The 57,281-nt window shown below is 57.8% G+C and carries 50 protein-coding genes, 1 tRNA gene and 1 pseudogene (1 of these 52 running past the window's edge); 18 read left to right on the top strand and 34 right to left on the bottom strand.

Annotated elements, in window-relative coordinates:
• A protein-coding gene (locus CLH62_RS08290) for an NAD-dependent epimerase/dehydratase family protein (RefSeq protein WP_099617705.1) crosses the window boundary here: on the bottom strand, nt 1-546 show its 5' portion. It extends 321 nt beyond the left edge of the window; only the first 546 of its 867 coding nucleotides appear in the window; its start codon is at nt 544-546; its stop codon lies beyond the left edge, outside the window.
• 76 nt (nt 547-622) lie between these two features.
• Between CLH62_RS08290 and CLH62_RS08285 the strand changes: the two genes are divergently transcribed.
• The 3 genes from CLH62_RS08285 to CLH62_RS08275 all read left to right on the top strand — a co-directional run bounded on the left by CLH62_RS08285 (nt 623) and on the right by CLH62_RS08275 (nt 5,182).
• On the top strand, nt 623-1,582 hold the full coding sequence (locus CLH62_RS08285; RefSeq protein ID WP_099617704.1) for a hydrogen peroxide-inducible genes activator: 960 nt from the start codon (nt 623-625) through the stop codon (nt 1,580-1,582).
• An 8-nt stretch (nt 1,583-1,590) separates the two neighbouring features.
• Nucleotides 1,591-3,666 (top strand): ATP-dependent DNA helicase RecG, encoded by a 2,076-nt coding sequence (gene recG / locus CLH62_RS08280; protein WP_099617703.1) that lies wholly within the window; start codon nt 1,591-1,593, stop codon nt 3,664-3,666.
• A gap of 151 nt (nt 3,667-3,817) precedes the next feature.
• Nucleotides 3,818-5,182 carry an HDOD domain-containing protein gene (locus tag CLH62_RS08275; RefSeq protein ID WP_099617702.1) on the top strand — a complete coding sequence of 455 codons (1,365 nt, stop codon included), beginning with the start codon at nt 3,818-3,820 and terminating at the stop codon, nt 5,180-5,182.
• 337 nt (nt 5,183-5,519) lie between these two features.
• Here the strand turns inward: CLH62_RS08275 and CLH62_RS08270 are convergent, their stop codons facing one another.
• The 10 genes and pseudogenes from CLH62_RS08270 to rpsU form a co-directional block, all read right to left on the bottom strand.
• Nucleotides 5,520-5,990 (bottom strand): DUF2489 domain-containing protein, encoded by a 471-nt coding sequence (locus tag CLH62_RS08270; protein WP_099617701.1) that lies wholly within the window; start codon nt 5,988-5,990, stop codon nt 5,520-5,522.
• Between the two features lie 19 nt (nt 5,991-6,009).
• A complete protein-coding gene (locus CLH62_RS08265; protein WP_099617700.1) occupies nt 6,010-8,304 on the bottom strand; it encodes a molybdopterin-dependent oxidoreductase in 2,295 nt (764 codons plus the stop codon).
• A 160-nt stretch (nt 8,305-8,464) separates the two neighbouring features.
• Entirely contained in the window at nt 8,465-11,692 is a 3,228-nt protein-coding gene (locus tag CLH62_RS08260) for an Ig-like domain-containing domain (RefSeq protein ID WP_099617699.1), read from the bottom strand.
• Between the two features lie 12 nt (nt 11,693-11,704).
• Nucleotides 11,705-13,042, bottom strand: a complete 1,338-nt coding sequence (gene aupA / locus CLH62_RS08255; protein WP_099617698.1) for an alkane uptake protein AupA — start codon at nt 13,040-13,042, stop codon at nt 11,705-11,707.
• A gap of 294 nt (nt 13,043-13,336) precedes the next feature.
• On the bottom strand, nt 13,337-13,915 hold the full coding sequence (locus tag CLH62_RS08250) for a PEP-CTERM sorting domain-containing protein (RefSeq protein ID WP_099617697.1): 579 nt from the start codon (nt 13,913-13,915) through the stop codon (nt 13,337-13,339).
• A gap of 197 nt (nt 13,916-14,112) precedes the next feature.
• Nucleotides 14,113-14,352: pseudogene (locus CLH62_RS21640) on the bottom strand (transposase); the annotation flags it as partial.
• Between the two features lie 114 nt (nt 14,353-14,466).
• Nucleotides 14,467-14,543, bottom strand: a tRNA-Ile gene (locus CLH62_RS08240).
• 96 nt (nt 14,544-14,639) lie between these two features.
• Entirely contained in the window at nt 14,640-16,487 is a 1,848-nt protein-coding gene (gene rpoD, locus CLH62_RS08235) for an RNA polymerase sigma factor RpoD (protein WP_099617696.1), read from the bottom strand.
• 134 nt (nt 16,488-16,621) lie between these two features.
• Nucleotides 16,622-18,352 (bottom strand): DNA primase, encoded by a 1,731-nt coding sequence (gene dnaG, locus CLH62_RS08230; protein WP_099617695.1) that lies wholly within the window; start codon nt 18,350-18,352, stop codon nt 16,622-16,624.
• 149 nt (nt 18,353-18,501) lie between these two features.
• A complete protein-coding gene (gene rpsU, locus CLH62_RS08225; RefSeq protein WP_007153483.1) occupies nt 18,502-18,717 on the bottom strand; it encodes a 30S ribosomal protein S21 in 216 nt (71 codons plus the stop codon).
• A gap of 252 nt (nt 18,718-18,969) precedes the next feature.
• Between rpsU and tsaD the strand changes: the two genes are divergently transcribed.
• Nucleotides 18,970-20,025 (top strand): tRNA (adenosine(37)-N6)-threonylcarbamoyltransferase complex transferase subunit TsaD, encoded by a 1,056-nt coding sequence (gene tsaD / locus CLH62_RS08220; protein ID WP_099617694.1) that lies wholly within the window; start codon nt 18,970-18,972, stop codon nt 20,023-20,025.
• 15 nt (nt 20,026-20,040) lie between these two features.
• Here the strand turns inward: tsaD and plsY are convergent, their stop codons facing one another.
• Nucleotides 20,041-20,631 (bottom strand): glycerol-3-phosphate 1-O-acyltransferase PlsY, encoded by a 591-nt coding sequence (plsY, locus tag CLH62_RS08215; protein ID WP_099617693.1) that lies wholly within the window; start codon nt 20,629-20,631, stop codon nt 20,041-20,043.
• Between the two features lie 155 nt (nt 20,632-20,786).
• Between plsY and CLH62_RS08210 the strand changes: the two genes are divergently transcribed.
• The gene (locus CLH62_RS08210) at nt 20,787-21,143 is read left to right on the top strand and encodes a dihydroneopterin aldolase (RefSeq protein ID WP_099617692.1); all 357 of its coding nucleotides are present in this window, start codon (nt 20,787-20,789) and stop codon (nt 21,141-21,143) included.
• Nucleotides 21,143-21,670, top strand: a complete 528-nt coding sequence (gene folK, locus CLH62_RS08205; protein ID WP_099617691.1) for a 2-amino-4-hydroxy-6-hydroxymethyldihydropteridine diphosphokinase — start codon at nt 21,143-21,145, stop codon at nt 21,668-21,670. The genes CLH62_RS08210 and folK (CLH62_RS08205) overlap by 1 nt, the downstream gene beginning before the upstream one ends.
• Here the strand turns inward: folK (CLH62_RS08205) and pgi are convergent.
• From pgi to dksA, 10 genes are all read right to left on the bottom strand, one after another.
• Nucleotides 21,650-23,314, bottom strand: a complete 1,665-nt coding sequence (pgi, locus tag CLH62_RS08200; RefSeq protein WP_099617690.1) for a glucose-6-phosphate isomerase — start codon at nt 23,312-23,314, stop codon at nt 21,650-21,652. The two genes, folK (CLH62_RS08205) and pgi, sit on opposite strands and share 21 nt — an antisense overlap.
• Before the next feature lie 22 nt (nt 23,315-23,336).
• Nucleotides 23,337-24,185, bottom strand: coding sequence for a pantoate--beta-alanine ligase (panC, locus tag CLH62_RS08195; protein ID WP_099617689.1), 849 nt, complete (start codon nt 24,183-24,185; stop codon nt 23,337-23,339).
• The gene (gene panB, locus CLH62_RS08190; RefSeq protein ID WP_099617688.1) at nt 24,182-24,976 is read right to left on the bottom strand and encodes a 3-methyl-2-oxobutanoate hydroxymethyltransferase; all 795 of its coding nucleotides are present in this window, start codon (nt 24,974-24,976) and stop codon (nt 24,182-24,184) included. Before panB ends, panC begins: the two co-directional genes overlap by 4 nt.
• Nucleotides 24,977-25,036: 60 nt before the next feature.
• On the bottom strand, nt 25,037-25,534 hold the full coding sequence (gene folK / locus CLH62_RS08185) for a 2-amino-4-hydroxy-6-hydroxymethyldihydropteridine diphosphokinase (RefSeq protein ID WP_099617687.1): 498 nt from the start codon (nt 25,532-25,534) through the stop codon (nt 25,037-25,039).
• Nucleotides 25,531-26,898 carry a polynucleotide adenylyltransferase PcnB gene (pcnB, locus tag CLH62_RS08180; RefSeq protein ID WP_099617686.1) on the bottom strand — a complete coding sequence of 456 codons (1,368 nt, stop codon included), beginning with the start codon at nt 26,896-26,898 and terminating at the stop codon, nt 25,531-25,533. The genes folK (CLH62_RS08185) and pcnB overlap by 4 nt, the downstream gene beginning before the upstream one ends.
• Nucleotides 26,899-27,569: 671 nt before the next feature.
• Complete coding sequence (locus tag CLH62_RS08170) at nt 27,570-28,973, bottom strand: sigma-54-dependent transcriptional regulator (RefSeq protein WP_099617685.1); 1,404 nt, start codon at nt 28,971-28,973, stop codon at nt 27,570-27,572.
• 7 nt (nt 28,974-28,980) lie between these two features.
• Nucleotides 28,981-31,944, bottom strand: a complete 2,964-nt coding sequence (locus CLH62_RS08165) for a sensor histidine kinase (RefSeq protein ID WP_099617684.1) — start codon at nt 31,942-31,944, stop codon at nt 28,981-28,983.
• On the bottom strand, nt 31,934-32,110 hold the full coding sequence (locus CLH62_RS21095; RefSeq protein WP_027830838.1) for a hypothetical protein: 177 nt from the start codon (nt 32,108-32,110) through the stop codon (nt 31,934-31,936). Before CLH62_RS21095 ends, CLH62_RS08165 begins: the two co-directional genes overlap by 11 nt.
• Before the next feature lie 61 nt (nt 32,111-32,171).
• Entirely contained in the window at nt 32,172-33,032 is an 861-nt protein-coding gene (gene gluQRS, locus CLH62_RS08160) for a tRNA glutamyl-Q(34) synthetase GluQRS (RefSeq protein WP_099617683.1), read from the bottom strand.
• A gap of 62 nt (nt 33,033-33,094) precedes the next feature.
• The gene (gene dksA, locus CLH62_RS08155; RefSeq protein ID WP_099617682.1) at nt 33,095-33,535 is read right to left on the bottom strand and encodes an RNA polymerase-binding protein DksA; all 441 of its coding nucleotides are present in this window, start codon (nt 33,533-33,535) and stop codon (nt 33,095-33,097) included.
• 179 nt (nt 33,536-33,714) lie between these two features.
• On the opposite strand from dksA, the gene sfsA reads away from it, so the two are divergent.
• A complete protein-coding gene (gene sfsA, locus CLH62_RS08150) occupies nt 33,715-34,446 on the top strand; it encodes a DNA/RNA nuclease SfsA (RefSeq protein WP_099617681.1) in 732 nt (243 codons plus the stop codon).
• On the opposite strand, the gene CLH62_RS08145 is transcribed toward sfsA, so the two are convergent.
• Genes CLH62_RS08145 through CLH62_RS08135 form a run of 3 tightly spaced genes read right to left on the bottom strand, consistent with a single transcriptional unit; the run spans nt 34,430 to nt 36,792 of the window.
• Nucleotides 34,430-34,801, bottom strand: a complete 372-nt coding sequence (locus tag CLH62_RS08145) for a Rieske (2Fe-2S) protein (RefSeq protein ID WP_099617680.1) — start codon at nt 34,799-34,801, stop codon at nt 34,430-34,432. The genes sfsA and CLH62_RS08145 overlap by 17 nt on opposite strands.
• Nucleotides 34,798-35,166: a pentapeptide repeat-containing protein gene (locus CLH62_RS08140; RefSeq protein ID WP_099617679.1), complete on the bottom strand. Its 369-nt coding sequence runs from the start codon at nt 35,164-35,166 to the stop codon at nt 34,798-34,800. Before CLH62_RS08140 ends, CLH62_RS08145 begins: the two co-directional genes overlap by 4 nt.
• A gap of 36 nt (nt 35,167-35,202) precedes the next feature.
• A complete protein-coding gene (locus CLH62_RS08135) occupies nt 35,203-36,792 on the bottom strand; it encodes a bifunctional aminoglycoside phosphotransferase/ATP-binding protein (protein ID WP_099617678.1) in 1,590 nt (529 codons plus the stop codon).
• Between the two features lie 121 nt (nt 36,793-36,913).
• On the opposite strand from CLH62_RS08135, the gene mrcB reads away from it, so the two are divergent.
• Together mrcB and CLH62_RS08125 are read left to right on the top strand one after the other, a co-directional pair.
• Nucleotides 36,914-39,244 (top strand): penicillin-binding protein 1B, encoded by a 2,331-nt coding sequence (gene mrcB / locus CLH62_RS08130; protein ID WP_099618807.1) that lies wholly within the window; start codon nt 36,914-36,916, stop codon nt 39,242-39,244.
• Complete coding sequence (locus tag CLH62_RS08125) at nt 39,241-39,816, top strand: tetratricopeptide repeat protein (protein ID WP_099617677.1); 576 nt, start codon at nt 39,241-39,243, stop codon at nt 39,814-39,816. The genes mrcB and CLH62_RS08125 overlap by 4 nt, the downstream gene beginning before the upstream one ends.
• Before the next feature lie 47 nt (nt 39,817-39,863).
• Here CLH62_RS08125 and CLH62_RS08120 read toward each other — a convergent pair whose 3' ends face one another.
• Entirely contained in the window at nt 39,864-40,802 is a 939-nt protein-coding gene (locus CLH62_RS08120) for a DUF4382 domain-containing protein (RefSeq protein ID WP_099617676.1), read from the bottom strand.
• A gap of 268 nt (nt 40,803-41,070) precedes the next feature.
• Here CLH62_RS08120 and CLH62_RS08115 point away from each other — a divergent pair, with 268 nt between their 5' ends.
• The 4 genes from CLH62_RS08115 to CLH62_RS08100 are packed head-to-tail and all read left to right on the top strand — an operon-like array spanning nt 41,071 to nt 44,054.
• Entirely contained in the window at nt 41,071-41,613 is a 543-nt protein-coding gene (locus CLH62_RS08115; RefSeq protein WP_265734806.1) for an RNA polymerase sigma factor, read from the top strand.
• A gap of 10 nt (nt 41,614-41,623) precedes the next feature.
• Nucleotides 41,624-42,316, top strand: coding sequence for an anti-sigma factor family protein (locus tag CLH62_RS08110; RefSeq protein WP_099617674.1), 693 nt, complete (start codon nt 41,624-41,626; stop codon nt 42,314-42,316).
• Nucleotides 42,313-42,678, top strand: a complete 366-nt coding sequence (locus CLH62_RS08105) for a hypothetical protein (protein ID WP_228152807.1) — start codon at nt 42,313-42,315, stop codon at nt 42,676-42,678. The genes CLH62_RS08110 and CLH62_RS08105 overlap by 4 nt, the downstream gene beginning before the upstream one ends.
• 59 nt (nt 42,679-42,737) lie before the next feature.
• Nucleotides 42,738-44,054, top strand: coding sequence for a tetratricopeptide repeat protein (locus CLH62_RS08100; protein WP_228152848.1), 1,317 nt, complete (start codon nt 42,738-42,740; stop codon nt 44,052-44,054).
• Nucleotides 44,055-44,089: 35 nt separating this feature from the next.
• Here the strand turns inward: CLH62_RS08100 and CLH62_RS08095 are convergent, their stop codons facing one another.
• The 6 genes from CLH62_RS08095 to CLH62_RS08070 all read right to left on the bottom strand — a co-directional run bounded on the left by CLH62_RS08095 (nt 44,090) and on the right by CLH62_RS08070 (nt 50,303).
• On the bottom strand, nt 44,090-45,010 hold the full coding sequence (locus CLH62_RS08095) for a lipase family alpha/beta hydrolase (RefSeq protein WP_099617672.1): 921 nt from the start codon (nt 45,008-45,010) through the stop codon (nt 44,090-44,092).
• A 340-nt stretch (nt 45,011-45,350) separates the two neighbouring features.
• Nucleotides 45,351-46,631: a glutamate-1-semialdehyde 2,1-aminomutase gene (gene hemL, locus CLH62_RS08090; protein WP_099617671.1), complete on the bottom strand. Its 1,281-nt coding sequence runs from the start codon at nt 46,629-46,631 to the stop codon at nt 45,351-45,353.
• Nucleotides 46,628-47,305, bottom strand: coding sequence for a thiamine phosphate synthase (gene thiE, locus CLH62_RS08085; protein ID WP_099617670.1), 678 nt, complete (start codon nt 47,303-47,305; stop codon nt 46,628-46,630). Before thiE ends, hemL begins: the two co-directional genes overlap by 4 nt.
• Nucleotides 47,302-48,060, bottom strand: coding sequence for a bifunctional hydroxymethylpyrimidine kinase/phosphomethylpyrimidine kinase (thiD, locus tag CLH62_RS08080; protein ID WP_099618805.1), 759 nt, complete (start codon nt 48,058-48,060; stop codon nt 47,302-47,304). Before thiD ends, thiE begins: the two co-directional genes overlap by 4 nt.
• Nucleotides 48,061-48,101: 41 nt before the next feature.
• Nucleotides 48,102-48,524 (bottom strand): protoporphyrinogen oxidase HemJ, encoded by a 423-nt coding sequence (hemJ, locus tag CLH62_RS08075; protein WP_099617669.1) that lies wholly within the window; start codon nt 48,522-48,524, stop codon nt 48,102-48,104.
• Between the two features lie 3 nt (nt 48,525-48,527).
• Nucleotides 48,528-50,303 carry a chloride channel protein gene (locus CLH62_RS08070; protein ID WP_099617668.1) on the bottom strand — a complete coding sequence of 592 codons (1,776 nt, stop codon included), beginning with the start codon at nt 50,301-50,303 and terminating at the stop codon, nt 48,528-48,530.
• Between the two features lie 152 nt (nt 50,304-50,455).
• On the opposite strand from CLH62_RS08070, the gene argC reads away from it, so the two are divergent.
• From argC to erpA, 4 genes are all read left to right on the top strand, one after another.
• A complete protein-coding gene (gene argC / locus CLH62_RS08065; protein ID WP_099617667.1) occupies nt 50,456-51,493 on the top strand; it encodes an N-acetyl-gamma-glutamyl-phosphate reductase in 1,038 nt (345 codons plus the stop codon).
• A gap of 16 nt (nt 51,494-51,509) precedes the next feature.
• Complete coding sequence (locus tag CLH62_RS08060; protein ID WP_099617666.1) at nt 51,510-52,250, top strand: DUF6776 family protein; 741 nt, start codon at nt 51,510-51,512, stop codon at nt 52,248-52,250.
• Between the two features lies 1 nt (nt 52,251).
• Nucleotides 52,252-52,740 carry a bactofilin family protein gene (locus tag CLH62_RS08055; RefSeq protein WP_099617665.1) on the top strand — a complete coding sequence of 163 codons (489 nt, stop codon included), beginning with the start codon at nt 52,252-52,254 and terminating at the stop codon, nt 52,738-52,740.
• An 84-nt stretch (nt 52,741-52,824) separates the two neighbouring features.
• Complete coding sequence (gene erpA / locus CLH62_RS08050) at nt 52,825-53,157, top strand: iron-sulfur cluster insertion protein ErpA (RefSeq protein WP_211285751.1); 333 nt, start codon at nt 52,825-52,827, stop codon at nt 53,155-53,157.
• A 17-nt stretch (nt 53,158-53,174) separates the two neighbouring features.
• On the opposite strand, the gene CLH62_RS08045 is transcribed toward erpA, so the two are convergent.
• Together CLH62_RS08045 and CLH62_RS08040 are read right to left on the bottom strand one after the other, a co-directional pair.
• Nucleotides 53,175-54,272 (bottom strand): anhydro-N-acetylmuramic acid kinase, encoded by a 1,098-nt coding sequence (locus CLH62_RS08045; RefSeq protein WP_099617663.1) that lies wholly within the window; start codon nt 54,270-54,272, stop codon nt 53,175-53,177.
• A gap of 5 nt (nt 54,273-54,277) precedes the next feature.
• Nucleotides 54,278-55,690 carry a peptidoglycan DD-metalloendopeptidase family protein gene (locus CLH62_RS08040; RefSeq protein WP_099617662.1) on the bottom strand — a complete coding sequence of 471 codons (1,413 nt, stop codon included), beginning with the start codon at nt 55,688-55,690 and terminating at the stop codon, nt 54,278-54,280.
• 304 nt (nt 55,691-55,994) lie between these two features.
• Between CLH62_RS08040 and tyrS the strand changes: the two genes are divergently transcribed.
• A complete protein-coding gene (gene tyrS / locus CLH62_RS08035) occupies nt 55,995-57,197 on the top strand; it encodes a tyrosine--tRNA ligase (protein ID WP_099617661.1) in 1,203 nt (400 codons plus the stop codon).
• The last annotated feature ends 84 nt before the right edge of the window (nt 57,198-57,281 follow it).

Raw genomic sequence — 57,281 nt, 5'->3', positions numbered from 1 at the left:
ATTCATACGGCCTTCCTGAACCTCCTCAAGAAAACGTCGCCTGGAAGGGCCATAAATGCCACTGAACCGTATGATCGTTGCCGGGTGACCGCTGTCCAGCGCTGTTTGCTCACCCGCCAGAATCTGCTCGCCGCTGAATCTGGCCGGATTGGCAGGGCTCGATTCGTCTACCCGGCTGTCGTCATCCTGAGAATAAACGCTGGTGCTGCTGACAAAGAACAGGTGTTTCAGGGGGTGCTCGCCCAGTTCTCGTAGCAGGTTTTCGAGGCCGGAAACGTAGGCATCTCGGTAGCCTTGCTGGTCGTAGCTTGATGGAGTCAGGCAATAAATGACGATATCCAGGTTGTCTGGCAGCTTGCCCCTGAGGGTTTCTGGCCGGGTCACGTCCGCCCCAATGCCGTGCACGCCTTCAGGTACCTGATCCGGGTTCCGGCGCAGCCCGAACAGGGTTGCCGAGCTTTTCAGCCGGCTGGCGATGGCGCCACCGAGTTTGCCGCAGCCGACAACCAGAATTACAGGCAGGTTACTGCTTTCAGTGATTGCCATAGACAATTTCAATCCTTATGCTTTACGTCATAAATAAGTGGAACTTCGACCCGCATATATCTGACCGGAGCTCAACATGACTCTCACCGAGTTACGATACGTCGTTACGCTGGCCCGCGAAAGGCATTTTGGCCGGGCTGCGGAGCGTTGCCATGTAAGTCAGCCAACACTCAGTGTTGCTGTGAAAAAGCTGGAAGATGAGCTCGGGATCCCGCTGTTCGAACGCAGCAAAAGCAGCATCCGCGTCACTGAAACCGGGCAGCGCATTATCGAACAGGCCCAGCGCGTGCTGGACCAGGTGGGCGTGATCAAGGACATGGCCCAGGACGGCAAGAACCAGCTCAATTCGCCTCTGAAGGTTGGGGCCATCTATACCATCGGTCCTTACCTGTTCCCTCATTTGCTGCCGGAACTGCGCCGCGCCGCGCCAGACATGCCGCTGTATATTGAGGAGAATTACACCGCCAATTTGCGCCAGAAGCTCCGGCAGTCCGAACTGGACGCCATCATCATCGCCTTGCCATTTGAAGAGCCCGAAGTGGTGACGCTGCCGCTTTACGACGAGCCTTTTGTGGTATTGCTGCCGGCTGGTCACCCATTGGCAAAGAAGGAGCAGCTGACCGCCGATGAACTCGCCAAGGAACAGCTGTTGCTTCTTGGTCCTGGTCACTGTTTCCGGGATCAGGTGCTGGAATCCTGCCCGCCGCTGGTTGATGCGGTGACCCGGCGTGCAGACGCGGCCTCCCCCTCGCTGGTTACCGAGGGCAGCTCTCTGGAAACGATCCGCCACATGGTTGCATCCGGGCTGGGTATTACTGTGCTGCCGCTCTCTGCGGCAACCGCCATGCAGTACCATGAAGACATTCTCGCCGTGCGCCCATTTGCGCCGCCGGTCCCATTCAGGACCGTTGCGCTGGCCTGGCGCGTCACTTTCCCACGGCCCAAGGCCATTGATGTACTGTCGCTGGCAGCGAGCCAGTGCCGGGTTATCGAGAAGGCGAAAACTGATACCCCCGTCGTGGCCGAAAGCGCCTGAGACCTGCTATGACGTCACTGGATGACATTCCGGTCACCCAGCTCAAGGGTGTGGGAAACGCCCTGGCAGAGAAACTTGCCAAGCTGGGGATTGCCTCCCTGCAAGACCTGTTGTTCCACCTCCCGCACCGCTACGAGGACCGGACCCGCATTGTGCCGATGGGCAACCTGCGAATCGGCGATGTGGCGGTGGTTGAAGGGGAAGTGATGAAAGCCGACCTGATTATGGGGCGCAGGCGTAGCCTGCAGGTGACCCTCCGGGACAACAGCGGCTTTCTGGTCATGCGTTTCTTTCATTTCAATGCCGCCCAGAAAAACCAGCTGAACGAAGGCGTCCGGGTTCGATGCTATGGGGAAGTCCGGCCGGGGCGAGCAGGCTATGAGTTCTATCACCCGGAGTATCAGGTTAATCCGCCCCCCATGCCGGCGGAAGGCGAGGCAACCCTGACACCGGTTTATCCTCTGACCGAGGGGATTCAGCAGCCCCGGGCGCGATCCCTCTGCCAGCAGGCTCTGGGCTATCTGCAGCGGTTCCCGATTCGGGACTGGCTGCCGCAGGGATTCTTGGCCGAATATCAGTTGCCGGGTATTACCGAGGCGGTCCAACTGGTGCATTCTCCCCCCACCAATGCGCCGGTGAACCTGTTAATGGAAGGTCGCCATCCGGCGCAGCAGAGACTGGTGATGGAGGAATTGCTGGCGCATCAGTTGAGTCTGCTTCAGGTGCGGGAGCAGATCCAGGCCCGGGAGGCATTGCCGCTTCTGCCAACGGGAGACCTTCCTGAACGTTTCCTCGAATCCCTGCCGTTTTCACTCACCGGCGCCCAACGCCATGTGCTCGCCGATATCCGGCAGGACCTCAGTCAGCCTTTGCCGATGCTCCGGCTTGTCCAGGGTGATGTGGGCTCCGGGAAAACCGTCGTGGCGGCGCTGGCGGCCCTGCAGGCCATTGGCGCCGGCGCCCAGGTCGCCCTCATGGCCCCCACTGAAATCCTGGCTGAACAGCACTTGCAGAACTTCCGGGCATGGTTGGAGCCATTGGGCATCCGGCTTGCCTGGCTGTCCGGCAAAGTCAAAGGCAAGGCGCGACAGGAGGCGCTGGACGTTGTCCGGTCCGGTGAGGCCGGGGTGGTGATCGGAACCCATGCCCTGTTCCAGAATGAGGTTGAGTTTCACCGGCTCGCCCTGGTGATTGTGGATGAGCAGCACCGGTTTGGTGTTCACCAGCGCCTGGCCCTGCGTGAGAAAGGTGTGGGCGGGGCACTGGCACCTCATCAGCTGATCATGACGGCAACACCCATTCCCCGGACCCTGGCCATGAGCGCTTATGCGGATCTGGATACGTCGGTTATTGATGAACTGCCACCGGGGCGGAAACCGATTGAAACCATTGTGATTCCTGACAGTCGGCGCGAGGATGTGATTGAGCGAGTACGCGGTGCCTGCCGTGAGGGCCGTCAGGCTTATTGGGTGTGTACCCTGATCGAGGAGTCGGAGGCGTTGCAGTGCCAGGCTGCGGAAGTAACAGCCCAGGAGTTGGCCGAGCGACTCCCGGATCTCAAAGTGGGCCTGGTCCATGGCAGGCTCAAGGCCCAGGAAAAAGCGGCTGTTATGGAACAGTTCAAGGTGGGCGAACTTGATTTGCTGGTGGCCACCACGGTGATTGAGGTTGGGGTTGATGTTCCCAACGCATCCTTGATTATCATTGAAAACCCTGAGCGCCTCGGGCTGGCCCAGCTGCATCAGCTCCGGGGCCGCGTTGGCCGGGGCGAACAGGCAAGTTTTTGTGTGTTGATGTATCACCCGCCGCTGTCCTTCAATGGCAAGGCCCGGCTGCAGGCGCTTCGGGACAGCCAGGATGGCTTTTTTATTGCGGAGAAAGATCTGGAGATTCGCGGGCCTGGTGAGGTGTTGGGCACGCGCCAGACCGGTATGATGCAGTTTCGCCTTGCGGACTTTGAGCGCGACAAAGGCTGGATTGAGCCGGTGCGGGAAATGGCCCCGGGCCTCATGGCTCATCCGGACATTGTCCAGGCGCTGGTTCGCCGCTGGCTTGGCGAGAAAATCCGCTACGGGGACGTATAGAACCGTCCGTTCTGTGATCGGAAACGTATGCAAGCAGTCAGGAAATGGAGTTTAGTCAACATCAGGGCAATCTCCTTGCCCTATACTGAGTCAGAGATCGTTTTCGAACTCGGATTATCCGACGAAAGACAGCAACATTCGGGAGAACTTTATGGAATTACCTGTCGCGGTTCAGCAGGCCCTGGGCGATTCCGCTGCGGGGGTGTCCCTCAGAGACGTGGGCCAGGCCAGTCAGAAGGAAATGCTGCGGATGGTACTGCTCAATGACGGCCAGGGAAATCTCCAGGTAATTTGTCGCAGGGACGATCTGATTGATCTGGAGCAGCTGAACAAGCAACTTGGCCGTGATTTTCGGTTGATGAAACGCCGGGAGCAGGTGCGGGTTCGGGAGCGGGCCGGGCTCAAGGCGCTTCCGGCACTGCCATCGCTGACCGGTTGGCCAACCGTTGTTGATCAGAGTGTGGATGAGCTGCCGGCCGTGGCGCTGGAGTTGGGCGAGCAGAACCTGGCGATGGTCATGCCTGCCGAGGATTTCCGGGTTTTGACGGCCAAGGCAGAGCGTCGCTCGTTTGCGGTGGACCCGGAGTCCGTATCTGTGAACCTCAATGATCATGGCCGGGATCGGGATCAGCTGCATTCCGCCATCAAGAAGTTTACCGGTCTGAGGATTCAGCAACGCCTGGAAGATACTCTGGAATTGCCGCCACTGCCGGAAACCGCTCAGCGCATTATCCATTTGAGAGTCAATCCCAATGCAGTGATGGGCGATCTGGTGGACATTGTCGAAAGTGATCCCAGTCTTGCCGCCCAGGTTGTCAGTTGGGCTTCCTCCTCTTTCTATGCCGCTGCAGGGCAAGTGAAATCAGTTCACGATGCCGTTTCCCGGGTGCTCGGGTTTGATCTGGTGATGAACCTTGCCATGGGTCTTTCGCTCGGGCGGGCGTTGAGGCAGCCCCAGGATCATCCGGACGGCTATGTGGATTACTGGCAGCAGGCGATCTGGCAGGCACAATCTGCGGGCATTCTGGCAAGCATGATGCCCCGGGGTGAGCGCCCGGTATTCGGCCTCGCCTATCTGGCGGGTTTGCTGCACAACTTCGGCCACCTGGTTCTGGCCCAGGTGTTTCCGCCACATTTCAAGCTGGTCTGCCGCTCCCTGGAAGTGAATCCGGATATTGACTCCTCGGTAACGGAACATTACCTGCTGGGCATTACCCGGGAACAGATTGCCGCCCAGCTTATGGAGAATTGGGGCATGCCGGACGAGGTCACTCTGGCAATCCGCTATCAGAAGAATCCGGCTTACAGCGGCGCCCACAGCGTCTATGCCAGGTTGTTGTGGCTGGGCCGCCAGCTGTTAACCGCCCGGGGCGTGGCGCTGGGTGCCGGGGAGGCGATCAGTCAGTCGTTCTACGATGATCTGGGCCTTGACCGTGAGCAGGTTGAGGCGCAGTTTGATGAGCTGGTCAACAGTAAAGACAGCGTAATGGCCATGGCTGGCATGATGAGCCAGTAACAGGTCGGCCTTCCCAGGAATTGTTCTCAAAAAAGCCGGCCCTGAGGCCGGCAAGCTCACCTGCTTGTTGCAGTGTCGTCCAAACTTATCAGGAGTCAACAACGTGAGGCGGCTCCCTTCACAGATGTCCGCAAAATGATGGTGACCGCCCTGCTTTCAATTTAGACCCTGGCGGTTAAAAGAACAGTCAACCGTTTACGCCTCAAATCAATGAGCATGCCGTCAGTTTTCTAGGGGTTCCGAACCTTTTGATTTAATTTGAAAAAATCTGGTGATTCCTGGGATTCGGGTTACAAAATGTAACAAAATAGGTCTGACCAGTTATAGCTTCGAGAATTCAAGGGGTGTCGGGCGAAAACGAATGGTGTCGAAGGGCGGTTGCGGCCCGGCGTATCTCGTCAGCGTGTTTCTGCTCAACTTCAAACCGTTCCTTATCCATCTTTTCGACAAACTTTGCTTCAGTAGCCTGCCGAGCCCGATGGGTGGGCATGTGTTGCAGCTGATCGTGCACTGCCTGAAATACCCGAAAAGGGGGCCTCTCCAGCAAGTCTGGTTCAAGATGGTCCAGCAGGCCCTTGAGCCGCAGGCAAGCTTCGGAATATTCGATCTGATCCTCTTCAACCGCCATCGCGATGACGTGAACACTGCGGATCATGTCTTTTCTGCGGTTTGCCTGAAACTCTTCGGTTTTGGCCTGTCGTTTACGATTTTCCGAGAGCAATCCCACCTGCCGGCGAATGAACACCAGCATCAGAACGATGGCGATCAGGCCGGCGATGATCAGACTCCACTGCAGCCACTGGGGCATAATTGACTCCTTTTATGGATCAGGCCCGTTTCCGTTGTCGCTCGGGACGCCAGACTTTGACAGTAACGGACTGACCATTCAATACGGACGTGCCAGAGAGCGGATCAATGTCACCGTCGCTGAGCACATCGTTGATGCTCGCCCCGGCATGGGCTGCCGCCACTGACTGGCCGGTGCCCTCTCGGTCATGGCCCCAGCCATGGGGAATTGAAACGACGCCGGGCATGATGTCTTCGGTGATTTCCACCGGCAACACGATCTGTCGGTCGTCGGCACTGATTCCAGCCGCGTCGGTGGTCTGCAGCCCCAGGCGGCTGGCATCCCTGGGGTGAATCATCAGAGTGCAGCGGTCCTTACCTTTTACCAGCCGCTGGCTGTTGTGCATCCAGGAATTGTTGCTCCGGACGTGGCGCCTGCCGATCAGTTGCAGTTCGGTGTCAGCAGGTGTTTTCAGAAGGTCATGTAGACGGCCCAGATCCTCCAGATATCGCCTTGGCGCCAGGTTGATCCGGCCATCCCGGGTAAAGAGCCGTTCCGGAAGCGAAGGCTGGAGCGGCCCGAGATCAACGCCGTTGGGGTTTTCCTTCAGTGCACTCAGGGACAGGCCCTTGGGCAGCTCCTGCCAGTGGCGGTTCAGCGGGCTGAGTTTTGCCAGCCCCCGGAGTGGATGCCGCTGCGGCAGGATATCCATGACCAGATCAACCGCTGGCTGCAGCAGTCCGCGAACCCTTCCCATGTCTGCTCCATAGGGTCCGGCACGGAGCAACAGATCCAGAATCGGATCCGGGCCGATCTGCTTGAACGTGCGCCAGCCCAGCTCTGCGCGCAAGGGAAGGCGCCCGCCTTTTCGCCGCTTTTCCAAGCGGTGGGCCAGCTCCAGCAGGATCTGCCAGTCATGGCGGGTATCGGGGCCAGCTTCAAACAATGCCTCGGAGTATTTGGCGACATTGCGCACGGCAAACATGCTGAAAATCAGGTCGTAATGACTGCGCTCAAGGGCTGCGGTCGGGGGCAGAATGACGTCGGCGTGGCAGGTGGTTTCGTTCAGGTAGTAGTCCACCGAGACCATGAAATCCAGACCGCCCAGAGCCTCGTCAAGGCGGCGTCCGTTTGGGCTCGAAAGTACTGGGTTACCCGCGACTGTCACAAAAGAACGGATCTGCCCTTCACCCGGTGTAAGAATCTCATCTGCCATGGTACTGGCCGGGTATTCTCCGGCAAATTCCGGTAATCCCTTCACGCGGCTGTGGCGTTTGCCAAAGTGACCCTTCTGGCCGGACATGGCACCAAGCTCCACCAGGTCGATGGCCGGCTGGGTAAACAAAACACCCCCGGGCATATCCAGTTTGCCGGTAAGAATGTTGAGGCAGTAAGCCAGCCAGGTCGCGACGCCGCCAAAGCGTTGCGTGCTGGTGCCCATGCGGGTGTACAGAGCGGCCTTTCGAGTCGTGGCCAGCTGTCGGGCGAGTGCTCGGATATCATCGGCAGCAATACCAGTATGGTCGCTCACCGCTTCCGGCGTAAAGGCGAGGGAGGCCAGACGCAGCAGATCAACATCCTTCACCAGCCGCTCGGCAGGCCCCGTGTCCACCAGGTGCTCTTCGAACAGGGTATGCACCATGGCCATCAGCAGCAGGGCATCACTCCCGGGCCGGATAAAATGGAATTCGTCCGCCAGCCTTCCGGTTTCGGTCCGGCGCGGATCCACAACAATCATTTTACCGCCCCGCTGTTTCAGGGCTTTGAGCCGGCCCCGGAAATCGGGCACGGTCATCAGGCTGCCATTGGATGCCATCGGATTGGCACCGATGCAGATAAACAGGTCGGTGTGATCGATATCCGGAATCGGAAACAGGATCTGGTGCCCGAACATCTCAAGGCTTGCCAGCATGTGGGGCAGCTGATCATTAGACGTTGCCGAGAAGCGGTTCTGGCTGCCGATCGCCCGCAAAAATGGCATGGTCGCGACCAGCGAGCCATGGTTGTGGACATTGGGATTGCCAAGGTATACACCGATGCTGTTTCGGCCATGCTCCTGGCGGGTCTGGTGCAGCCTGTCGGCCACCAGGTCAAACGCCTCGTCCCAGTCCATCTCCTGCCAGCCAGTCGCGGTTTTCCGGATCGGCTTCCTCAGGCGGTCAGGATCCTCGTGGAGATCCTGGAGTGCAACTGCCTTCGGGCAAATATGCCCCCGGCTGAGCGGGTCATTTTCATCACCCTTGATGTAGGCAATGTGACCGTCTTTCATTTCGATTGCGACACCGCACATGGCCTCGCATAGGTGGCAGGTGCGGTAGTGGGTGCCGTTGTCCATGAAAGTGCTCTCCTGGCAGATTGTTGTTGTGCTATTGAGGTTTCATTGTGCAACCAGATTAGCAGGAAATGAGGATCAGGGTGAAATAACAAACCGGGTTTTCAAGGCAAAAAGGGCCAGCCTGCTGGCTGGCCCTCTGTCTCGGCGACCCAGGTGACGCCTATTCCTCTGCAGGGATCTCCTTCACCGGGTTGGAAATGAAGTTGAGGTAGACGCCTTGTTCGGGGATCTGAAGGGGCAGATCTATCGTTACAATTTCGCCGCCTGGCACTCCCAGGGCCCGCGCCCGGACATTGATGTCGACCAGGTTCGAGTTCCGTTGCTCAATCTGCATCCGGCCGTCGTCGAAGAACGTGATGTTCCCCTCGAGTTCGAGCACGAATTCACGGCCGTACAGATCGTGGCGACCACCCAGTGGAATTTCCATGTCGGGCGCATCGAGCATCAGTTCGGCGCGGGTCTTGAAAACCGGCTGGCCATTTTCACCTTCGGTTATCACCCCGGGTATCAGGCTGGAGCGTCTGCAGCCCGAGCCCGAACACGACGGGTCGTCCTTGGCGTAGCGCATACGGAGGACCTGGGTATTGGTTATGGATTCCTCCTGCAGCGGAATGAAACCGAACACCCGAAGCTCTGTGAACACGCTGATGGATGTAGTCGCAAGTTGCGTGGGGTACAGATTGACGAGAATCCCTTCATCGCCTGTTGGCTTGTAAATGCCGGGACCGAGCACCTCCGTATTAAGGGCGTAGGTCTGATAGATGAATTTGTTTTTTGGGCACCGGTCGCCGGTCTCGCAACCCACACGGGCATCTGCATTACTGGCTACGATGAGGGGCGGTGATGCAGATGCCAGGTTGTTTCGGACCTTCAGCTTGGTGGAGTTTGCCGAAGCCTCCCATCCGTCGTCATCACTACCTTCATGGGCGAAAGGCTCGAGACAGTCCGGATCGGTGTTGGCGTTGCAGTCCACCAGGAAGTTGGCGTTGGTGTCGCGAACAGGCAGGTTCCGTAGAGGCGTGAATGCGCTCTCCAGTGGCTCGGTACCAGTGAAGTAAATCACCATGTGGTCCGGCCCGTTGTTGTTACCACCGTCATTCAATCCTTCAAGCAGGTCCGTCTTGAGGGCCAGGCCATCGGAATCGCAAATCGAGGTGTAGGCGCCAGCGGTGCAGGTTCCGGCATCTTCAGACGACTTCAGGGTGTAGCGATAGTGGGCGCCGGCCTCCCAGGGCTGATCCGGGTAGAAGCGGATTCGTTGGAGGCTCTTCTCGAGCCGGCCAGGAACCTCGCTTTCCAGCACCGTGATGGAGCCATTTGGCGCCTGGCTTACTTTTTCCACGGTGAAGGTGTCGCCGGCCATGATGGAATCCAGCTCCATGGACTTTGAAAAGACCACGGTAATGGGGCGATCTGATGGCATTTGGCTGACCGGCAGTACATCGCCCACACCCCCATCGGAGTAACATTGCCCGAGCACACCGGCTGAGAGGTCCAACAAGCTGTGATCTGTCTCACAGGGGTATCCCGGGTAGGTTGTCAGGGCAAGGGCAGGGCGTCTGGTTACAGAGGGGCCACCAATATCGTCGAGAGAAAACCGGAGGGGAGCTGTGGTGGCGGGGTTGCCGGCGAGGTCGGTCAGCCCGTCGATCACCAGCTTGTAGTCAACGCCATGGCGTAGGCCAGCTTCCGGGTTCAGAATGACTGCTGTGCCGTCCAGTCGTGTTTCAAGGGCACTCACAGGAACACCATCAGCGAACAGTGAAACGCCTGTCTTGATGGAGTCGGGGGCCAGAGGCTCGTCAAAGAACAGAATGACCGGGTCCCCGGGCCGTTGCATGGACTGGCGCGTGTCCGGAATCGCGTTTTCAGGGCCAGGCATCCAACTCACAAGGCTTGGCGCTTTGCTGTCCAACTCACGGAGCATCTCGGCATCAAGCACTGAATCGGCATCGGTGGCCGCCTGCAGGTGGAACGCGATGGTTGAGTCGGTGTACTCCTGGCCCAGAAGGTTCGGCTCCACCATGCCAATGGCGTCGATGGTCAGCACGCCATCCTGCACCAGGGCGATACCGCGCAGCTCCACCCCCATCAGGTCCTGAGAAAGGGCCGCGTTGGGCTGTCCGTTCTCGGTGTTCATGGAAACATCCATGAACAAGGTAATGTGCCTGGGAGCATTGAAGTCATCGGTATAGGGGTTGGGGCTGAGATAGCCGGAGGCATCTGACAACATGGTGACCTTGATGTTGCCGGTGGTCTGGAGTTGTCCGTTGGCGGCGTCCAGAACGGGAACCGCGCCGCCCACGAGAACATCCAGGCTGGTGCTGTTCAGGACGCTGCCACGAGCAATGCGTAACGGCAGTGCTTCATCCGCTTCAAAAGCTGGTGCAAAAGCCAGCTCTGCGAACAGGTCTCCGCTTTGCTGAGAGGGGCCTGCCTCACCCTGCAGCACAGAGTTAAGGGTGACACCGTTGATGATCTGCCCATTCAGAACCGATCGGGTCGCGTCTTCTTCCGACGCGCCTGCGGCCAGTCCCGAATCAACGGCAGATTGCTGCAGTACCACTGTAGGACCGGTCTCGCGGGGTGTGAATGTAATCTCCTGGCTGAACCGGTCGCCTTGCGGGGAGGTCAGGCTGGCCAGATTATCAAGCTGCAGGGTGTAGGTCTGTCTGGTGTCCAGAACGTCACCCTTGCTGCCACATTCCCTGGGATCCTCGACCAGACAGGGGTCCACGGTTATACGGTTGCCTTTCACCAGAACCATCGCGGGAACTGATTCGCCGTTTCCATCCAGAAGCTGGATCGACCCGCCGAGGGCCTTCCAATCGGGGTGGACGGGATGGGTCATGGCCAGTCGGAAGGTGGAAAAGTTCATAGCCTCGAAGGGACTGTTGTTTGCCGGCACCTGCCAGGCAATACCAAAACCTTCGGCCGAGTTGGTTATGCTCGCCGGACCGGAGAAACTGCCCCGGGTCTCAAACTGGATACCGATGTCGCCTACTGCGTTGGGTGTGTCGATCTCCCGACCGCCTTCGGCAATCAGTGGCTCACTGAAGCTCACCGTGTAGGCGCCGAGTTTTTTCAGTTCCGAGGCGGGTGACAGTTTCAGGCTCTTGCCCCCGTCTATACGGGTGATCGAGAAGGGCACGGACTGGCCCTGTGATTCCACCAGGATTTTGTTTTGCAGATCCGCATCCTCATCGGTCAAGGCATGGCTGAAGCGCAGAACGATGTCAGCCTTCGGGCTGACATCCGGCTGCCCGTCAGCCGGATAGGAATAAACTACCGAGCCGGGAGAGACTTTCTCGTTCATGGTCTGTTCGCTTCCGCCACAGGCGGCCAAGAACAGGGCGGGAACCAATGCCAGTGTTTTGTTGTACTTCATGGCGTGCCCTCCTTAAAACTTCAGGGTGATGGAGCCGCTGACAACGTGAACGTCGCCGTCCGCCGTAACCGGCGTTTCGTTGCCGTCAAAATCCACCAGCGTGAAATCCCGCTCCTGCAATTGCTGATATTGATAGCCAATATCCAGGCGCACGGGGTGGGCCAGCAGCCGGGTGCGGTCGTAGGTGGCACTCAAGCCCAGGCCGACGACGATCTTGTCGGTGTCGAGATAATTGATCTCCGGATTGCGGGTGGATTTGAGGGGGGATTCCTCATAGGCAATACCGCCGCGTACGGAGAAATTCTTGTTGAGGGCGTACTCGGCACCGATCCGTGGAATCAGCACGTCGTCGAACTGTATTCGGCTGCCAGGTGGCGCGGATTGCTGATCCTTAATGGTGTCGGAGGAAAACTCGTTCTCCAGCTCCGACCAGTTCTGCTGCTCCACGCTGCCACCAACCCGCCAGTTCTCGCCCTTGTATTGAGCGCCAAAGCCGAAGGTTTCCGGCTGGAAGGAATCAATGGTAGAGACCGCCAGGCTCAGGCCGGGGTCCGGAATGGTCTGGGTGACAATGATGTTGGAATCCACCGATGTGGAGGCCGCTGATTTGGTGCGATAGGTAAAGGCCGTCTCCCAGCCGTTCAGAAAGCAGTCGCTGTCAGGGCAAAGCGTGCTGCCCAGATCAATGGTGGTGCCCAGAATGGTTTTCAGTGAGGGCTCGGCATTGACTGCAAGCTTCTCGCGGCTGGTTTCGCCTCCCAGGGTAGAGACCGCGTCAAGGTTTGCCTGGGCATCCAGGGTAACGCGCACTGACGCACCCGCGGATATGCCTCGCCAGAGTGGCGTAGCGCCACCGATGTTCAGGAACAGGGGCTCTTTACCGTACTGGAGGAACTGGCCGTTCTCCGTGGTCTGCGAATCAAAGGCCAGCATTTCCTTACCGTATTTCTCGACACCGGCAATGAACCCCAGATAGATCGGGTGCTCGAAGCGAGTCAGCGAACCAAGATTGGTTTTCATACCAATCAGAACGTGCTGGCTCGGCGAGTTGGCCAGGATGTCGCCATGGGCATTCGGGTTAGCAGAACGCAACTCCTGTTCGGCGTGCAGAATGCCTGCCGTCAGCTCCCCACGCTCATCCTTGGTGAGGTAAGCGGGGTTGTAATAGGTGGCGGACACCTGGTCATTGAACATGGACAGGGACTGGGCCGTAGCGACATCCACTGGCATGACGCCATAGGTGGTGCCCAGGTTGCCCATACTGGCATTAACTGAAGCTGAGAAACCGACAGACGCGGCGGCGATAGCAAGAGACAGTGCCCTTGACCAGGAACGGGAGGAAAAAGCCATTGATACACTCCATTACTTCGTTGTTTTTATACTCGGGCCGTGAGCACGGCTGGTATTTTTGTTCAGGAGGTAGTGTATTCGGCTTGTTTTTTGGGGACGTTGGCTTTTTTGACGGGAATCTCTGTCGACAGGATCAGGTTATCCGAATTAGCGATGCAGAGTTATGTTTTCATGGGAGAGTATTGCATTGCAGCTGTCCCTTTTCGGTTGGAAGTTTGAACGAACCAATCAAGAAGGGGTGTACAAAAAGCTCCCCAACAGGGGAGCTTACAGGAGTGTAAAATTTATCGACAACTAAGTGCTTTTATGAATTTTACGCCTAACTGTCATGAGTCCAAGTATGCCTAACCCCAGCAGACCCATCGTGCCGGGCTCGGGCACTTGCACAGTCATTTCTTTACCATAGATCGAGATGTGGGAAATGGCGCCGTTATCCGGCCAGAAATTCCGGAATTCCAAGGGATCAGTGCCATTCCACAAATTCGAAATATCAAAGAAATAGAATCCCGGTGTGTTGTTTCCATCCTTTACGGCAACGTAGCATGATGGGCAGGTAATTGCCGCCAATACTCCGTCCCAAGTAATATCCGCTCCGGTGGCTTCGTTTTCACCATCCAGAATCCAGGATGTTGAATATGACGTTTCGAACGCACCTTCCTCGTCTCCAGTATCAAAATCGGCTTTATAGAGTAGGTCCAGATCGACGCCACCTAACCCTAATGCACTAATGAGTTCTGATTCTTCCTGAGAGGCGCTTGTCTCATTGCTGGAGCCATTTCCCGGAGGCTGCAGCAATAAGGCGTGGGCATTGACAGAGAGTAGAAGAGCTGCGGATGCTACCGCTATGTTGGAAAACGGGTTAATGTTCCTCATTTCGAATTCCTTTCGTTCTGCATGCTATTGCGTTGACTGTGATGGTCCAACTTTCATCCGATAAGCTGAGAGCAACTGCAAATTCACGCCCTAGTCTTGTCTTCTAATGAACATTCATTATTTATGCCAAACGAAAACTTGACCCGGAGAAACAAGGCTTGAGGAGTTGCAGAGGTTGGCTGTAGGTGTATATAAACTTAAAAGTGTAAAAAAAAACGACGGTGAAAGTTATGCGAGGCAAAACCTTCATGGAAGGGTAGCAATGACTCCCAGTCACGGAACGGCATGGCCTATGTCTTTGAGGCTTCTGGATTGCCAGGAAGGCTACTTTCAGTGCCGAATCATCGTAGGGGGAATATTTTCCGGCGCTTGGTAGCTTTGCGGATGACGCTGTTGAGCGACTCAATGGCATTGGTGGTGTAGATCACTGCTCGGATTGTCGGAAGATTTAAGTTATTTGATGAGATTAACGAGTGCTTAGCTCATTCTTCAGTTCGTTGAGAATTAGGAGGGTTACAGTAATTGCCGTCCGGCGGTAACTGCTTGAAATATGGTGGGCCCAGCAGGACTCGAACCTGCGACCAAGGGATTATGAGTCCCCTGCTCTAACCAACTGAGCTATAGGCCCGTTCAGCGAACGCTGTTTTGAAAGGTGTTTCCGAAGGGGAAACAAAGCGGGCGCCATTATACCGGTGAGGTGTGGCGCCCGCTACTGTTGTGGTGCTTATCCGTTGCCCTGGTCGTCAATAAAGCCGCGCAGGTGATCGGAGCGTGACGGGTGGCGCAGTTTGCGCAGGGCCTTGGCTTCGATCTGACGGATCCGCTCCCGGGTGACGTCGAACTGTTTGCCGACTTCTTCCAGGGTATGGTCTGTGTTCATCTCGATACCGAAGCGCATCCGCAATACCTTGGACTCCCGCGCTGTGAGGCCGGCCAGTACCGAGCGGGTTGCTTCGCGCAGGCCTTCCGCGGTGGCGGAATCCACCGGGGAGAGGGCCTGGATATCCTCGATGAAGTCGCCCAGATGGCTGTCTTCGTCGTCGCCAATCGGGGTTTCCATGGAGATTGGCTCTTTGGCAATCTTCAGGACCTTGCGGATCTTGTCCTCAGGCATTTCCATGCGCTCGCCAAGCTCTTCCGGCGTGGGCTCCCGGCCCATCTCCTGAAGCATCTGGCGGGAGATGCGGTTGAGCTTGTTGATGGTTTCAATCATGTGCACCGGAATACGGATGGTGCGGGCCTGGTCCGCGATGGAGCGGGTGATGGCCTGACGAATCCACCAGGTGGCGTAGGTCGAGAATTTGTAACCACGGCGGTACTCGAACTTGTCGACGGCCTTCATCAGGCCGATGTTGCCTTCCTGAATCAGATCGAGGAACTGCAGGCCGCGATTGGTGTACTTCTTGGCGATGGAAATAACCAGCCGCAGGTTGGCCTCGACCATTTCCTTCTTGGCACGACGGGCCTTGGCTTCACCAATTGAAACGCGACGGTTGATTTCCTTGATGTCGGCGACGTCCAGATCCACTTCATTCTGCACGTTCTGGATCCGCTTCTGGAGGCGAACAATCTCGTCAATACGCTCCGAAATCGGCGCTGCGTAGGGTTTTTTGCTTCTGGCAATCTTGTCGGCCCAGTCGAGGTTGACCTCGTTGCCAGGGAAGGACTTGATGAAGTCCTTGCGCGGCATTTTGCAGTCACGCACGCAGATCTGCATGATCGCCCGCTCGTTCTCGCGTACCAGATCGTTGGTGGAGCGAACCACGTTGACCAGTTCATCGAATGCCTTGTTGGCCAGCTTGAACGGAGCAAACACCTGGCCCAGCTCGTTCAGGGCCTGCTGGGTTTTCTTGTCGGAACGGCCGTGCTTGGCCAGTGCCTTGTTCGCGGCATCCAGCTTCTCGTTGAGCAGTTCAAACCGGAGGCGGGTTTCTTCCGGGTCCGGACCACTCTCGGTTTCTTCCTCGTTTGAGGAGTCGTCGTCATTGTCGGACGATGAGTCGGAATCGTCCGAGCTGTCGGTAGTGGTGTCCTCGCCCATGAACGGCTCGGCATCGTCCGGATCCAGAAAGCCGGTGACGACGTCGCTGATGCGGCCTTCGTTCTCGATAATGCGGTCGTAGGCCTGGCTAACGGTGCCGGTGATGCCGGGGAAGTGCGCGACGGCAGCCATGACATCCCGGATACCTTCCTCGATACGCTTGGCGATGACAATTTCGCCTTCACGGGTCAGCAACTCCACGGTACCCATTTCCCGCATGTACATGCGGACCGGGTCGGTGGTGCGGCCGGCATCGGATTCAACGGCAGCGAGCGCGGCGGCGGCTTCGGCGGCGGCGGCTTCGTCCGCCGTGGAATCGCCATCGGTCATAAGAAGCGTGTCTGCGTCCGGTGCAACTTCAGAGACCTGAATGCCCATGTCGTTGATCATGCGAATGATGTCTTCGACCTGATCCGGGTCAGCGATGTCTTCCGGGAGGTGGTCGTTTACCTCGGCGTAAGTCAGGTAACCTTGTTCCTTGCCTCGTGCAATGAGGTCTTTCAAACGTGATTTTTGCGAATTGCCTGACATAGACACCCTGTGAACTCGCTTTTCAGAAGGAAAAAAGTGAAACAGCCATTATAGCTGTCGCTCGGTTGCTCTGCCACCAAGGAGCCGCGGCTTCATGGTTAGATGGTGATCAGTGCGTCAAGTTTCAAGTGCTGTTAGTCCCGGGTTCCACCACTCAGGGCTCTCAGCTCCTGCCGTTCCTCGGTTGTGAGGTTGGACAGGTTGCGTAACAGTGTTGCCAGTCGCAGCTGGCGTGATGCTTCCTCGTTCGGGCTCAGAAGCTCCCTCGCTGCGGCCAGTGTGCTTTCCCTCGCCGGTATGTGCTCAATCCCGTCAAACAGGTGGTAAAACCGCTCGCGGGCTGCATTGTCCAGTGCCAGTTCGCGAACCAGTGCTTTCCGGTCCCGGACGGCCTTCTCCAGAATCCAGTCCGCGAAATTCCGGGCCTGGTTGAACTGTCTGGAGTTGCTAGCCAGTTCTGTCACTTCGGTGGCCAGGTCCGGTGCCTCCAGCAGGGCCAGACAGAGAATGCTGTCCTTGCTGAGTTTTACGTCGATGCGTTCTTCGGTAACCCGGTCCCGTCGCTCGCCGTTCCACCTGCCTTTTTGTTGTGACTGCTGGCGGTTTTGCCACTGATTGCGACCGCCGCAGAGGCGGAGCATTTCATGCCACATGGCATCCCGAAGGGTGCTTCTGGGCATTTTGTTGAGCATTGGCTCAACCCGGGCTCTCAGTTCGCCCCGGTGTTCTGGCAGCTGCAGGTCCAGGCCTTCGCTCTGCCGGTCAAACAGGTACCGGGACATAGGCGTCGCGCCGTCAATGCGCTTCTGGAAAGCCTCAGGACCTTCCTTTCGCACCAGCGTGTCCGGGTCCTCGCCCTGGGGCAGCATCAGAAACTGCAGGTGGAGGCCGTCGGCCATCAGTTCCAGCGCATTTTCCATGGCCCGGTCAGCGGCCTTGAATCCGGCCTGGTCACCGTCGAAGCAGAACACAATGTGCCTGACCTGCCTCAGCAGGGCGGTCAGGCTGTCCTGGTTCGTCGCCGTGCCCAGGGTTGCAACGGCATAATGAATGCCGTGCTGGGCGAGGGCGATAACGTCCATGTAGCCTTCAACCACGAGCAGTTTGTCGAGCTGCCTGATCGCCTGCCTGGCTTCAAACAGCCCGTAGATCTCGCGGCTTTTGTGAAACACATCCGACTCCGGAGAGTTGATGTATTTCGCCTTGTCGTCGCCCAGTGTTCGCCCGCCGAAGGCGACTGTTTTGCCCCGGCCGTTGCGAATCGGGAACATAACCCGGTTTCGGAACAGATCCCTGGGACGACCGTATTTGTCGGAGACCGTGCCGGTCTCGATCAGCGGCCCCTGGAGGTCTTTGCTGGCAACGTCGAACAGGGCGGTACCAGTTGATGGCGCGTACCCCACCTGATATTGCTCGATGACAGTGCTATCGAGCCCGCGCTGTTTCAGATAGTCGCGAGCGTAGGCGCCTTGCTGACCCTGCAATGCCGAATGATAAAATCGACTGGCAAAATCCAGGGCGTCTGTCAGTGTTCGGGCCTGCTGGATTTCCTGCTTCGCAGCCTGGTCGTAGGGCACTTCCAATCCGACCCGTCTGGCCAGTTCCTCTACCGCCTCAGTAAAGCCCAGGCCTTCAAATTCCCTGACAAAGCTGATGGCGTCGCCATGAGCTCCGCACCCGAAGCAATGGTAAAAGCCCTTGTCTGGCCTGACGTTGAACGAGGGTGTTTTCTCGTCGTGGAACGGGCAGCAGGCCTTGTAATTGGCGCCGGCTTTCTTGAGCGTAATGCGTGAACCGATCAGTTCTGCCAGATCTATGCGATCGAGCAGGTTTTCAACAAACTGTTGAGGGATCAGTCCGCTCATGGAGGCTCCACATCAGGCCGTCATCGGAGTTGGCCAATAGCCAAAAATGCCGCCGAAGCCAGGCCTCGGCGGCATTTTTGAGTCGCTCTGTGCAGCCTGCGGCTGTACAGGCAATCAGTGCTTTGCAGTCAAGCGGCGTCGGTAAAAACTTAGTACAGACGCTCGAACTTGCGCTGTTCCCGCTGAAGCTTCTTGAGATGACGCTTAACGGCAGCGGCTGCTTTGCGCTTACGAACAGCGGTCGGCTTCTCGTAGTGCTCACGACGACGTACTTCAGAAAGTACACCTGCTTTTTCACAGGAACGCTTGAAGCGACGCAGTGCTACGTCAAACGGTTCATTCTCTTTCACTTTAACAGCTGGCATTCGAAAATCACCTACCTGATAGATTCGGTTTCAATTTGGTCCGCCTGGCATGGCCAGATCGGTTCTCGATCCCTGGTCAGATTGGCTAAAACTCGACCAGTGCATAATTTAGGGCGGCAATGATAGCGCCTGGCTTATGGCAAGGTCAATGTTTGTTCGATGAATCTGCCAGTGGGTTTCGGCTTTCTGCTAAAATGCGCCTCGCTTTCAATTCTGCCAACCCATTTCTTCCAACCAATGTGGCCAGACCCTATGCTGATTCTTGGTATTGAGACCTCCTGTGATGAAACCGGCGTCGCACTGTATGACACAGAGCAGGGCCTGCTGGGCCACGCACTGTTCAGCCAGATAGACATGCACGCGGATTACGGCGGTGTGGTGCCCGAGCTGGCTTCCCGGGACCACGTCCGCAAGCTCCTGCCACTGTGTGACCAGGTCTTGGCGGATGCGGGGCGAAGCCGCGCGGACATTGAGGGAATTGCTTACACTGCGGGCCCGGGGCTGGTCGGCGCGCTCATGGTGGGCGGCTCCGTGGCCCATGCGCTGGGCTTTGCCCTGGGTATCCCCGTGCTGGGCGTGCATCACATGGAGGGGCATCTGCTGGCGCCCATGCTGGAGGACAATCCGCCCGCATTTCCTTTTGTGGCCTTGCTGGTTTCTGGCGGGCACACCCAGTTGGTGCGGGTCGATGGCATAGGCGAATATGAGATGCTGGGTGAGTCGGTGGACGATGCCGCCGGTGAGGCCTTTGATAAAACCGCCAAGATGCTTGGGCTGGATTATCCTGGCGGCCCCCGGGTGGCGGCGCTCGCGGAGAAAGGCAATGAAGGGCGCTACCGGTTCCCGCGACCAATGACCGACCGGCCCGGGCTGGATTTCAGTTTCAGTGGCCTGAAAACCTTTACGCTCAATACCGTGAATGCAGCCCGGGATTCCGGCGGCCTGGACGATCAGACCCGGGCGGATATTGCTCTGGCTTTTGAAGCGGCTGTCGTGGACACCCTGACCATCAAATGTCGCCGGGCACTGGAACAGACTGGCTGCAAGCGCCTGGTCATTGCCGGCGGCGTCAGTGCCAACCGGCGATTACGGGCCGGCCTTGAAAAAATGACGGCCAAACTGAAAGCGAATGTCTTCTATGCCCGCCCGGAGTTCTGTACCGATAATGGCGCAATGATCGCCTATGCCGGCGCCCAGCGCATGAAAGCGGGCCAGCAGGATGGCGAGCGGATCGTTGCGGTGCCCAGATGGCCGATGAACACGCTGCCACCGATCAATGAGCCGAGGTGTACCGGGCTGGTTGACTGAACTTCTGGCTAACCGCTAGAGGCCGGCTTCCCGGCCCTGTGCAAGTCGGATCAGATTATTGCGGTGTCGGACTACAATCAGAATGGCCAGCAGGCCAAACAGGGGCAGGGTTTCCGGCTCGATAAGCGCACTGATCAGCGGCCCGCTGATGATGGCCACCAGCGAGGCGAGGGCGGAAATTCGCCAGCGCCAGATCACCAGCATCCAGATGGCAGCCATCAGCAGTGTGGTTACCGGCGCCAGGGCAAGGCCAGCCCCCAGCGCGGTTGCCACGCCCTTGCCACCCTTGAATCGGTAGAACACCGGGATCATGTGGCCGGTCACGGCGCACAGTGCCACCACAGCCTGCACCATCACCGACAGGCCGGCAGCGTGAGCCAGCCAGACCGGAAGCCAGCCCTTGGCGGCGTCGAGTGCCAGTGTCATCAAGGCGGGTGGCCAGCCGCCGGTTCGGTACACATTGGTTGCGCCCGGATTACCGGAGCCCTGGGCCCGGGGGTCCGGTAGCTTCCAAAGCCGGCACACCGGCGGGGCGAACAGCACTGAGCCGGCCAGATAGGCGGCGGCACAGAGCAGAACGGTTAATACCGGGTCACTGAGAATCATGCTGTGGGCTCGGAAGCAAAGACGTATCAGGCCATTGTGTGCGAAAATGCCGGCCCTGAAAACGCGGACCAGCCCAATTACAGTATCCCCTGGTTGTGCGTTATTCAATCACCAGTTATCCAATCACGAACGAGTGAAAGAGTCCGGGAGTCCCCTTGGCAGACAGCGTATTTATCGAAGGCCTGGTTGTGGAAACTGTGGTCGGTGTTTACGACTGGGAACGGGAAGTCACCCAGAGCCTTGTCATCGACCTGGAGATGGCCTGGGATAATCGGGTGCCTGGCCACTCCGATGACGTTGCGGACGCTCTGGATTACGCAACGGTCAGTGGTCGGGTCGAGACCTGTCTGAAAGCGCTCAGGCCGAAGCTGCTCGAGCGCGGGGCGGAGGTTCTGGCCGGGATCCTGCAGCAAGAATTCGGGGTAACCTGGCTCAGGCTGACAATCCGTAAGCCGGGTGCCGTGCCGGGCGCCAAGGCGGTGGGCGTTCATATCGAAAGGGGCGCACGTTGATGGCAGGCTCCGTCCGGGTTTACATCAGTATTGGTACCAATGTGGACCGGGAACGATACGTTATTGCCGCGCTGGATGCCCTGAAGGAATGGTTTGGTGAGCTGGTCATCTCACCGGTGTACGATAGCGAAGCCGTCGGGTTTGATGGCTCACCGTTCCTCAACCTGGTGGTGGGTGTCGACACTGACCTGCCGGTTGCCGAGCTGTCGCGGCGTTTCAAGCAACTTGAAGCGGACAATGGCCGACGCAGGGACGTCCCGAAGTTCAGTGCGCGAACCCTGGATCTGGATATTCTGACCTACGGTGATGTGGTCGGGCGGATTGACGGTGTCGAGCTGCCGAGGGGCGAAATACTCAAGAATGCCTTCGTCCTCAGACCCCTGGCAGATATTGCGCCGGAGGCCATGCACCCGGTGTGTGGCAAAACCTATGGCCAGCTGTGGCAGGATTACAGCACTGGCCAGAAACTCTGGCCGGTGGATTTCAGTTGGCAGGGGCGGCAGATATCAAGAGCGGCCACTGGCTGAGAGAAACAGCTCAATGAGGTGGTCGGTGGAGCTGTCGCTGGCCCGATCGCCGGCTTCCTGGCCGAGCAGGCGGGGCAGAATGCTCTTGCCCAGCTGTTTGCCGAGTTCCACCCCCCACTGATCAAACGAATCCAGATCCCAGATGACTCCCTGTACGAACGTCCGGTGTTCGTAAAGTGCGATGAGTGCACCGACGGTCTCCGGCGTTACCTTTTCCATCGTCAGGGTATTGCTCGGTTTGTTGCCCGGGATCACCTTGTGGGGGGCAAGCTGTTCGATCTCTGCTTCGGAGCGACCTTCCGCCGCCAGTTCGGCTTTGGCTTCTTCGAGGGATTTGCCGGCCATCATGGCTCTGGACTGGCTGAGGCAGTTCGCAAACAGGTCGGCGTGATGGGTTGCCACCGGATTGTGTGTTTGCAGGGGAATGATGAAGTCCGCCGGGATCAGGCGGGTGCCCTGGTGAATCAGCTGGTGGTAAGCGTGCTGGCCGTTGGCGCCAACCCCGCCCCAGATGACCGGCCCGGACTGCCAGACCAGATTCTTACCGTCCTGAGTCACGCTTTTACCGTTGCTTTCCATGTCCAGTTGCTGGAGATGATCCGGCAGGCTGCGCAGGTAGTGGTCGTAGGGCAGGATCGCGTGGGTTTCGGCGCCCCAGAAATTGTTGTACCAGACCCCGAGCATCGCCATGACGACTGGCAGGTTCTGGTGCAGTGGCGCCTCCCGGAAATGCTGGTCCATGGCATGGGCACCGGCCAACAGTGCCCGGAAGTTGGCCATACCGACGGTCAAGGCGATGGGCAAGCCGATGGCGGACCAGAGGGAGTAACGGCCTCCGACCCAGTCCCACATGGGAAAGACGTTGTCCGGATCGATTCCGAAATCCCGTGCTGCCGGCACATTGGCCGTAACCGACATGAAGTGCCTGGAGATTGCCTGCTCGTCGCCACAGTGTTCGAGAAACCACCGGCGCGCCACCTTGCTGTTTTCCAGGGTCTCCTGGGTCCGGAATGATTTCGACTGGATCAGGAACAGGGTGGTTTCCGGGTTCACCTGCCGGAGCGTTTCACAGATCTCGGTGCCGTCGATGTTGGCAACGTAATGGCACGGTACGCCAGACTGTCCATAGGGCTGGAGCGCTTCGCCCACGAGCTTGGGCCCGAGATAGGAGCCACCGATACCGATGCTGACCACGTCGGTAAAGGGTTTGCCGGTGTATCCGGTGCGGCTGCCGCTCAGTACGCCGTTTACCAGTGTTTCCATGCGTGCCAGGGTGCGCTGTACCTCGGCAACGACGTCCTGGCCATCCACCATGATGGTATCCGTGCCCGGGTTACGAAGAGCCGTATGCAGGGCAGGGCGGTCCTCGGTCACGTTCACGCGCTCGCCCTGCAGCAGTGCCTCGCGCCTGGCTTCCAGATTGCAGCTGCTTGCCAGTGCCAGCAGTGCCTCAAGCACCTCGTCGGTGATCCGGTTCTTGGAGAAATCCAGGGACAGTCCTGCCGCCTCGATATAGTAGCGCTTTGCCCGCTCGGGATCCTGCCTGAAGAGCTCCGTCATGGGAGTGCCATCCAGACGTTCCCTGTGTTCCTTCAGTGTCTGCCATTCGGGTTTCGAGGTCAGTACTGTCGGATTTGCGGGCATCAGAGTCTCCTTTTCTGTGGGCCTATCGGGTTACGGACAGGTTATCAATCAAACGGGTCGTGCCAAGGAAAGCCGCCACCAAGAGTGTAATTTCCTGATCATCCGGGGTGGCTGGCTTGAGCGTCTGACTGTTCACGATGTTGAAATAATCCACACGCAGACCGGCCTCGCCCAGGCTCTGCTCAGCTTCGCTTTCCAGAGCCTGGAAGTCTGTACGACCATCGGCGATTTTGCCAGCCGTGGCCTGCAGGGTCTGGTACACAACAGGAGCGATTTTCCGGTCATCAGGTGTGAGGTAGCCATTGCGGGAGCTTTTCGCCAGGCCATCGTCCTCCCGAACGGTGGGCGCCCCAACGACATCGACGGGCATCATCAGATCGCGGACCATTTTCCGGATGACGGCCAGTTGCTGGAAGTCTTTTTCGCCAAACACCGCAAAGTCCGGCTGAACCATGTTGAACAGCATGGTCACCACCGTGGCAACACCTTCAAAGTGACCGGGCCGGCTGGCGCCGCAGTGGCCGTCACTCACATCCGGCACAACAATCTGGGTCTGTTTTGCCAGGCCTTCCGGGTAAACCTCGTCTGCCGAGGGGGCGAAAACCAGGGTGCAGCCGGCCGAGGTGAGCTTGTCCTGATCTTCGGCCAGGGTCCTCGGGTATTTGTCGAGGTCTTCGCCAGCGCCAAACTGCATTGGATTGACAAAAATGCTGGTAACCACGACATCGGCCATCTCGGCGGCTTTGCGAACCAGGGAGACGTGCCCATCGTGCAGGTTGCCCATGGTCGGCACCAGGCCGATGGTTTTGCCCTTCCGCCGGTAGCCGCGAAGTATGGTTCTCAGTTCTTTCAGGGAATGTACGGTTCTCATGCCTTGAACGTATGCTCCTCAGCGGGGAATGTGCGCTCGCCTACGGCCTTTACATAGGCTTCAATTGCCTCTTGTACCGAACTCGTCTCGGCAAGGAAGTTCTTCACAAACCTCGGTTTGCGGCCGGTGGTGATGCCGAGCATGTCGTGCAGTACCAGAACCTGGCCGTCGGTATCCGAGCCGGCACCAATGCCAATTACCGGAGCCCTGACGGCCTGGGAGATTCGTGCGGCCAGGGGCGCCGGAACACACTCCAGCAGAATAAGGTCGGCGCCGGCAGACTCCAGTTCGCAGGCATGTTCGATCATCATCTCCGCTGCCTTTTCGTCACGGCCCTGCACCTTGTAGCCGCCAAACTTGTTGACGAACTGCGGTGTCAGGCCCAGATGCGCACACACGGGGACACCGCGTTCGCTCAGGGCGGAGATGGTGTCTTTCATCCAGTCGGTGCCTTCGAGCTTCACCATGTGGGCGCCGGCACGCATCAGTTCTGCGGCGTTCTCCAGGGCTGCCTCGATGGTCCCGTAGGACATGAAGGGCATGTCCGCCATGATCAGGGAGCCTCGGTTACCCTTGGAGACACAGGTGACGTGGTACACCATCTGGTCCATGGTCACAGGCAGAGTGCTGTCATGACCCTGCAGCACCATGCCAAGGGAATCGCCAATCAGAATAACGTGAACGCCCGCTTCGCTGACGACTTGGGAGAAGGTGGCATCGTAGGAGGTAAGGGCTGCGAAGGCTTCGCCCTTCTGCTTGAATTCGCGCAGGGTATTGATGGTAACAGCCATAGAATCCTTGCCTTTTGGGTGGATGGGCCTAGACCGGGCCGGGGTGCCGGCGTTGAAGTGTTAAGGGTAATCCGCGGGTGGAAGCTTGCGCAAGCGGTTGTCCGGGCATTGGTGGCGCAGAGCGGCAACTGGCGTTCCGTCCGGCAATGTCAGGTCGGGTTTCAGGTCCAGTAAGGGCTGGAGGACAAAGTCGCGGTTTGGCAATTCCCGGTGGGGCACAGTAAGCCGTTTGTCATCAAGTATCCGCTCACCAAACAGCAGTAGGTCGAGGTCCAGGGTGCGGGGGCCCCAGTGCCGGAGCCGTTCCCGGCCGTGGGCCTGCTCGATCGCCTGTAGCTGATCCAGCAATTGATGGGGTTCCAGCTCTGTTTGCAGCCACACAGCGCCGTTGACGAAGTCCGGCTGGTCCTGCGGACCCACGGGCCGGCTCGCATAAAAGGCCGATTGAGCAACCAGCGTGGAACCCGGGAGGGCAGCCAGTTCCGAAACGGCCCGGGCGAGCTGGGCGGCAGGTTCTTCGAGATTGCTGCCCAACCCGATGAAGGCATCGGTCGTCATTGCTGAGTTGGTTTCTGAGCCGGTTTGCGGCGGCGCTTGCGCTTTTTGGGCGCGTCGCTGGCCAGTTCGGACAGCATTCGCTCCTGGCGTCGCTCATCCGCTTGCTGGAACTCGGTCCACCATTGGCCCAGGCCCGGTTCAATCTCGCCAGAATCCTCACGGACCAACAGAAAATCATAGGCCGCCCGGAACCGTGGATGAGACATGGTGACAAAGGCTCTCTTGCCCTGGCGGCGAGGCAAGCGCATCTGAAGTTCCCAGATTTCTTTCATGGGTCCCGAGAAGCGTTTGGGAATCGACGTCGCCTGCACCTGCCGGCCAATCACCTTGCCGATGGCTCCGTGCAGAGCGGGTTGAACCGGGTCGCCATTGTCTTGTCTGCGATGCCATTCTGCCTGAAGTGCCGGCCAGAGCATGGCGGCAAACAGGAAGTAGGGCGTGACCGATTTGCCCTGGGCAATACGGGCGTCGGTGTTCCTGAGCGCCTGGCGGATCAGTTCATCCGGTTCACCGGCCTCGATGGCCCTGACGGTTTCCGGAAACAGTGGCTCAAGCAGGCTGTAACGGGTTAACAGGTTGTAGGTGGCCTCGCCGTGGCCAGCGGAAAAGAGCTTGAGCACTTCATCGAACAGTCGGGCCGAAGGGATATGGCTCAGTAACGGGGCCAGATCTTTTATCGGGGCCTCGGTTTCCGGTTCAATATCAAAGCCGAGTTTGGCGGCAAATCGGATGGCCCGGAGCATGCGCACGGGATCTTCCCGGTAGCGGGTCTCCGGGTCACCAATCAGGCGAAGTTGCCGATTACGCAAATCTTCCATGCCGTTGGCGAAATCAATGATGGAGAAGTCGCGAATGCAGTAGTACAGGGCATTTACCGTAAAGTCCCGGCGCAGGGCATCTTCTTCCTGATTGCCGTAGACATTGTCCCGGAGCAGTAGTCCATGTTCGCTGGTTCTGCGGTCGTCATCATCGGCGTCGGTATCGGTTTCTGTGGCGTTGCCCCGGAAGGTGGTCACCTCGATGACTTCCCGGCCAAACACCACATGAACAATTCTGAACCGGCGGCCGATCAGCCTGGAGTTGCGAAACAGATCGTGGACTTCTTCCGGCGTGGCGTTGGTTGCGATGTCGAAATCCTTGGGCTTTCCACCCAGCAGGATGTCTCTGACGCCGCCGCCCACAAGGTATGCTTCATAGCCTGATTTGTTCAGGCGATGGAGAACCTTTTTGGCGGGCTCACTGATTACCGAGCGGGAGACGTTATGCTGGTCCCGGGGAATTTCCCGTCGCTGGTAGGTTCGGGCCTTCTTTTTTCCGTTGCCGGACATGAATGAACGGAGTTTATCGACGAGTCGTTTTGGCATTGAAATCCGTGGTTGCGATGAGCAAAAACCGAGAGTTTAACGGTTTGAGCAGGATTTGCACATGTTTGCCGTGGATTACAGTTCCGGTGCCCAGAAAATCAAAAGGCGGATCCGTTTACACGAATCCGCCCTCAAAGCGTTGACGATCTGCATTGTTTTTGTTTTTACCGGGATTTTTCTTGGTTTTTGTACCCCACTGTCTATCCCCAAGTCTGGGGCATATCAACAGTGCAAACGGAAAGCTTTGAATACACAGAGCGGTCAGAGACATCGGGCGGGTTTGGAGTAGCTGCAGCGTCACCTCTAAGGCAATTCTTCTCTACATCTACAACTCGCACGTGCCGTGGGACCACTAAAAAGCAAAGTACCCAAAACACTCAGTTCGCTCACGTTCTGTTTTTGTTTTTGTTACCGAACGTTTTCCCGCAGCTTTTTGTTTTTGTTGTGGCGCTGCTTTGTCACTCTTGTTTTTGTTGTTGTGCGCTAAATAGGTTGCAGTCCGTGTGCCAGGTTTTTAATTTTCTGTATTAACAATGTCTTACGATTTTTTAGGCCATAAGTGTTACCCCGTATCCGACGTAAGTGTTACTGAGATCACGTTACTCTTGGAGAGAGTGTTACCGAGAGGAACAAAGGGTAACAACTGAGCTTCCGTTCACACTATGCCAGTTTCAGTTGCCTGAGGATTTTTTCCGCGGGATCCCAAGGCGCTGGCGACGTTCCCACAGGGATTTCCGGCTGATGCCCAGTTTCTGGGCCAACTCGGTCTCGCTCATGCGGTCCTGATTCTCGAGAACAAAGTGCTGGAAGTAGTCTTCCAGGGAAAGATCGTTAGCGGAGTCTGCTTCCCGGGTCCGGGTCTGCTCATTATTGCCTTCTACCAGAGATTCCGGGATGTACTCGTCGCCACCTTCACTGTCGAGGTCCAGTAGCGCCGGGGTAATAACATCGCCATCACAAAGGATGGTGGCCCGCTCAATGGCATTTTCCAGCTCCCGCACGTTACCGGGCCAGCGGTGGCGTTCGAGAACCCGCATAGCCTCAGGGCTTAGGTTGAGGTTGGGTTTGCCCATTTTCTCCCCCTGACGCTTCAGGAAGCGGCGAGCCAGTCCCAGAATGTCGCTCTGACGTTCCCGTAACGGAGGAATCCGGACCTGCATGACATTCAGCCGGTAGTAAAGGTCTTCCCGGAATTCGCCAGTGCGTGTCATGGCTTTAAGGTTTCGGTGGGTAGCCGCGATCATCCGCACGTTCACCTTTCTGCTCTGGGTGGAGCCAACCTTGCGGATTTCGCCCTCCTGGAGCACCCGTAGCAGGCGGGCCTGAGCTTCTGCGGGCAATTCACCGATTTCATCCAGGAACAGGCTGCCACCATCGGCGGCTTCGATCAGGCCCGTCCTCGCGGAAACAGCACCAGTGAAGGCGCCCTTCTCGTGGCCGAACAGTTCCGATTCAATCAGACTTTCGGGAATCGCAGCACAATTTACTGAAATCAGCGGCTTGGTGGCGCGCGGGCTCATCAGGTGAAGGGCGCGGGCGGCCAATTCCTTACCGGTACCGGATTCGCCCTGGATCAGCACGGTGGTTTCTGTGGGCGCAACCTTGCGGATCAGGGTAAACACCCGCTGCATGGGTTCGCAATCGCCGAACATGATGTTGGCGGGGTCGCTGCTTTCGGGTATTTCCGCACTGGCAGTGGCTTCATCGACGGTGTTCTGGGCAGACGGTTTTCGAGCCAGAATGTTCTCTACGGCAGCCAGCATTTCGTCGTGGTCGAACGGTTTGGCGATGTATTCAACGGCGCCCATTTTCATGGAATCCACGGCCGAGCGCAGGCTGGCGTAACTGGTCATGATCAGCACCGGGGTGTTCGGCGCCCGGTTGATCAGCTCGGTGCCGGCAGCACCAGGCAGGCGAAGATCGGAGATGATCAGGTCAAACTGGTCCGGTTCGTGGTTCTGCTCGGCTTCTTCGACGGATGAGGCATCGGCGACTTCATAGCCGGCATGCTGCAGCAGCTTGCGTACTGCTGAGCGAATAATGTCTTCGTCTTCCACGATCAGAATTCGAGGCATAACAGTCTCAAGACCTTTGGTTCTGGCTGATGGCGGTGTTGCCGATTTCGGATTCGTAGGCTGGCAATCTCAGCCGTACGCAGGTGCCCCTGCCGGTTTCTGCATTTGCAGGGCTCTCAACCTGAATGTTGCCGTAGTGTTCTTCAATAATGCTATACACCAGCGATAAGCCAAGGCCGGTACCTTTATTAGGTGCCTTGGTGGTGTAAAACGGCTCAAAGATATGATCAAGCTGGTCTCCGGGGATGCCGGAGCCCTCATCGGTGACCTCGATAATAGCGGAGTAGCCGTCACCTTTTCCACTGATCCGGATGGTGCCACCTTCAGGGGATGCGTCGCGGGCGTTGGCCAACAGGTTGACGAACACCTGAACCAGACGTTGTTCATCCCCGAGGATCTGCAGCGAAGGTGGGCAGTCATTGATGTAATGGATGCCCAACCCCTTGTCACTGAGTGACAGCAGGTTGATGGATTCCTCGACACACCGATGTATTGTCACAGGCTCGTACCGGTTTGCCTGGGCGTGATTGCCGGTCCGGGCGAAGTTCATGAGCGATTGAAGGATGGCTGAAATGCGCCGGGTCTGTTGCTGGATCTGTTCAGCCGTATCCAGAATATCCGGGTTGTCTGTTTCCAGCTTCAGGTTCTGGGCCAGTGAGGAAATGCCGGTGACCGGATTGCCGATTTCATGGGCAACGCCCGCTGCCAGCCGGCCCACCGAGGCCAGGCGTTCGCTGTGCATCAGTTCGTCCTCAAGCAGTCGTGTTTCAGTCTGGTCTTCGACCAGTATGATGCTGCCGCCTTCGGTGTGATCCGGCCCGCTCAGGGCGGCCTTGTGCAGGTTCAGCCAGTGCGGCTTGCCGCGCAGGTCCAGCCGGTGTTTGTAGCGGTGAAGGTCTTCACCCCTATTGAAATCCTCCAGCAGCAAGTGCCAATGTTCTGGCAATGCCATCAGCCGGGCACCGACTACGTCGTCGGCCGTAATACCAGTGAGCTCCTCCATGGTGTGATTCCACATCAGGATTTCGCCATCTTCGCCCACCGAACAGGCTGGAATGGGCAGGTTCTGCAAGGTCTGCCGGTAATGCCGGCGCAGGTTGTCGAGTTCTCCGGCCAGCCCGGTCAGCCGATTCTGGTAATCGCCGAGGGCGCGCTCAACATACCGGATGTCCTGGGCAGTGCCGCCCTGGGCCATGGGTTTGAAGCCCAAGTGACGCTTGACCATGTCCCGGGCAACGGCAGGCCCGAGCAGGCCGGAAAGGTTGATTTCAACCTGGTCTCGCAGGCGCCTGAGCTGGTAGGGGCGGTACTCCACGTTCGGCAGTTTCAGCTGGGTGAGCGCCCGCTCCACTTCCCGTCGGGCCACTCCATAACCGAGGGGCTCCGCCAGTTGCCGGACGAAATCGCTGGAGGATGTGGCCAGAAGTTCACGGCGCTGGGGCCGGGAGAGGGCGCCCAATGAGCAGGCCTGGGCCGCACTCGCCTCCTCGCTGGTGCTGGTGCTCAGTACTGAGATGAGGGCGAAGACGGTGATATTGGCCGTCAGGCTCACGAAGGTGAAGATATGCCAGTTGCTGTAATCCGGAATCAGCGGGGCGTCCAGCCAGGCCAGCAAGTTGGCGGTATGAGAGAAGGGCAGGACCAGGGTGGTTACCCAGATTGCCAGCCCGACAAGCAGGCCGGCGATCAGGCCTCGTCGGTTGCCTTCTGGCCAGTAAATCACGCCAAGGGCCCCGGGAAGCAATTGGAGGGTACCGGACAGCGAAATAGCACCGAGAATGGACAGATCAAGATTTTTGCCGATGGTCTCGTGAAACAGCAAGGCCAGGAAAATGATTACGGCGATCAGCAGTCGTTTGATCCACTGGAGCCAGCGATAGATGTCACCCTGGTCTTTCGGGGTTTTCAGCGGCAGCACCACGTGGTTCAGGGCCATGCCCGCCAGTGCCAGTGTGCTGACGATCATCAGGCCGCTGGCCGCTGACAGGCCGGCAATGTACATCAGCAGTGTGAGCGCGGGGCTGCCCAGGGCCTGAGCGGCGCCAATGGCGAAGAATCCTGGCCCTGTTGTCACCGCAAGTTCCTGACCGCCCCACAGAATAAGGGGGACCGGCAGGCCAAGCAGCAACAGGTAAAGCGGCAGGCCCCAGCTGGCCTTCGCCAGGGCCTTGGGGGAGGGGTTTTCACTGAAGGTCATGTGGTACATGTGCGGAAGCACCAGTGCCCCCGCAAACGACATGAGCATCAGTGCCCGCCAGCTGCCGTCGTCAATGCTCAGGGTCATGGTGGCAGCCGCAGAGGATCTGTTGTCGAGCCAGTGGTCCAGGCCGCCCATGCCATCGAATACCCCGAACAGAATGACACCCCCTAGCACCAGTAACGCCACCAGTTTGATCAGGGAATCGAAAGCGATGGCCAGTACCAGGCCCTGATGGTTCTCGGAGTTCTGATCACGGCGAGCTCCGAACAGCATGGCGAACAGCACCACAATCAAGCTGAACATCACACTGATCAGCTTGGGCGAGGTATCGGGTGCCAGAATGCTGGCAGAGGTGGCCACGGCCTGAATCTGCATGCTCAGCAGGGCAAGGATGGCACCGCCGGAGCACAGGGTGACGAGGGTGCCCGCCCACTGGCTGCGGTAGCGGTAGGCAAACAGGTCTGCGAGGGAAGTCAACTGGTAGGCGCGACCGATCCGCATGACCGGGTTCAGGAGCACGGGCGCCAGCAGGAAAGCCCCACTGATGCCCAGATAGTAGGCCAGGAAGCCGTAGCCGGATTCCGCCGCCATGCCAACGGCACCGTAAACCGCCCAGATGCCCGCGTAAACGCCCAGGCTGAGGACGTAAACGAGCGGATGGCGGACCCATTGCCGCGGCAGCATTCCGCGCTCGGTGACCCAGGCAATACCGAATAGCAGGATCAGATAGAACAGGCTGGCAAACAGCAGGCCCGAGGCACTAAAACTCATTGGGGTCCCGCCGCCATTCCAGCCAGAAACCGATGGCAATCAGCCCGGCCCAGATAATATAAGGGCTATACCAGGCATTTCCCGGCGAAGTCCACCAGTCGAGGATGTTGGGTGAAAAAATATAGATGGCCAGTACCAACAGGAAAACCAGACGGTAGATATACATCAGGCATGCTATCCGCGCTGAGGTGTGAGAAGGGCTTTATACCATGTCCCTTACCGGGATGTCAGGTGATGACACCCCGTTGCCAGTTCGCCTGGCCCCAGTCCAGCAGCGTTTCCACCGGGGCGCTTACCAGCGTTTGCGGTGGATCCTGACGGAGGGCGACCAGCGCCGCAAACAGGTTCTTCCCGGGGATGCTGTCATCCAGAGCCGGCGCGTGAGTCTGCTTGCTGAGTTTCTGGCCCTGGTCGTTGACAATGACCGGAATGTGTAGCCAATGCGGTGGCCTGGAGCCCAGTGCCCGGTAGATCTGTTGCTGCTGGGCGGTCATGTCCAGCAGGTCTGAACCGCGGACCACATCGGTAATATCCTGGTCGATGTCATCGACAACCACGGCAAGCTGATAGGCGTAAAACCCTTCCTTCCGGAGAATGACCGGGTCATCCAGCTCTGCCTGCACGGTTTGGTGTTGTGGCCCCAGCAGCAGATCCTGCCAGTGGCAGTCTTCATCTTTCAGGGCAAAGCGGATGGCAAAAGGTCGGTCACCAGTAGCAGCATTGTCTTTGCGACAGTGACGGGGATGGCGGCCCCAGTTGGCCTGCAGTTCCTTCCGGGAGCAGGAGCAGCGGTAGGCATCTCCCTGTTCAAGCAGCTGGTTGATAGCTGCGTGGTAGGCGTCGTGCCGCCGGGACTGGAACCGGACCGGTTCGTCCGGAAACAGACCGTGGGCGTCGAGACTGGCAAGAATCTGGCCGGTCGCCTCCGGAGGTTCCCTCAGAGGATCCAGATCTTCAATACGGATAAGCCATTGGCCACCCTGGCTACGGGCCTCCAGGAAGCTGGCGAGTGCGGTTACCAGTGAGCCGAAATGCAGTGGGCCGGTCGGAGAAGGCGCGAACCGGCCACAGTACCGAGGATTGGTCATGGTAGTCAGTCAACCGGCTCTGTAATGAGCGAAGCAGAGCCGGCGGCTGTCGAATGGCTGGTTCAGATGCCGGTCTGGCGTTCGCGAATCTCAGCCAGGGTTTTGCAGTCGATGCACAAGGTGGCCGTCGGGCGAGCCTCCAGGCGGCGGATGCCAATTTCGACGCCACACTGATCGCAGAAGCCGTAGTCGTCCTTGTCGATGCGGTCGATGGTCTGGTCAATTTTCTTGATCAGTTTCCGCTCGCGGTCACGGGTGCGCAGTTCGAGGCTGAATTCCTCTTCCTGGGTTGCGCGATCACTGGGATCCGCGTAATTTGCCGCATCTTCCTGCATGTGGTGCATGGTGCGGTCAACTTCTTCCATCAGCTCCTGCTTCCACTGCAGCAGCAGATTCTTGAAGTGCTGAAGCATTTCAGCACTCATGTACTCTTCACCCTTCTTCATTTCGTAGGGGGTGAAGTTGGTAAAACGTTCGCGTGGTTGTTCTGCAGTATTTGCCATTGAACCCGGCCTCTTGTTTGTACTTCACAAGAACGCTTTGCTTCACTCCGCGTGAGCCCCCGTGGCTGCGCGGTTGTACCCTGGATGAAGCATTCGTCCTGAAACGGGAATTTGCGGAAAATAGCAGATTAGTCACGGGGGTGCCAGCCTTGTGACGCCTACTTTTGTACGGAGATCACATGAAGTTTCCAGAACCTTTGGTTGAAGGCCGTCTAATCCGTCGCTACAAACGCTTCCTGGCGGATGTTCGGCTGCCTGACGGCACTGAGGTTACCGCCCATTGCCCGAACACCGGCTCCATGCTGGGTTGCCAGCCTGAAAGTGCCCGGGTCTGGCTGAGCCGTAGTAACAACCCCAAGCGTAAGCTTCAGTATACCTGGGAACTGGTGGAGACATCACCCGGTGAGCTGGCCTGCGTGAACACCGCCCGGCCTAACGCTCAGGCCCGAGAGGCAGTGCAGGCGGGAACCGTGGTGGAGTTGTCCGGTTATCCTGAGTGTCGGGCGGAGGTAAAGTATGGAGCGGAAAAAAGCCGGATCGATTTGCTGCTTTCCGGTCATGGGGCAGGGCCAGACGCCTGGGTAGAAGTGAAGAATGTCACTCTGGCGGAAAAAAACCAGGGCTTTTTCCCGGATGCAGTCACCGAGCGTGGCCAGAAACACCTTCGCGAGCTGATGGCGCAGGTAAAGCAAGGCGATCGTGCCGTCCTGTTTTTTGTCGTCAATCACACCGGCATCGAAACGGTTCGGCCTGCGGACCACATTGACGGTAAATACGGTGAGCTACTGCGCGAGGCCCGCGATTCGGGCGTGGAAGTAATCGCCTATCGGGCCGACCTTTGCGGGAGTGATGGCAACCCCACCGGTTTACTGACGCTCACTGAACCGGTGCCGGTTATTCTGGAAGTCTGATTTCAATCTGGCCTTTCCGTTGCCTCAGGTCGAGTTCGGTAAGTGCATCACCCTGGCAGGGGCCGGCGATGCACTCCCCGTCTGCGGGCTTGAACAGGGCGCCGTGAGTCGAGCACTGTATGAACAGATTGTCGGAATCCATGAATCGCCCCGGCATCCAGTTCAGCTCAACGCCCAGATGCGGACAGATGTTCAGGTAGCCCCGGGGCGTAGTGCCATCCAGGAACAGAAATCCCGTTAGCGGCATTCCTTCCGGCTCCCGGGCTTTTTCCCGAAGCCGGAACTCGACAAATTTGCCCGGCGTCAGATCGGAAACCGTACAAACCGGTTGCCATGAATCCTGGCTGCTGGTCATTTCGGCAGTATGGCGTAACGCATACGCGTTCCATGGTTCAGGGACATGACAATCTCATCGGCCTCCAGCCGGTGCGGGAAATAACAGCCGGAAATCTTGGCGCTGGCAATGCTTGCGCCTTCCATTCTGGATTTCGAAAAATCGATCCCCCGCAGGTCCGTGCCGCGAAAATAAGCATGGCGAAAATCCAATCCCTTGGCATCCATTCCGCGCAGGTCCAGACCCCGGAAATCACCGTGGGCAAAACTGGGCAGCTCAGTGAGCTTCGACTTCTCGCCATTAAAAGCCTGCATGTCCTCACTGCGAAGGAGATCATACAGGGGGTGGCTGATCTGATGTACTTCGTGTTCGCGGTTATCGTCCATCGTATGCCTCGTGCTGGCCAGTGGGAGCCTGATGTTTTAATCGCCGGTTTTACCGAAAGGAATGCCAAGATGCTGCCGAATCCGGTCGGCCACCGCTTCTGCTACATGTTCCTGATCCGTGTGCAGATGGATGGTGTGGCTCTTTTCTTCGGCCGTCAGCGGTTCAAACCAGGTTTGCTGGGTGTCCAGAAGTTCCTCGGTTGCCTCGGACGCATCTCCCTTGCGGTTGCGGATCCATTCCCGGCGCAATGTTTCCGGCGCTTCGCAATGTATCAGTGCAAACGGGACGCCCTGGGCTTCCGCCACGGACGCCAGCAGTGACCGTTCGTTTTCTTTCAGGCTGGCGGCATCCACAATAGCCGGCAAGCCGGCCGCCAAAACCTGCTCCGCAAGCTCAGCCAGCCGCTGGTAGGTTTTCGCCGTTGCCTCCTCGGTGTAAAGGTTGCCGCCGGTGGGGGAACGCGAACTTTCAAGAGGCGCAAGCCCGTGCAGACGCTTACGTTCAACATCCGAGCGTAAGCGTATCAGGCCCAGTTCGCCGGCCATGGAGGCGCTGACGCAGGTTTTACCGCTGGCGGACAGGCCAGTGGTTGCCAGCAGATAGTGATTGGGGATGGTGCTGTAATCTTCGGCCAGTTTGGCGTAATCACTATAGCGCTGCATCAGATCGGCTTTTTCGCCCTCCGTAAGGGATGGGTTGCCCATGGTGAGCAGGGCAATCTTGGCCCTGACCATGGCACGGTAAGCCTTGTATAGAGGCAGCAGAGGCAGGGCTTTGAAGTCATCCCGGTATTCCAGATAGGTATTGAGCACCAGGTTGGCCAGCGCGCCTTCCCGGCGGGATTCCAGATCCATCAGCAGGAACGCCAGATCGTTTATCACATCAATCCAGCGGAAAGGCTCACTGAACTCGATGCAATCGAAAACGGTAACCTCGCCTTCAAAGCGGGTAATGTTGGCAAGGTGGAGGTCACCATGGCACTCACGAACCAGGCCGCCGGCCCGTCGGCTGGCGATCAGGTCGCGATGGCGCTCGAACGTGGATTCGGTCCAGGCCTGAAGGTTATCCAGTTGCATGAGCAGATCTGCGTCGTCAATCAACGGGCGGATCTGGTCAAAGTTCTCCTGCATTGCCGCAAAGACTGCCTCGGGCGTTCCGAGCGGTTTCTCCTCGGGTACCGGTGGCAACTGCTCGTGGAAGGCGGCAACCTGCTGCGCCAGGCCGGTCAGCAGCTCCGGGGCCAGCTCCCCTTGTTCCTGCAGGCGGTCGAACAGCTGGTCCTGTCCGAACTGGCGCATTTTAATAGCATACTCGAAGGCCTCGCCTTCGCCGCCGATCACGGGATTTTCCGGCGTGCCGGTGATAGGCAACACATCCAGGTACAGCTTTTTGGCTAGCCTGCGATTGAGTCGGAGTTCTTCTTCGCAGAAGTGTTTCCTGCGATCGAGGGTGGAGAAGTTCAGAAAACCGAAATCAACCGGTTTCTTGATCTTGTAGGCGTAATCGCCGGTCAGGATAACCTGGGAGATATGAGTTTCGATGACCTGAAAATCTTTAATCGGGTGGTCGTACAACTCTGGATTCTGCAGTGCCAGAATCAGATTGTCTGGGGATGCCTCACTCACGGTGTTCTCCTCGCGTTCCCTGAACCCATTGATTTTTATTGTCCTATCATAACGGGCAGATTACAGAAATAACACACAGTTGGCCTGCCTTCCTGGCCGGTCCCTTCGTTATAATCCGGTCATGAAAAAATCCAGCTCATCTTCCCCGTCCAGGCGAAAGCCTTCCCGAAGGTCGTCGAAAAATGGTCGCCGGCCATGGTTCTGGCGGTTCATGTTCCGGTTTTGTGCCATTGGCCTGGTATTGCTCGCAGGCTGGACGGTCTATCTCGATGCGGTTGTAACGTCTCGTTTTGAAGGGCGCCGGTTCGAAGTGCCGTCCAGGGTGTATGCCCGCCCCCTGGAGCTATTTGAAGGCGCCAGTATCAGCGCGGGTGCCCTCGAACGGGAGCTCCAACTTTCCGGTTTTCACAAGGGCGCCGGCGATAACCCTGGCAGCTACCAGCGCAATGGCGGCCGTTTCATCATCAGCACCCGGGGCTTTTCCTTCCCGGATGGTGATGAGCCCGCCCGTAAAGCTTCATTGACGATCTCGGGCGACCGGGTCCGGAACTTTTCGGTGATTCGGGGAGAGGCGGCACCGATCATTCGCCTTGAACCTGCACAAATCGGCGGAATCTATCCAGCCCACAAGGAAGATCGGGTGCTGGTGGAGCTTGGTCAGGTCCCTGCTATCCTGCCGGCCACACTGATGGCCGTGGAAGATCGCAATTTCTACGATCATTTCGGGATTGCGCCCCTGTCCATTGGCCGGGCGATGCTTGCGAATATCCGGGCCGGGCGTGTCGTCCAGGGCGGCAGCACTCTGACCCAGCAGCTGGTCAAAAATCTCTTTCTGACCCGCGACCAGACACTGCTCCGTAAGGGCAATGAGGCCATTATGTCGGTTCTGCTGGAACTTCATTATGAAAAAGACGACATTCTTGAGACCTACCTGAATGAAGTCTATCTGGGCCAGGCGGGTGTGCGCAGCATTCATGGCTTTGGCCTGGCCAGCCAGTTCTACTTTGGCCAATCGCTGGGGGATCTGGATGTGCACCAGATAGCCCTGCTGGTTGGGATGGTCAAGGGCGCGAGCTACTACAATCCGCGGCGAAACCCCGACCGGGCAACACAGCGCCGGAACCTTGTGATATCGGAAATGGAACAGGCTGGCCTGATCGAACCGGAGCGCGCCGCAAGGGCCAGGGGCCTCCCGCTCGGAGTCAGTGAGCGCCCCTCCTATTCCGAGAATCGCTACCCGGCCTACATTGATCTCGTGCGAAGGCACCTGTCCCGTGACTACAAGGAAGAAGATCTTCGCAGTGAAGGCCTGAGAATTTTTACCACCCTGGACCCTGCCATCCAGTACGCCGCAGAATTTGCCGTAACAGACACCTTGCCAAGGCTTGGTGGCGCGAAGCTCGCGGAGTCGCTAGAGGCGACACTGGTGGTGACATCCAAGGACTCCGGGGAAGTGCTGGCCCTGGTTGGTGGAAAAGACCCGCGGTTTGCAGGATTCAACCGGGCTCTGGATGCCAATCGCCAGATCGGCTCGCTGATCAAGCCGTTCATCTATCTGTCGGCGTTGCAGCGTCCCGAGCGTTACACCCTGATGACGCCGGTACTCGATAAATCTTTCACCCTCGAGTTTGATGATGGCCGGCGCTGGCAGCCCAAGAATTACGATGGTGAGGAGCGTGGAGAAGTTCCGTTGCACAAGGCACTCTCGCGATCCTATAACCTGCCTGCCGTGCGGGTTGGGCTGGATGTCGGTGTGGATGTGGTCAGTGACACGCTGACCGCTTTCGGAGTGGATACACCGATTTCCCAATATCCATCCATGCTGCTGGGATCGGTCTCCATGAGCCCGATTACTGTTGCCCAGATCTATCAGGGGTTGGCGACTTCCGGCTTCAATACCCCGTTAAGGACGATTCGGGAGGTCACCGATGCAAACGGCGAGGCGCTCTCCCGGTACAGCCTGGAAGTGGCGCAGGTTGCCGATTCTGCGGCCGTGCATCTGGTGCAGTATGCGATGCAGGAAACCATGCAGGAAGGCACCGGGCGTTCCGCCTACAACACCTTGTCACAGCAATTAACCCTCGCCGGCAAGACGGGGACTACAGATGACGGTCGGGATTCCTGGTTCGCCGGATTTAGTGGGGATTTGCTTGCAGTGGCCTGGGTCGGTCGCGATGATAACGGAGCAACCGTGTTGACCGGTGCCAGCGGAGCACTGCCGGTCTGGTCCCGCTTTATGGCGCAGGTGCCGCAGCATGGCTTTTCGCCGGTGGTGCCTGATGAGGTCAACTACCACTGGGTTAATACGGAGCGCCAGGCGCTGACGGATGAGTACTGCGACAATGCACGCTTGCTGCCTTTCATCGCCGGTAGCGAGCCCACGCAGACAGTTTCATGCTCCGGGACCCTTGAAAGACGTATCCGGGGCTGGTTTGAAGGATTGTTCCAATGAAGATTAAAACGACATTCAGAACAGGGCTTATCATTGCAATGCTTACCCTGGCGGGCTGTGCCTCCGGCCCGGGTGGCGGAATTTATGTGCCGGTGGGTGGTGAGCCCGCCAAGGCACCAGAGCCGCCACGAACCAGCACCGGAGAAGACGAAGCGCCGGTCTGGCGCAAAAGCGAGCAGCCTGCAGAGGCGCCATCAGAGCAAGAGCCGCCCCGCACCAGTTCTCCGAGCTACAGCGAAACAGGGGAGGGGCTCTCGCCTGCCGCGCTCAGTCTTGTGCGTGAAGCTGAAGGGTTACTGAAACGAGGGGATACCTCGGGGGCCATAGCCCGGCTCGAGCGGGCCCAGCGGATCGCGCCCCGCTCGGCGGAAGTCTACTTCAAGCTTTCAGAGGCCTACGTTGTCAGTAATCAGTTGGGCTCTGCTGAACAGTTCACTCTGAAAGGGCTGTCTCTGGCCGGAAACGATACCCGGCTGCAAAGAGCAGGTTGGTCGCTGTTGGCAGATATCCGGCGGGCAAGAGGTAATGTGGCCGGTGCTGATCAGGCGGAGGCCAGAGCTGCAGCATTGTAAATAAAGCCCCTGCCGGGCAAGGGCTTTGGTCAGTGGGCCACTTCGGATCACTGTAACAGGGGGATGGGCTCAGCCTCGACTTTTGTATCGGCAATCACCGTTACCGTGTGAGTGCCATCGAATTCCATCTCATCGTCCGCCTCGTTGTCATCCAACTGGCAGCTATAGCTAATTGTGTAGTCACCCGCTTCGAGGAATGCGGCAGTGTAGGTGTACACACCGTCGTTATCATCGTCGGATACAGGTACGGCCATGACAGGCCCTGTTTCGTCACTGTTTACGTTAATATCCGTGGGTATCGCGTCCGCTCCCTGATACACGTAAACAGCTCCTTCGTAGCCTTCGGCGCAGTTGGCAAGTTGGTCTGTACCCAGCCGGGTTGAGTTGATGGTTGCATAGTCCACGCCGCCGGAAATGGCGCCTACTTCCACATTATTGACCAGGCGAAGGGATGGCTTGAGCAGGTAATCCGCCAGGGATTGGCCCGAAGGGTTAACGATGGATTTTTTGACATCGAAGTCGATGGTGAAATCTGTTGTGGTGTCGGCCGTAACCACGAAATCGCCATTCAGTTTCAGACCACTTTGCTCTCCGGAAGGAACTGCCAGGGTCTTCTCGATGCCTGGCTCGTCTTCAAGCTCAACAAATGATTCTTTTGTGTCGATCAGCAAGCGGATCTGGGTGTAATTTCCTGCAGGGACTTCCTCATCGGTAATCAGGGGCTCACTCATGCCCCCCTGGAGGTCCAGCAGATTCCAGGTTTTTGCCTGCTCAAAGGTGAATTCGATCCATTTACCATCTTCTGGTTTCAGGGAAATTCCCGTAAATGCGATGGTCACGTTCGAGAACTCCATCGCGGGCGCATCTGTGACGTCGAAGGAAACGTTGCCGGTTGAACTGGAACTGGCACCGTCGCCGCTACCACCACAGGCGGCGATGCCTGCGGCCAGGGCCGAAACAGTGAAGAGTCGGATCGAGCTTTTCATATAAACCTCCATGGCTTATTTTTCGGAAGTCAGCGAAGCAACATCGCTACCTGACCGGGGTAAAACGACCGCTGCAGGAGCAGAGTTCCGGAAATTTTGTTAACGTTTCCTCATGTCCCGGCTAAGGCTCAATGATCGTTTTGCGAAAACGGCAAATGCACCGGTCGGCCGGTCTGTTATAGACTGCGCCGCTGGAATCAACCCACGCAGGTAAACAACGGCTTTGGCAATATTTCCTTTTAAGCCCTCAAAGGCGCGGCGGTTTGAAGTGCTGGTACAACCCCATCTGGAGGCCATGTACCGGTTTGCGTTCCGCTTGGCTGGGCAGCAGCAGGATGCAGAAGATCTCGTGCAGGATGTGATCATAAAGCTGTATCCGCGGCTGGATGAGCTGGAGGCGGTCGAGCAGTTGCGACCGTGGCTTAACCGGGTTTTATATCGTCAGTTTATTGATCAGATCCGGCGTAAAAACCGGCAGGTTGATCGCCCGCTGACGGAGCTTGTCGGGTCCGAAAGTCAGGTGGACTGGCTGGACAGCCTGGAATCCGACAGCGCAGGGCCGGATTTTCAGCTGGAGCGCGCCCGGCTTGGACCAGTTCTGGACCGGGTGTTGGCAACACTGACACCGGATCAGCGAGCCCTGTTGTTGCTTCATGATGTGGATGGCTGGCGCCAGGAATACATTGCCGAAGTGTTGGACATCCCGTTGGGAACGGTGAAATCCCGATTGCACCGATGCCGGGCCACCTTGCGCAAAAAATTGCAGCGGGAGCTGGAACCAATCGAGCCAGTCGGTCGTGTGGCAGAGTGAGGTGATGACGATGTCCTGCAACGAAATTCGGGTTAACCTGCCCGCCTACATCAGAAACGAACTTTCCGCTGCGGACCATGATCGGGTGGCTCAGCATTTGGCTGCCTGCAAGGAATGCAGCGAGCTGCTTGCGTCGGAGTATGTTCTGAGCGATGCCCTGCAGGAGCGATTCGTCATCCCGGAACCGTCCCCGGATTTTCAGAAGCGTGTTTTTGCCGCAGCGCGGGGCAATACCGATACTTATGCTGGATGGAGCCACCCGGTACTGGGCGGGGCCATTGCGGCGGCTCTTGCTGTGGGTATTGGTCTGGGTTTTCTGCTGCAGCCGACCGGATTAACCGAGGAGGCGACCTCCAGTGTCGCCTCCTCGGATGTCGTTGTTGAAAAACCGGAGGAGCCGGTCGCAATCCCTGTTGACAGGACGGTTCGCTTGGCCTTCCGCTCCGGTGAGGCACTGGAAAATGTCACTTTGACACTGGAACTGCCGCCTCATGTCGAGCTGGCTTCATGGCCAGGTCATCACCAGCTCAGCTGGCAAGTGAGCCTTGATGCTGGGGAAAATGTCTTGTCGCTGCCTTTGAAGTTACTGTTCCCGGGAGCGGGTGAGTTGGTGGCGCGACTGGACACCGGAGATCGCCAGAAAACCTTCCGGGCCCCGGTTCCGGAATACCCGCTGCTGCCGGTTGAGGATCCAGAATCATGAAGCGTGACAGCCTTTACCTGAGCGTTCAGATAGCCGGATTGATGATTTTCGGCCTATTGGTGCCGATAACCACACAGGCCAGCGACGATCTGGATGTTACTATGCGCATGGTTACCGATGATGTTGAGCTTACCGATTCAGTGGTTCGGGAAATTGAGTTGCCCCTTGCGGTTGAAAGGCCAGAAGCCCCGGGTAATTCCGGCTTACGGGGTCTGGATGCAGCCGAGGAAGCCCGTGAAAGGGGGCGAGAGTTCGGTGAATCCATGTCTGAAAAAGCGCGGCAATCCCGGGGCCTGATTGAAGGCCGACCCGAACGACCTGACCGCCCTGAACTGCCCAATGCCGCGGGACGGGAACGCTGAAACTGAGTTAGTAGGCCAGCGAGCCCTGCGATGAACAATCCGGAGAAATCTGTTTGCTGGTGTACTGGCGTGCCCTGCTTTTATCCCTTTTTGTGGTTGCTCCCGTTGAACTTGAGGCGGCCGAAACCGATGTTGGAATGGAGCAATTCCATAATGGCATTGAATCATTTGAAAACGGAAATCTGCAGGCTGCCCGGGCCTACTTCGAAGGCGCTGTCGCCGCCGGTCTGACATCTTCCTCCCTTTTCTACAACCTGGGTGTTACCTGTTACCAACTCGGGGACTATGCTGCCGCCGAAACAGCCTTCCGTGCCTTGCTGGACGGCTCAAACGGCGCACTGGCGCGTTACAATCTCGGCTTGGTAGCGCTTGCCAAAGGCGATAAGGAGTCGGCCAGAGACTGGTTTAAGGAGTCGGGCGCTGCTAGTGCTCCGGAGAAAATCAGGGTCTTGTCCCTGGCGCAGTTGAATGAACTGGGTGACCACGTTGTGCTCCCTGGCGGCCAATCTGAAGGTCGGGGCTATCTTGCCCTTTCCGGAGGCTATGACTCCAACATTGCCGGCTTGCCCGAGGCCACCGCGTCCCGCGAAGGTGGTGTCTTCTTCGACACGCTGGCAGCCGGAACGTTTGAACAACCAGCGGGTGCCCGTTCTGGGTTTGCCCTGGAAGTTGCGGCTTATGCCCGCAAATACCCGTCGGATGGAAACTACGATACCCGTGTTTTACAGGGCCGTTTGGGCTGGTCCGAGGCCCTCAACGACGGGGAGCGGGGAGCCGTGATCTCCGTTGTCCAGTCCTGGTTTGATAGTCTGTCCCTGGAGCGCCGATACGGAGTTGAGGGATATTATCGCTGGAACGGGTGTGCATTGCCCGGTAGCCCAGACCAATGCGGCCTCGCCCTCGCAGCGGCCACCGTTGATGGCGGTTCAGGCTTTGATGCCTACGATGGCCAGTGGTATCGGGCACGCCTGCATGCGCTGAACTACTACGGGAGATGGCGGTTTGATGGCGAATACTCCCTGGAAATCAATGATCGCCGGGACCAACGCACAACAGACGAATTTATCAGTGTGTCACCCCATCACCACACTGTGGAGTTGGCTGCTCGCTATCGTTGGCGACCGGGTCTGGTCATCGGAGCGCTCGGCTCAGTTCGCCACAGCCGGTATCAGGAGTCCCACGTGTTGGTTGCTTCGGCCGGTGAGAGCGGGCGCAGGAAGGATAACCGCCTTGAGGTCGGGGTGCTGGCGGAGCGATCACTGGATACCCGTTGGCTGGTGCGGGGAGAGTGGCTGATCCGCGATAACAGCAGCAGTCTGGCGCAGTACGGTTACGAACGCCAGACTGTCATGCTCACCCTGGAGGGTGCCTTCTAGCCCCTTTTTTCAGGAGCCAGAAGGTCGGTTGCGGATTACAGACCGGCATTCCTCAGCCGGTTGGCGTGCTGCTTGTAAACGGCTTTCGGGTCCGTCTCGAACAGGCTATGAAGTCCCAATGCCTGATTTACCTCATCAAGATGGTTCATGAAGTAATTGTCCCGGATAACCTTGCCGAAACGGTTGCTGCAGCGCCCAACCAGACCATCGTTCTGGCTGAAACCGAACGCCAGGCTGGTGGTGCCTAGCAGGGCGTCGGAGGGGTCCAGCACGTTGGTGAGTACGCCGGTGCCACCCCAGGAATAAAAACGCACTCCGTTTGCCGAATAAGCCCCTTCTCCGCACGCCGTCGCCGGAACACCGGCGGGGGCGAAGTTATTGAACTCGGCACTTCCCTGGGTCGTCAGTGAGTAAAGGCTGGAGCGCAGGTCCTGATTGTAACCGCCGCCAGAGAGCAGATCGATGAGGCCGCCAAGCGCATCGCCGAGGCTTGCAGCCAGGCTTTCGGCCGGCGAGCCGTAGATCAGGTCCGCAACCGGGGAGCCTTTATGGGGTGAGCCCACTGAGGTTACGGAGGCCACCAGATCAGGCCGGACCCGCGCTATGTAGCGGGCGGTTGGCCCGCCATGGCTGTGCCCAATCAGGTTCACCTTGCCATGCACTGCGGCAATGGCCTGCACCTGGGGCAACAGGGCTTCGCCGCGGGCAATTGTGCTGTCCAGGGCTGGTACCTGGGTGGTGTACACATCGGCGCCGTATTTGCGGAGATCTTCAGCCACGCCGTACCAGTAATCCACGCCGGCAATGGAATCAAAACCGAACATGCCATGCACCAGCACAACCGGGTAACGGGTATCCGTGTAATTGGAAGGGGTAGAGTCCCACCACCAGGCGGCGGAGGGGGCAGACCAGGCCACAGTCAGGACCAGGGCCATTACTTTGATCCAGAGTTTCATTGTCGTTCCTACAGTTTGATGTTGTGTTTGTTATTCAAACTGCGGCTCAACCTAACGGGTTGCTCCAGAGACTTCTGTCTCGTAATACATCTGCCTTGTGGCAGATCGAGTGCTTCCGTGCGCTGACTTCGTTCTTATGTTTGTTAGATTGGTGCCGTCAGAGCATCTCGGTAGAGATGTGACCAACATTTGATCAGTGGGAGGGGTAAGTCAACGGCAAAAGGGGCAAGCCGGGCGTGTTCGTCCCGGAACTGTGAGACGTGTCACGTGGGTGGCCCCGCAGGACAAGCGCTGGGCTGACCTGCGGGGTGGGTTGATTGGCAAGCACCAGTCTCAGGGATCAGAGCGTGGCCATGACCTTCTTGGCTGCCGCGGTGGTATGGGCAATATCTTCTTCTGACAATGCAGCGCTGGTGAAACCGGCCTCGAAGGCGGAGGGAGCCAGATAGACTCCTTCTTTCAGCATGCCCTGGAAGAACTTCTTGAACCTCTCCACATCGCAGGCCATCACCTGGTCAAAGCGGGTAACCGAAGGCTCTTCAGTGAAGAAGAAACCAAACATGGCGCCAGAACCCTGAACGGTCAGGGGAATGCCAGTGGCCGTGGCGGCTTCCTTGAGGCCCCGGCAAACGGCGTTGGTTTTCTCGGTCAGGCGGTCATGGAAACCGGGCTCGGAAATTGCGTTCAGAGTCGTCAGGCCCGCACGCATGGCGAGCGGGTTGCCGCTCAGGGTGCCGGCCTGGTAGACCGGCCCCAGCGGGGAGATGTGCTCCATGATTTCACGTTTGCCGCCAAAGGCGCCAACTGGAAGCCCGCCGCCAATCACCTTGCCCAGGGCCGTGAGATCAGGCGTCACGCCATACAGCCCTTGAGCACCGCCGAGGGAGACCCGGAAGCCGGTCATTACCTCGTCGAAAATCAGCACCGTGCCATGTTCGTCGCATACCTCACGCAGCCCTTCGAGAAATCCGGGTACCGGCGGAATGCAATTCATGTTGCCGGCAACCGGCTCCACGATGATTGCTGCAATCTCATCGCCCATCTTGCTGAAGGTCTCACGAACACTGTCGATGTCGTTGTAGGTCAGCGTCAGGGTGAGCTCGGCCAGGCTGGCCGGAATGCCCGGTGAATTCGGCACGCCGAGAGTCAGCGCGCCGGAGCCCGCCTTCACCAACAGGGAATCCACATGCCCGTGGTAGCAGCCTTCGAACTTCACAATCTTGTCCCGGCCGGTGTAACCCCGGGCCAGCCGGATTGCGCTCATGGTTGCCTCAGTGCCGGAGTTCACCATGCGGACCAGATCGATAGAAGGCACCAGTTCGCAGACCTTCTTGGCCATCTCGGTCTCAAGTGCCGTTGGAGCACCGTAGCCGACGCCGAGATCGACCTGGGCATGAAGCGCATCCTTGATGCGCTTGTCCGAGTGGCCAAGAATCATCGGTCCCCAGGAGCCGATGTAATCGATATAGCGCTGGCCGTCCTCGTCGTACAGGTAGGCGCCCTCTGCGTGGTTGAAGAAGATAGGCGTTCCCCCGACACCGCGAAAGGCCCGGACCGGAGAGTTTACGCCCCCGGGAATGTATTTCTGAGCCTGCTCAAAAAGGGTTTCGGAGTGCGTCATGTGTCTGGGCTCCTGTTATCCTGGAAGTGAAAAAGTGGGTGATGGCTCGCGAAAAGCCGTTCAAATGCCTTTGCCCGGTGCTCAATTTCATCAGGGCTACCCCCGAACAGGCCGCCAACCACAGCAAGCATGTCGGCACCGGCACGAATCAGGGCTTCGCCGTTTTCTGTGGTTACTCCGCCAATGGCGGTCAGGGGGCGATGGAAGCGTTTCGCCTCGCTGAGCACCTCCGGCGATGCCGCCGGTGCCCCCGGTTTGGTCGAGGACGGGAAAAAGCGCCCGAATGCAAAATAGTCGGCACCTTGCTCCAGCCCGGCCTGCGCCAGTAAAAGGTCGGCATGGCAGGTCACTCCGATGATCGCCTGCTCTCCGAGCAGCCGGCGAGCAGCGGCCAGTGAGCCGTCAGTCTGCCCCAGGTGAACGCCGGCAGCTCCGACCCGTTTTGCCAGTTCGGGATCGTCATTGATCAGCAGCGGCACCCTGGCATTGCGGCAGACGGCCTGAAGGTTTCGGGCCTGAGTGATTCTCTCGGCCATGGGCGCGGATTTTTCCCGGTATTGTACCATTATTACGCCACCCCGAAGTGCTGCTTCAACCGATTCAATGAGAATGGCAGGCGGTGTGAGCTGGCTGTCAGTAATGGCATAGAGTCCCGGGCGCAGCCCTTTGTTCATCGCTCCCACAGAATGCCCCGGTCCGGTACCGGCTGGCCTTTGCCAACCTCAAGCGCGTGCAGTATGGCGTGGTTCACGTAGTTCTGGGCCTGGGAGATGGCGGCGCGAGGCGACAGGCCTGAGGCCCGGCCTGCAGCGATAGCTGCGGCCAACGTACAGCCGGTGCCGTGGTACTCACCGCCAATACGCTCAATCTCCCAGCGCATGGGCTCCGGGCCATGATTGTATAATGTGTTGGTGATGCGTATGCCGGTGCCATGGCCCCCGGTTGCAAGAACCGACTCACATCCGCCTTGTAGCAGGTGTTCGGCTGCCTCGTCGGGATTGTTACTACCTCCCAGCAGAGCGAGTTCAACTCCGTTCGGAGTAATCATCTCGGTCAGGGGGAACAGACGGTCCTTCATGGCGGCGATCAGTTCGTCGTCTGCCAGATCGCCACCGCCGGCGGCTTTGATCACCGGATCGGTAATCAGCGGCAGGCCCGAGCGTTCGCCCATGAACTCCACCAGTACGTCCACCACCGCAGCATTTCCCAGCGCACCGGTTTTCACCGCGTGAATCGGGGCATCCTCTGCGATGCATTGCAGCTGCTGGCGAATCAGGTCAGCGGACACCGCTTCAGCACCGTATACGTTCCGGGTGTCCTGTACGGTGAGACAGGTGACCACCGGCAGGGGATGGCAGCCCAGCGAGGTGATCGCCTGGATATCAGCCTGGATGCCTGCGCCGCCAGAGGGGTCCAGACCGGATAGTATCAGTACCTGGGGACGGTTATAGCGTTTGATGACCCACCTCCTTAGAAGGGTTTGACGACAGCCAGGATAACAACGGCCAACAGAATAAAGACCGGCAGTTCGTTGAACCAACGGTAGAATACGTGGCTTCGAGTGTTCTGGTCATCCCGGAAGACTTTGACAAGATGTCCGCAGAAGAAATGATAAATGATCAGCACAGCCACCAGCAGCAGCTTGGCATGCAGCCAGCCCTGGCTGAAATAGCCCGAAACATTGTAGCTGATCAGCCACACTCCGAAGACAACGGTGGCAATCATCGAAGGCGTGGTGATGCCCCGGTAGAGTTTTCGCTCCATGATCTTGAAGCGCTCCCGCCCCGGTTCATCCTCGCAGGCAGCGTGGTAGACGAACAGGCGGGGCAGATAGAAAATGCCGGCAAACCAGCACACCAGTGAAATAATATGGAAGGCTTTGACCCACAGCATTCGTCAGCTCCGTCGGTATTGGTAATAACTTTCGATATCGGCCTTGAGCACTACACCGTAAACCCGCTGGATCATGGGCGCTACGTGCCGTTGTACGTACAGGGCCTCGGCATTGGTTGTATCGAATTCCTCCAGCGCCTCCTCGAGGGTGGCCTGGTACTGTACCGGTGCGACGTCACGGCGGTTGGCGGGAATGTCCATCAGATCGATGGATTCCGGCGGTTCGATTTCTTCCTCGGCAACCAGTTTCTCGGTGTCCTCCATATAACGGGCAAGATCCACCGCCGGTAACAGGGCAGTGGGCCCGGTACTGCCCTCGACAATCAGCCACTTGGGTTCGGATTTCAGGACCTTTCTGGCCTCCTCGACCGTCAGATGCCGTTCGGTGCGAAGAATGCTGCGGTCCATAATGGCGCCCACCGATACCCGGCGCAGGGCCTGGATAACGGGTGAATTCTGGTAGCTCAGGCCCTGATTCTTGAGAATGGTGAGGAACAGTGATTTCTTGCCGAAAGCTTCGCTGGTTACAAGGCTTGAGGTGGTGATGATCAGCATGCCCGGGAGGATGATGTTGGGGTTGCGGGTTAGCTCCATCAGGGCCATCAGGGCAGCCAGTGGCGCCTGGAGGACTGCGCCCATCATGGCCCCCATGCCCAGCATGGCGTAGAAGCCCACCGAAGAGGCATGTTCGGGAAGAATCTGGGCGCCGATCAGGCCCATGGCGCCCCCGAGGGTAGCGCCCATGAACAGTGTGGGGCCAATAACGCCGCTGGGCATGCCCAGCCCGATCGACAGTGAAGTGATGACCAGTTTGGCAACACCGGCGCCCAATAACAGCCAGAACCCCAGCTCGCCATTGATGGTTTCGTTGACGGTGTCGTAACCGATGCCCATGGTTTCTGGAACCAGGATGGCGAAGGGTACCATCAGGAAGCCCGCGATGGTGATGCGTAAAAGGACTGGCCGGTGTTGATGCTTGCCCATGCTGTCCACCAGCTGAATAAACATTGCAGCGGCAATGCCGATAATGACTGCAATCGCCAGAATCCAGGGAATCTCCAGTAGCGAGTTCATGGTCAGGGCAGGCACGCTGAACGCTGGCTCTGCGCCATACACCGCCTGGGTGACGACCGCGGCACTGACTGCCGCCAGGATGATGGGGGTAAAGCCAGCGATGGTGTATTCCATCATCACCACTTCCATGGCGAAGATGACACCGGAAATCGGGGTATTGAACGAGGCGGAAATCGCCCCGGCGCACCCGCAGGCCACCAGGGTCCGGATGCTGTTATTTGGCAGGCGCATCCACTGCCCCATCAGGCTGGAGAACGCGGCCCCCAGATGCACGGCCGGTCCCTCCCGGCCGGCGGACTGGCCACTGATAACCGTAGCCACGCCGGAGATGAACTGCACGGCGGCACTGCGAATGGAAATGTAGCCCTGGTGATAATTCAGGCGCTCCATGACATGGACAACGCCTACCTTACGATCATGAGTGGCCAGCCGGTGGAGCATCAATCCCAGGCAGAGAGCGCCGGCAAGAGGAAGCAGGCCGCGGGTCAGCAGATCCAGTTCCTCGAACGATTCAGATCCTTCGCCCGGAAGAAAATGCTCAAGGGGCCATTCGATGGCCAGGCGGAATACCAGGATAACCCCGCCAGTGATCAGGCCTGATAACAGGCCAAGCACAGCCAGTTGCGGCAATGCGTCGACACCGGACAGTCTGCGCCGGAAAACAGGAATCAGGTGTTCGGTAATCTGGTGCCAGATTTTCTGCATGGAGCCGGGGTTCCGGTGAAATTGTGTGGACCGCCAGAAGATTTCTGACAACATTGTAACGGTCGCCCTGAAGGCTGCAATAAGTCATTGGTTTATCATGGTAGACTACGCATCAAACCTCAAAACCTGATACGACGTCGCTGGAGAGAAAGGTGATTAAAGTAGGCATCGTTGGTGGCACCGGGTACACCGGTGTGGAACTGTTGAGAATCCTCGCGGTTCACCCTGAAGTATCGGTCAGTTGCATTACATCCCGCTCGGAAGCCGGCATGCCTGTGGCGGATATGTATCCGAATTTGCGTGGGCACTATGACCTCGAGTTTTCTGAGCCGGATGTAAGCGTATTGGCAGCATGCGATCTGGTTTTCTTTGCCACGCCCCACGGCGTCGCGATGAGGATGGTGCCGGAACTGATGGTGGCCGGTGTGCGTGTGGTTGATCTCTCTGCGGACTTCCGCCTGAAAGACCTGGAGGTCTGGGCGAGCTGGTACGGCATGCCCCACGAAAGCCCGGAATGGGCCGCGAAGGCAGTCTACGGACTGCCAGAGGTGGTCCGGGATGAAATCGGCGACGCGCAACTGGTGGCGAACCCGGGCTGTTACCCGACTGCTGTTCAGCTGGGCTTCCTGCCGCTGCTTGAGCAGGGCCTGGTTGACCCCACCCGCCTGATCGCAGATGCAAAATCCGGAGCCAGCGGTGCTGGCCGGCAGGGCAAGATCGGCATGTTGCACGGGGAAGTCGGCGAGAGCTTCAAGGCTTATGGCGCTTCCGGTCATCGCCATCTGCCGGAGATTCGTCAGGGGCTGTCTGGCGCCGCTGGCAGTGACGTGGGGGTGACGTTTGTTCCGCACCTGATTCCGATGATCCGGGGTATCGAGGCGACCCTCTATGCCGAGCTGAAAGATCCGGCAGATTTTGACCGGCTTCAGGCGCTTTTTGAAGAGCGTTACAAGTCGGAACCGTTCGTCGATGTCATGCCCTTTGGCAGTCATCCGGAAACCCGGAGTGTGAGGGGTGCAAACCAGTGCCGCATGGCGCTGCACCGGCAGGAACAGAGCAACATTGTTATTGTGTCTTCGGTAATCGATAACCTGGTGAAGGGCGCCGCCGGGCAGGCGGTTCAGAACATGAACATCATGTTCGGGCTGAAAGAAACCATGGGGCTCGAGGCCCCGGCGCTTCTGCCGTAATGCCGAAGGAAAAACTGTGAGCGAGCAGAGAAGGCCGGCCGAGGAGTATGTGGTAATCCGGCATCGCCCGGGTTACCGCCTGCGCAGAACAGCAATCCTGCTGGTGTTCACTCTGGTTGCTGCGATCGCCGGGTATGCAACTGGACTGGCGCAGGGTGGGTTCCGGTTTTCCAGCGCTGAAGAATCGAATCAGCTGCTGGAGAACGAAGTCGACATTCTTCGGGAGGACTACCGGAAAGCCAGGCAGCAATTGATCAATTTTGAGCGCGGGCGAGTGATTGATGAGCAGGCGCTGAATCAGACCCGGAAAACCATTGTCGATCTTGAAACCCGGATTGTGTCACTGCAATCGGACCTGACTTTCTATAAAAACATCATGGCGCCCTCGGAAACCAGCAAAGGGTTACAGGTCGACAGCCTCACGATGACACTCAACCGCAGTCCGGGCACCTACGATTTCAAGTTGGTCCTGACCCAGGTCGGCAATAACAAAAGCTACATCTCCGGCGTGGTGGCGGTGAACGTCATTGGCATGCGTGACGAGGAAAAAGAGGTGATTGCCCTGCGTGATCTTTCAGAAGATATCGAGGATCTCGGGGTGAAGTTCCGTTTCCGGTATTTCCAGGATGTTGAAGGTACCCTGGCGTTGCCGGAACAATTTGAGCCAATCGAGATTCAGGTGGTAGCCCAGGCGGAGGGGCGGAAGTCCTCGCAGGCCGAGCGTACCTTTAACTGGGATGATTTGACGGAGAACTGACATGCTTGGCAAGAAAAAGCAGAAGCCGCGCCGGCCAACCGGCCATTTTGACACCCTGGTTTCGTCCCGTACGACCATCGAGGGGGATGTTCACTTTTCGGGTGGGCTGCATGTGGACGGCCGTATTCGCGGTAAAGTGGTTGCTGATGAAGGGACGGATGCCGTGCTCAGGGTTTCGGAGGTCGGAGAGGTCACAGGCGACATCAACGCTCCTCACGTGATCATCAATGGTACGGTGAATGGTGATGTCTACGCCTCGGCCCATCTTGAACTGGCGGAAAAAGCCGCCATCAACGGGAGTGTTTTCTACAACCTAATCGAAATGGCGATGGGGGCGTCGGTTAACGGCAACCTGGTCCATCAGCGGGAACCAGTCGGGTTGCTTGCACAGGATGGCCTCTCCACCCGGCAAAAGCAGGAACAGGCTCGCGGTTCTGACAAGCCGGCGGGGCCTGATGAGGTGCCGGAGGATGGTGGAAAGTCCCAATAGTTGATTGTTTTAGTCAGGAATACCATAATCGCCTGAGTTGTTAGCGATAATCCGGAGGCGAACTTGAGTGCAGTCCAGCAACAAATGGCCATACCGCTGTTCTTCAGTGACAGTGCGGTTGCCAAGGTGCGTGAGTTAATCGAGGAAGAGGGTAACTCCGAACTCAAACTCCGCGTCTTCGTGACGGGGGGGGGCTGTTCCGGGTTTCAGTATGGTTTCTCGTTCGATGAAAGTCAGGATGAAGAAGACACCGTTATCGAGCGTGACGGGGTTTATCTGTTGGTTGATCCGATGAGCTACCAGTATCTTGTCGGCGCCACTATCGATTATCAGGAAGGTCTTCAGGGCTCCCAGTTTGTTGTCCAGAACCCGAATGCCAGCTCAACCTGCGGTTGTGGCAGTTCCTTCTCCATCTGAATTCAATCAGCAAAGCTTCAGGCCGGATAGATGGCCCCCAGAATTCGTGGGCCGGAAGCTCCGGTCACCTCAGGTAAGTTACCTGGCAATCCTTCGAGGGCCTGCTTTGCCAGCCAGGCAAATGCCACTGGCTCCACCATTTGCGGGTCAAGCCCCAGGTCCGAGGTCAGCGTGAGTTGAGCGTCTGGCAATGCCTTCTCAAGCTCTGCCATCAACAACGGATTTCGCGCGCCGCCACCGCAGGTATAGATCCGGAGTCCCCGGGTTTCGGGTAACTGATTTACCACGCTTGCCACAGTCAGCTGCAGCAGTGTTCGTTGAATATCCTCGGCAGGGATGTCTGGATGGCGACTCACCTGCGTTTTTACCCAGTCCAGATTGAATCTCTCCTTGCCGGTACTTTTCGGGGGCATCCTCGAAAAATAGGCATCCGATAGCATATCGCTTAGCAGCTCCTGATTCACCGTGCCTTCACTGGCCCAGTGGCCATCGCTGTCGAAAGGAAGCCCGGTCTGATCCAGGCACCAGGCATCCATCAAGGCATTGGCTGGTCCGGTGTCAAAACCGGTTACCGGACTACTTTCGTTGGCCGGAATCCAGGTTATGTTCGCGATGCCCCCGAGATTGAGGATGCAGCGATCCTCTGTATCTGAACTGAAAAAGGCTTTGTGAAATGCTGGGACCAATGGCGCGCCCTGGCCTCCGGCAGCCATGTCCCTTCTGCGGAAGTCGGCGACGGTGGTAATGCCTGTAGCTTCAGAAATAACTGACGGATTGCCAATTTGGATGGTAAAGGGCGATGCCCCGGAGGGTTGGTGGCGAAGCGTCTGGCCGTGACTTCCGATGGCACGAATAGCCGATGGTGGGAGCCCGGAGTGTTGTATCACTTCTGTCGCAGCCTGCGCGAATAACGTCCCTGTCAGAGTGTCCAGTTCGCCGATTTCATCCAGGGTTGCCTGGTTCTGGCAGGCGGCCAGGAGTCTGTGCCGGATCTCATCGGGGTAGGGTATTGTGTGAGATGCGTGGATTCTTGCGGATTGTCCCTGAAAAGACACCAGCACGGCATCAATGCCATCCATGCTGGTGCCGGACATCAATCCGATCCAGGTATCCATGGCGCTCAGTCGTCTGAAGCCAGTGCGAGTTGCTGATAGCTCTCGCGGAACACGCCAAATTGTGCGATTCGCTGTTCGGTGACCTGCTTGAAACGCGCCATCTCTGAAGACGAAATAGGTTTGGCATCTGGCAATTTAACGGTGCGTGAGTTACGCGGAGCGCCGTTCAGCCGGAATTCGTAGTGCAGATGTGGCCCGGTTACCATGCCGGAGGAGCCGACATAACCAATGGTTTCGCCCTGCTTTACCCGGGTGCCATTTTTCATGCCCTTCCCAAGGCGGCTCATATGGGCGTAAAGCGTGGTGATGTTGTCGCCATGCTTCAGGATAACAGTGCGGCCATAACCGCCTTTCCATCCCGCAAACTGCACACGACCTGCACCGGCCGCCTTGATGGGAGTTCCTGGAGGTGCGCCATAGTCGGTGCCCTCGTGGGGACGAACCACATCCAGGACAGGGTGGCGCCTTTGCAGATTGAAGGGCGAGGAGACCCGCGCATTAATCGGCGTACGCAGGAATGCCTTGCGCATGCTCTTTCCGTTGGGGTTGTAGTAGTCGCTGTCGCCGTTACTATCGGTATAGAGTAGGGCAACGTTCTCCTCGCCACGGTTCACAAATCGGGCGGACAGAATGCGACCAGCACCAAATTTCTCGCCATCAAGATAGAGTTCCTCATAGACCACTTCAAACTGGTCGCCTTTGCGGACGTCGTATACGAAGTCGATTTCCCAGCCGAAAATACCAGCCAACTCCATAGTGAGTTGGTCAGTGAGCCCCGCTTCGCGGGCGGCAAGATAAAGGGAGCCGTCTATTGTTCCGGAAGCGAACGCGGGCCGCGCTTCAGGTTTGCGGACCTCCATCTCACCGGTAAAGCTTTGGCCTTCCCTGCTGACTTTAAGAGTTTCGAGAAGGTTGCGCTGCAGCTCAACCGAAGCCAGAGCGCCGTCACCTGTTGTGGCGAAACGGATCGTTTCTCCAGCGTAGAGGCGCTGCAGCTCCCCGGCTTCTCCGTCCCCGTGGATCACCGAGAGCATGATGCCATCATTGAATCCAGCTTTCTTGAATAGTGAAGACAGGGTATCGCCAGACTTGATGGCGAAGGTCTGCCATTCCAGCTCAGGTTTGTCCGGCGCGGCCGGAATTGCTGAATCGGTAACGCCGACTTGCTGTACAGGCTGCTCGCCGGCATCATCGCCTGCGGCAGAAGCCGGCTGTTCTTCCACTGAGGGCGAAACGGGTTGCTCCGACCTTTCCGGCTCAGGGTTTGTCTTTGCGACGGTTCCCTGCTCCAGGTCCAGTGAATAGGACATCCGCTTGGCTTCGACATTGCTGCTGGGGCTCATCAGAACAGTGGCGGTAACAATCACGGTCGCCGCTGCAGCAATGGTAATGTGTGTTTTTGGAAACATTTTCAGCACGTGTCACACCCGTTTTGATCGGTATTCCGGTAGCTTGTACTATCTAATTGAAGCTGTTATTCAAGTTTATTCCAACAGATTACCGTATAAAATGCATGTGGAACAGCGCGGAACATTACGGTTGGTGTTCCATCCTCCGGATTTCTGTGTGCAGCGTTGTTATAATGCGCCGCCCTTTTGCTTCGGTGTTGATCAAAATCTGGTCAAACTACTTTAGCAGGAGAGCGCGTAACTCACAGAGTTCTTTTGTTGAAGTCTGTAACCGATAGAATCTTTCAAGATCAAAACTGGGGACGTGTTGTTCATGGTATCCATTGATGAAGCGTTGGCGATTATCAAGCGCGGAGTAGACGAGCTCATTCCGGAAGTTGAATTGGTAGAGAAACTGAAGGAAGGTCGTCCTCTCAGGATCAAGGCCGGCTTCGATCCCACTGCCCCCGATCTTCACCTTGGGCACACCGTCCTTATTAACAAGCTTCGCCAGTTTCAGGACTTGGGTCACGAGGTGATCTTTCTGATCGGTGACTTTACCGGGATGATCGGCGATCCGACCGGAAAGAGTTCCACCCGGCCCCCTCTGACAGAGCAGCAGGTCGCCGATAATGCGGTCAGCTATAAAGAGCAGGTGTTCAAGATTCTCGATCCGTCGAAAACCCGTGTGGTTTTCAACTCCGAGTGGATGAGCAAGATGACCGCCGCCGATATGATCAAGCTGGCGGGGCAGTATACCGTTGCCCGTATGCTTGAGCGCGACGATTTCACCAAGCGCTACCGGGCGGAGCAGGCCATCGCGATCCATGAGTTTCTCTATCCCCTGGTGCAGGGTTACGATTCGGTTGCCCTTGAGGCAGACGTTGAGCTGGGCGGGACCGATCAGAAGTTCAACTTGTTAATGGGTCGGATTCTTCAGAAGCATTATGGTCAGTCTCCCCAGGTGATTCTGACAATGCCGATTTTGGAGGGGCTTGATGGCATTCAGAAAATGTCGAAGTCCCTTGGTAACTATGTAGGTGTTAATGATTCTCCGGGTGAGATGTACACCAAGCTATTGTCGATGCCGGATGATCTTCTCTGGCGTTACTTTGAGCTGTTGAGCTTCCGTCCGCTGGCGGAGGTGGAGGCGTTCCGGAAGGAAGTGCAGGCTGGGGCCAATCCCCAGGATTTTAAAAAGTTGCTGGCGGAAGAGATTATTACCCGTTTCCATGATGAGGAGGCCGCAAAGACGGCGCACAAGTCAGCTGGGAACCGGGTTTCCCTGGGGGCGATTCCCGAGAATGTACCAACCGTTGAGGTTTCGCTTGAAGGTCAGTCCGAGATGCCAGTGGCTTCGGTGTTGCGTTTGGCGGGGCTGGTAAAGAACGGTGCGGCTGCTCGCGATGTGCTGGGGCGTGGTGCTGTTTTCATTGATGGCCAGAAATTCGAGGGCAATCGGATGTTCGTGGAAGGCGACGACTGCGTCGTACAGGCGGGAAAGAAGAAAATAGCCCGGGTTTTGATCACTGCGTAACCGATTTTTGGTGATTTTGAGATTTTTTCAGGATCGTCGTTGACACCTCGGTGCAGGTCTGTAGAATGCGCATCTCCTTCGAGG

The organism is Marinobacter guineae (genome assembly GCF_002744735.1).
Taxonomy (GTDB): domain Bacteria; phylum Pseudomonadota; class Gammaproteobacteria; order Pseudomonadales; family Oleiphilaceae; genus Marinobacter; species Marinobacter guineae.
This window is presented reverse-complemented; position numbering and strand designations above follow the sequence as displayed.

Coding starts and splice junctions, on each gene's coding strand:
- CLH62_RS08285 (WP_099617704.1), top strand. CDS start 623: ATGACTCTCACCGAGTTACGATACGTCGTTACGCTGGCCCGCGAAAGG.
- recG (WP_099617703.1), top strand. CDS start 1,591: ATGACGTCACTGGATGACATTCCGGTCACCCAGCTCAAGGGTGTGGGA.
- CLH62_RS08275 (WP_099617702.1), top strand. CDS start 3,818: ATGGAATTACCTGTCGCGGTTCAGCAGGCCCTGGGCGATTCCGCTGCG.
- CLH62_RS08270 (WP_099617701.1), bottom strand. CDS start 5,990: ATGCCCCAGTGGCTGCAGTGGAGTCTGATCATCGCCGGCCTGATCGCC.
- CLH62_RS08265 (WP_099617700.1), bottom strand. CDS start 8,304: ATGGACAACGGCACCCACTACCGCACCTGCCACCTATGCGAGGCCATG.
- CLH62_RS08260 (WP_099617699.1), bottom strand. CDS start 11,692: ATGAAGTACAACAAAACACTGGCATTGGTTCCCGCCCTGTTCTTGGCC.
- aupA (WP_099617698.1), bottom strand. CDS start 13,042: ATGGCTTTTTCCTCCCGTTCCTGGTCAAGGGCACTGTCTCTTGCTATC.
- CLH62_RS08250 (WP_099617697.1), bottom strand. CDS start 13,915: ATGAGGAACATTAACCCGTTTTCCAACATAGCGGTAGCATCCGCAGCT.
- rpoD (WP_099617696.1), bottom strand. CDS start 16,487: ATGTCAGGCAATTCGCAAAAATCACGTTTGAAAGACCTCATTGCACGA.
- dnaG (WP_099617695.1), bottom strand. CDS start 18,352: ATGAGCGGACTGATCCCTCAACAGTTTGTTGAAAACCTGCTCGATCGC.
- rpsU (WP_007153483.1), bottom strand. CDS start 18,717: ATGCCAGCTGTTAAAGTGAAAGAGAATGAACCGTTTGACGTAGCACTG.
- tsaD (WP_099617694.1), top strand. CDS start 18,970: ATGCTGATTCTTGGTATTGAGACCTCCTGTGATGAAACCGGCGTCGCA.
- plsY (WP_099617693.1), bottom strand. CDS start 20,631: ATGATTCTCAGTGACCCGGTATTAACCGTTCTGCTCTGTGCCGCCGCC.
- folK (WP_099617691.1), top strand. CDS start 21,143: ATGGCAGGCTCCGTCCGGGTTTACATCAGTATTGGTACCAATGTGGAC.
- pgi (WP_099617690.1), bottom strand. CDS start 23,314: ATGCCCGCAAATCCGACAGTACTGACCTCGAAACCCGAATGGCAGACA.
- panC (WP_099617689.1), bottom strand. CDS start 24,185: ATGAGAACCGTACATTCCCTGAAAGAACTGAGAACCATACTTCGCGGC.
- panB (WP_099617688.1), bottom strand. CDS start 24,976: ATGGCTGTTACCATCAATACCCTGCGCGAATTCAAGCAGAAGGGCGAA.
- folK (WP_099617687.1), bottom strand. CDS start 25,534: ATGACGACCGATGCCTTCATCGGGTTGGGCAGCAATCTCGAAGAACCT.
- pcnB (WP_099617686.1), bottom strand. CDS start 26,898: ATGCCAAAACGACTCGTCGATAAACTCCGTTCATTCATGTCCGGCAAC.
- CLH62_RS08170 (WP_099617685.1), bottom strand. CDS start 28,973: ATGCCTCGAATTCTGATCGTGGAAGACGAAGACATTATTCGCTCAGCA.
- CLH62_RS08165 (WP_099617684.1), bottom strand. CDS start 31,944: ATGAGTTTTAGTGCCTCGGGCCTGCTGTTTGCCAGCCTGTTCTATCTG.
- CLH62_RS21095 (WP_027830838.1), bottom strand. CDS start 32,110: ATGTATATCTACCGTCTGGTTTTCCTGTTGGTACTGGCCATCTATATT.
- gluQRS (WP_099617683.1), bottom strand. CDS start 33,032: ATGACCAATCCTCGGTACTGTGGCCGGTTCGCGCCTTCTCCGACCGGC.
- dksA (WP_099617682.1), bottom strand. CDS start 33,535: ATGGCAAATACTGCAGAACAACCACGCGAACGTTTTACCAACTTCACC.
- sfsA (WP_099617681.1), top strand. CDS start 33,715: ATGAAGTTTCCAGAACCTTTGGTTGAAGGCCGTCTAATCCGTCGCTAC.
- CLH62_RS08145 (WP_099617680.1), bottom strand. CDS start 34,801: ATGACCAGCAGCCAGGATTCATGGCAACCGGTTTGTACGGTTTCCGAT.
- CLH62_RS08140 (WP_099617679.1), bottom strand. CDS start 35,166: ATGGACGATAACCGCGAACACGAAGTACATCAGATCAGCCACCCCCTG.
- mrcB (WP_099618807.1), top strand. CDS start 36,914: ATGAAAAAATCCAGCTCATCTTCCCCGTCCAGGCGAAAGCCTTCCCGA.
- CLH62_RS08125 (WP_099617677.1), top strand. CDS start 39,241: ATGAAGATTAAAACGACATTCAGAACAGGGCTTATCATTGCAATGCTT.
- CLH62_RS08120 (WP_099617676.1), bottom strand. CDS start 40,802: ATGAAAAGCTCGATCCGACTCTTCACTGTTTCGGCCCTGGCCGCAGGC.
- CLH62_RS08110 (WP_099617674.1), top strand. CDS start 41,624: ATGTCCTGCAACGAAATTCGGGTTAACCTGCCCGCCTACATCAGAAAC.
- CLH62_RS08105 (WP_228152807.1), top strand. CDS start 42,313: ATGAAGCGTGACAGCCTTTACCTGAGCGTTCAGATAGCCGGATTGATG.
- CLH62_RS08095 (WP_099617672.1), bottom strand. CDS start 45,010: ATGAAACTCTGGATCAAAGTAATGGCCCTGGTCCTGACTGTGGCCTGG.
- hemL (WP_099617671.1), bottom strand. CDS start 46,631: ATGACGCACTCCGAAACCCTTTTTGAGCAGGCTCAGAAATACATTCCC.
- thiE (WP_099617670.1), bottom strand. CDS start 47,305: ATGAACAAAGGGCTGCGCCCGGGACTCTATGCCATTACTGACAGCCAG.
- hemJ (WP_099617669.1), bottom strand. CDS start 48,524: ATGCTGTGGGTCAAAGCCTTCCATATTATTTCACTGGTGTGCTGGTTT.
- CLH62_RS08070 (WP_099617668.1), bottom strand. CDS start 50,303: ATGCAGAAAATCTGGCACCAGATTACCGAACACCTGATTCCTGTTTTC.
- CLH62_RS08055 (WP_099617665.1), top strand. CDS start 52,252: ATGCTTGGCAAGAAAAAGCAGAAGCCGCGCCGGCCAACCGGCCATTTT.
- erpA (WP_211285751.1), top strand. CDS start 52,825: ATGGCCATACCGCTGTTCTTCAGTGACAGTGCGGTTGCCAAGGTGCGT.
- CLH62_RS08045 (WP_099617663.1), bottom strand. CDS start 54,272: ATGGATACCTGGATCGGATTGATGTCCGGCACCAGCATGGATGGCATT.
- tyrS (WP_099617661.1), top strand. CDS start 55,995: ATGGTATCCATTGATGAAGCGTTGGCGATTATCAAGCGCGGAGTAGAC.